General features: G+C 64.5%; 58 protein-coding genes (1 of these 58 cut by a window edge). 34 read left to right on the top strand and 24 right to left on the bottom strand.

Features of this window, described 5'->3' with window-relative positions; translation table 11 throughout:
• Positions 1–877: the 3' portion of a glycosyltransferase family 2 protein gene (locus tag AC0L3J_RS12390; protein ID WP_473347160.1), read on the top strand. The gene continues 152 nt to the left of window position 1, outside the view; the window shows 877 of its 1,029 coding nt (coding positions 153–1,029); its start codon lies beyond the left edge, outside the window; the stop codon is at positions 875–877.
• Positions 878–892: 15 nt separating this feature from the next.
• Here the strand turns inward: AC0L3J_RS12390 and AC0L3J_RS12385 are convergent, their stop codons facing one another.
• Entirely contained in the window at positions 893–1,879 is a 987-nt protein-coding gene (locus AC0L3J_RS12385) for a glycosyltransferase (protein WP_473347159.1), read from the bottom strand.
• Between the two features lie 247 nt (positions 1,880–2,126).
• Here AC0L3J_RS12385 and AC0L3J_RS12380 point away from each other — a divergent pair, with 247 nt between their 5' ends.
• The 3 genes from AC0L3J_RS12380 to AC0L3J_RS12370 all read left to right on the top strand — a co-directional run bounded on the left by AC0L3J_RS12380 (position 2,127) and on the right by AC0L3J_RS12370 (position 5,843).
• Entirely contained in the window at positions 2,127–3,191 is a 1,065-nt protein-coding gene (locus AC0L3J_RS12380) for a glycosyltransferase (protein ID WP_473347158.1), read from the top strand.
• Positions 3,192–3,231: 40 nt separating this feature from the next.
• Positions 3,232–4,632, top strand: a complete 1,401-nt coding sequence (locus AC0L3J_RS12375) for an O-antigen ligase family protein (protein WP_473347157.1) — start codon at positions 3,232–3,234, stop codon at positions 4,630–4,632.
• 65 nt (positions 4,633–4,697) lie between these two features.
• A complete protein-coding gene (locus AC0L3J_RS12370; protein ID WP_473347156.1) occupies positions 4,698–5,843 on the top strand; it encodes a GNAT family N-acetyltransferase in 1,146 nt (381 codons plus the stop codon).
• Positions 5,844–5,886: 43 nt separating this feature from the next.
• Here AC0L3J_RS12370 and wrbA read toward each other — a convergent pair whose 3' ends face one another.
• The 3 genes from wrbA to AC0L3J_RS12355 form a co-directional block, all read right to left on the bottom strand.
• Positions 5,887–6,486, bottom strand: a complete 600-nt coding sequence (wrbA, locus tag AC0L3J_RS12365) for an NAD(P)H:quinone oxidoreductase (protein WP_473347155.1) — start codon at positions 6,484–6,486, stop codon at positions 5,887–5,889.
• 83 nt (positions 6,487–6,569) lie between these two features.
• Positions 6,570–7,268: a pirin family protein gene (locus AC0L3J_RS12360; protein WP_473347154.1), complete on the bottom strand. Its 699-nt coding sequence runs from the start codon at positions 7,266–7,268 to the stop codon at positions 6,570–6,572.
• A gap of 36 nt (positions 7,269–7,304) precedes the next feature.
• A complete protein-coding gene (locus AC0L3J_RS12355) occupies positions 7,305–8,057 on the bottom strand; it encodes an SDR family NAD(P)-dependent oxidoreductase (protein ID WP_473347153.1) in 753 nt (250 codons plus the stop codon).
• A 117-nt stretch (positions 8,058–8,174) separates the two neighbouring features.
• Between AC0L3J_RS12355 and AC0L3J_RS12350 the strand changes: the two genes are divergently transcribed.
• Both AC0L3J_RS12350 and AC0L3J_RS12345 read left to right on the top strand, forming a co-directional pair.
• Positions 8,175–9,110, top strand: a complete 936-nt coding sequence (locus AC0L3J_RS12350; RefSeq protein WP_473347152.1) for a LysR family transcriptional regulator — start codon at positions 8,175–8,177, stop codon at positions 9,108–9,110.
• Between the two features lie 57 nt (positions 9,111–9,167).
• Positions 9,168–9,689: an REP-associated tyrosine transposase gene (locus AC0L3J_RS12345; RefSeq protein ID WP_473347151.1), complete on the top strand. Its 522-nt coding sequence runs from the start codon at positions 9,168–9,170 to the stop codon at positions 9,687–9,689.
• A 60-nt stretch (positions 9,690–9,749) separates the two neighbouring features.
• Here the strand turns inward: AC0L3J_RS12345 and AC0L3J_RS12340 are convergent, their stop codons facing one another.
• Positions 9,750–10,007 (bottom strand): hypothetical protein, encoded by a 258-nt coding sequence (locus tag AC0L3J_RS12340; protein ID WP_027520456.1) that lies wholly within the window; start codon positions 10,005–10,007, stop codon positions 9,750–9,752.
• Between the two features lie 155 nt (positions 10,008–10,162).
• On the opposite strand from AC0L3J_RS12340, the gene AC0L3J_RS12335 reads away from it, so the two are divergent.
• On the top strand, positions 10,163–11,146 hold the full coding sequence (locus tag AC0L3J_RS12335) for a tripartite tricarboxylate transporter substrate binding protein (RefSeq protein WP_473347150.1): 984 nt from the start codon (positions 10,163–10,165) through the stop codon (positions 11,144–11,146).
• Between the two features lie 95 nt (positions 11,147–11,241).
• Complete coding sequence (locus tag AC0L3J_RS12330) at positions 11,242–11,592, top strand: hypothetical protein (RefSeq protein WP_473287926.1); 351 nt, start codon at positions 11,242–11,244, stop codon at positions 11,590–11,592.
• Here AC0L3J_RS12330 and AC0L3J_RS12325 read toward each other — a convergent pair.
• The 3 genes from AC0L3J_RS12325 to AC0L3J_RS12315 form a co-directional block, all read right to left on the bottom strand.
• Positions 11,589–12,065: a YbaK/EbsC family protein gene (locus AC0L3J_RS12325; RefSeq protein WP_473347149.1), complete on the bottom strand. Its 477-nt coding sequence runs from the start codon at positions 12,063–12,065 to the stop codon at positions 11,589–11,591. The genes AC0L3J_RS12330 and AC0L3J_RS12325 overlap by 4 nt on opposite strands.
• A 41-nt stretch (positions 12,066–12,106) precedes the next feature.
• Positions 12,107–12,838, bottom strand: coding sequence for a haloacid dehalogenase type II (locus AC0L3J_RS12320; protein WP_473347148.1), 732 nt, complete (start codon positions 12,836–12,838; stop codon positions 12,107–12,109).
• A gap of 93 nt (positions 12,839–12,931) precedes the next feature.
• Complete coding sequence (locus AC0L3J_RS12315) at positions 12,932–13,942, bottom strand: zinc-dependent alcohol dehydrogenase family protein (RefSeq protein WP_473347147.1); 1,011 nt, start codon at positions 13,940–13,942, stop codon at positions 12,932–12,934.
• Positions 13,943–14,026: 84 nt separating this feature from the next.
• Here AC0L3J_RS12315 and AC0L3J_RS12310 point away from each other — a divergent pair, with 84 nt between their 5' ends.
• Entirely contained in the window at positions 14,027–14,374 is a 348-nt protein-coding gene (locus AC0L3J_RS12310; RefSeq protein WP_473347146.1) for a MerR family transcriptional regulator, read from the top strand.
• A gap of 22 nt (positions 14,375–14,396) precedes the next feature.
• Here the strand turns inward: AC0L3J_RS12310 and AC0L3J_RS12305 are convergent, their stop codons facing one another.
• Positions 14,397–14,819 carry a winged helix-turn-helix transcriptional regulator gene (locus AC0L3J_RS12305; RefSeq protein ID WP_473347145.1) on the bottom strand — a complete coding sequence of 141 codons (423 nt, stop codon included), beginning with the start codon at positions 14,817–14,819 and terminating at the stop codon, positions 14,397–14,399.
• An 84-nt stretch (positions 14,820–14,903) separates the two neighbouring features.
• On the opposite strand from AC0L3J_RS12305, the gene AC0L3J_RS12300 reads away from it, so the two are divergent.
• Positions 14,904–15,638 carry an SDR family NAD(P)-dependent oxidoreductase gene (locus tag AC0L3J_RS12300; RefSeq protein ID WP_473347144.1) on the top strand — a complete coding sequence of 245 codons (735 nt, stop codon included), beginning with the start codon at positions 14,904–14,906 and terminating at the stop codon, positions 15,636–15,638.
• A 294-nt stretch (positions 15,639–15,932) separates the two neighbouring features.
• Positions 15,933–16,832 carry a translation factor GTPase family protein gene (locus AC0L3J_RS12295; RefSeq protein WP_473347143.1) on the top strand — a complete coding sequence of 300 codons (900 nt, stop codon included), beginning with the start codon at positions 15,933–15,935 and terminating at the stop codon, positions 16,830–16,832.
• A gap of 70 nt (positions 16,833–16,902) precedes the next feature.
• Here AC0L3J_RS12295 and AC0L3J_RS12290 read toward each other — a convergent pair whose 3' ends face one another.
• Complete coding sequence (locus AC0L3J_RS12290) at positions 16,903–17,787, bottom strand: amidohydrolase family protein (protein ID WP_027565452.1); 885 nt, start codon at positions 17,785–17,787, stop codon at positions 16,903–16,905.
• 321 nt (positions 17,788–18,108) lie between these two features.
• Here AC0L3J_RS12290 and ykgO point away from each other — a divergent pair, with 321 nt between their 5' ends.
• From ykgO to AC0L3J_RS12275, 3 genes are all read left to right on the top strand, one after another.
• On the top strand, positions 18,109–18,234 hold the full coding sequence (gene ykgO, locus AC0L3J_RS12285) for a type B 50S ribosomal protein L36 (RefSeq protein ID WP_006611362.1): 126 nt from the start codon (positions 18,109–18,111) through the stop codon (positions 18,232–18,234).
• Between the two features lie 107 nt (positions 18,235–18,341).
• The gene (locus AC0L3J_RS12280) at positions 18,342–18,983 is read left to right on the top strand and encodes a tetratricopeptide repeat protein (RefSeq protein ID WP_473347142.1); all 642 of its coding nucleotides are present in this window, start codon (positions 18,342–18,344) and stop codon (positions 18,981–18,983) included.
• Between the two features lie 124 nt (positions 18,984–19,107).
• On the top strand, positions 19,108–19,368 hold the full coding sequence (locus AC0L3J_RS12275; RefSeq protein ID WP_007596971.1) for a hypothetical protein: 261 nt from the start codon (positions 19,108–19,110) through the stop codon (positions 19,366–19,368).
• Between the two features lie 12 nt (positions 19,369–19,380).
• On the opposite strand, the gene AC0L3J_RS12270 is transcribed toward AC0L3J_RS12275, so the two are convergent.
• Positions 19,381–19,563 (bottom strand): hypothetical protein, encoded by a 183-nt coding sequence (locus tag AC0L3J_RS12270; RefSeq protein WP_007596968.1) that lies wholly within the window; start codon positions 19,561–19,563, stop codon positions 19,381–19,383.
• 326 nt (positions 19,564–19,889) lie between these two features.
• Here AC0L3J_RS12270 and AC0L3J_RS12265 point away from each other — a divergent pair, with 326 nt between their 5' ends.
• Entirely contained in the window at positions 19,890–20,846 is a 957-nt protein-coding gene (locus AC0L3J_RS12265) for an alpha/beta fold hydrolase (RefSeq protein WP_473347141.1), read from the top strand.
• 18 nt (positions 20,847–20,864) lie between these two features.
• On the opposite strand, the gene cycA is transcribed toward AC0L3J_RS12265, so the two are convergent.
• A complete protein-coding gene (gene cycA / locus AC0L3J_RS12260) occupies positions 20,865–21,260 on the bottom strand; it encodes a cytochrome c-550 CycA (protein WP_456767691.1) in 396 nt (131 codons plus the stop codon).
• Positions 21,261–21,533: 273 nt separating this feature from the next.
• Here cycA and AC0L3J_RS12255 point away from each other — a divergent pair, with 273 nt between their 5' ends.
• The 5 genes from AC0L3J_RS12255 to AC0L3J_RS12235 all read left to right on the top strand — a co-directional run bounded on the left by AC0L3J_RS12255 (position 21,534) and on the right by AC0L3J_RS12235 (position 27,553).
• On the top strand, positions 21,534–23,027 hold the full coding sequence (locus tag AC0L3J_RS12255) for an FAD-linked oxidase C-terminal domain-containing protein (RefSeq protein ID WP_007596965.1): 1,494 nt from the start codon (positions 21,534–21,536) through the stop codon (positions 23,025–23,027).
• A 63-nt stretch (positions 23,028–23,090) separates the two neighbouring features.
• Positions 23,091–24,326 (top strand): FAD-binding protein, encoded by a 1,236-nt coding sequence (locus AC0L3J_RS12250; protein ID WP_473347140.1) that lies wholly within the window; start codon positions 23,091–23,093, stop codon positions 24,324–24,326.
• Complete coding sequence (gene glcF, locus AC0L3J_RS12245; protein WP_473347139.1) at positions 24,327–25,649, top strand: glycolate oxidase subunit GlcF; 1,323 nt, start codon at positions 24,327–24,329, stop codon at positions 25,647–25,649.
• 100 nt (positions 25,650–25,749) lie between these two features.
• Complete coding sequence (locus AC0L3J_RS12240; RefSeq protein ID WP_473347138.1) at positions 25,750–26,121, top strand: histone; 372 nt, start codon at positions 25,750–25,752, stop codon at positions 26,119–26,121.
• Between the two features lie 427 nt (positions 26,122–26,548).
• Entirely contained in the window at positions 26,549–27,553 is a 1,005-nt protein-coding gene (locus AC0L3J_RS12235) for a TorF family putative porin (protein ID WP_473347137.1), read from the top strand.
• Positions 27,554–27,792: 239 nt separating this feature from the next.
• Here AC0L3J_RS12235 and AC0L3J_RS12230 read toward each other — a convergent pair whose 3' ends face one another.
• A complete protein-coding gene (locus AC0L3J_RS12230) occupies positions 27,793–29,556 on the bottom strand; it encodes an ABC transporter ATP-binding protein/permease (protein WP_473347136.1) in 1,764 nt (587 codons plus the stop codon).
• Positions 29,557–29,867: 311 nt separating this feature from the next.
• On the opposite strand from AC0L3J_RS12230, the gene AC0L3J_RS12225 reads away from it, so the two are divergent.
• Entirely contained in the window at positions 29,868–31,532 is a 1,665-nt protein-coding gene (locus AC0L3J_RS12225; protein WP_063993974.1) for an L-lactate permease, read from the top strand.
• A gap of 138 nt (positions 31,533–31,670) precedes the next feature.
• Positions 31,671–32,069 carry an META domain-containing protein gene (locus AC0L3J_RS12220; protein WP_007614988.1) on the top strand — a complete coding sequence of 133 codons (399 nt, stop codon included), beginning with the start codon at positions 31,671–31,673 and terminating at the stop codon, positions 32,067–32,069.
• Between the two features lie 195 nt (positions 32,070–32,264).
• Here the strand turns inward: AC0L3J_RS12220 and AC0L3J_RS12215 are convergent, their stop codons facing one another.
• On the bottom strand, positions 32,265–33,476 hold the full coding sequence (locus AC0L3J_RS12215) for a hypothetical protein (protein ID WP_473347135.1): 1,212 nt from the start codon (positions 33,474–33,476) through the stop codon (positions 32,265–32,267).
• A gap of 25 nt (positions 33,477–33,501) precedes the next feature.
• Between AC0L3J_RS12215 and AC0L3J_RS12210 the strand changes: the two genes are divergently transcribed.
• A complete protein-coding gene (locus AC0L3J_RS12210) occupies positions 33,502–33,681 on the top strand; it encodes a hypothetical protein (protein WP_473287944.1) in 180 nt (59 codons plus the stop codon).
• Here AC0L3J_RS12210 and groL read toward each other — a convergent pair.
• Both groL and AC0L3J_RS12200 read right to left on the bottom strand, forming a co-directional pair.
• On the bottom strand, positions 33,678–35,309 hold the full coding sequence (gene groL, locus AC0L3J_RS12205; protein WP_027520435.1) for a chaperonin GroEL: 1,632 nt from the start codon (positions 35,307–35,309) through the stop codon (positions 33,678–33,680). The genes AC0L3J_RS12210 and groL overlap by 4 nt on opposite strands.
• A gap of 143 nt (positions 35,310–35,452) precedes the next feature.
• On the bottom strand, positions 35,453–35,749 hold the full coding sequence (locus AC0L3J_RS12200; protein WP_007596954.1) for a co-chaperone GroES: 297 nt from the start codon (positions 35,747–35,749) through the stop codon (positions 35,453–35,455).
• A 313-nt stretch (positions 35,750–36,062) separates the two neighbouring features.
• Between AC0L3J_RS12200 and AC0L3J_RS12195 the strand changes: the two genes are divergently transcribed.
• Positions 36,063–36,584: a hypothetical protein gene (locus tag AC0L3J_RS12195; protein WP_007596953.1), complete on the top strand. Its 522-nt coding sequence runs from the start codon at positions 36,063–36,065 to the stop codon at positions 36,582–36,584.
• A 170-nt stretch (positions 36,585–36,754) separates the two neighbouring features.
• Here the strand turns inward: AC0L3J_RS12195 and AC0L3J_RS12190 are convergent, their stop codons facing one another.
• Positions 36,755–37,534 carry a protein phosphatase CheZ gene (locus AC0L3J_RS12190; protein ID WP_007596952.1) on the bottom strand — a complete coding sequence of 260 codons (780 nt, stop codon included), beginning with the start codon at positions 37,532–37,534 and terminating at the stop codon, positions 36,755–36,757.
• Positions 37,535–37,849: 315 nt separating this feature from the next.
• Between AC0L3J_RS12190 and AC0L3J_RS12185 the strand changes: the two genes are divergently transcribed.
• Entirely contained in the window at positions 37,850–38,650 is an 801-nt protein-coding gene (locus AC0L3J_RS12185) for a L,D-transpeptidase (RefSeq protein ID WP_473287945.1), read from the top strand.
• A 72-nt stretch (positions 38,651–38,722) separates the two neighbouring features.
• On the opposite strand, the gene AC0L3J_RS12180 is transcribed toward AC0L3J_RS12185, so the two are convergent.
• The 5 genes from AC0L3J_RS12180 to AC0L3J_RS12160 form a co-directional block, all read right to left on the bottom strand.
• Entirely contained in the window at positions 38,723–39,559 is an 837-nt protein-coding gene (locus AC0L3J_RS12180) for a DUF2076 domain-containing protein (RefSeq protein WP_473347134.1), read from the bottom strand.
• A gap of 135 nt (positions 39,560–39,694) precedes the next feature.
• A complete protein-coding gene (locus AC0L3J_RS12175) occupies positions 39,695–40,540 on the bottom strand; it encodes a ChbG/HpnK family deacetylase (RefSeq protein ID WP_473347133.1) in 846 nt (281 codons plus the stop codon).
• Positions 40,537–41,583 (bottom strand): glycosyltransferase family 2 protein, encoded by a 1,047-nt coding sequence (locus AC0L3J_RS12170; RefSeq protein WP_247284639.1) that lies wholly within the window; start codon positions 41,581–41,583, stop codon positions 40,537–40,539. Before AC0L3J_RS12170 ends, AC0L3J_RS12175 begins: the two co-directional genes overlap by 4 nt.
• Before the next feature lie 112 nt (positions 41,584–41,695).
• Entirely contained in the window at positions 41,696–42,673 is a 978-nt protein-coding gene (hisG, locus tag AC0L3J_RS12165) for an ATP phosphoribosyltransferase (protein WP_456767702.1), read from the bottom strand.
• Between the two features lie 3 nt (positions 42,674–42,676).
• Positions 42,677–43,828 carry an ATP phosphoribosyltransferase regulatory subunit gene (locus tag AC0L3J_RS12160; protein WP_473347132.1) on the bottom strand — a complete coding sequence of 384 codons (1,152 nt, stop codon included), beginning with the start codon at positions 43,826–43,828 and terminating at the stop codon, positions 42,677–42,679.
• Positions 43,829–44,549: 721 nt separating this feature from the next.
• Between AC0L3J_RS12160 and AC0L3J_RS12155 the strand changes: the two genes are divergently transcribed.
• Positions 44,550–45,494: a helix-turn-helix domain-containing protein gene (locus tag AC0L3J_RS12155; protein ID WP_473347131.1), complete on the top strand. Its 945-nt coding sequence runs from the start codon at positions 44,550–44,552 to the stop codon at positions 45,492–45,494.
• A gap of 86 nt (positions 45,495–45,580) precedes the next feature.
• Here the strand turns inward: AC0L3J_RS12155 and AC0L3J_RS12150 are convergent, their stop codons facing one another.
• The gene (locus AC0L3J_RS12150) at positions 45,581–46,333 is read right to left on the bottom strand and encodes a 16S rRNA (uracil(1498)-N(3))-methyltransferase (RefSeq protein ID WP_473347130.1); all 753 of its coding nucleotides are present in this window, start codon (positions 46,331–46,333) and stop codon (positions 45,581–45,583) included.
• Between the two features lie 211 nt (positions 46,334–46,544).
• Between AC0L3J_RS12150 and AC0L3J_RS12145 the strand changes: the two genes are divergently transcribed.
• Both AC0L3J_RS12145 and ubiA read left to right on the top strand, forming a co-directional pair.
• Complete coding sequence (locus tag AC0L3J_RS12145) at positions 46,545–47,204, top strand: hypothetical protein (RefSeq protein WP_007596938.1); 660 nt, start codon at positions 46,545–46,547, stop codon at positions 47,202–47,204.
• Complete coding sequence (gene ubiA, locus AC0L3J_RS12140) at positions 47,201–48,133, top strand: 4-hydroxybenzoate octaprenyltransferase (protein ID WP_473347129.1); 933 nt, start codon at positions 47,201–47,203, stop codon at positions 48,131–48,133. The genes AC0L3J_RS12145 and ubiA overlap by 4 nt, the downstream gene beginning before the upstream one ends.
• On the opposite strand, the gene AC0L3J_RS12135 is transcribed toward ubiA, so the two are convergent.
• Positions 48,130–48,648 carry a DUF6101 family protein gene (locus tag AC0L3J_RS12135; protein WP_473347128.1) on the bottom strand — a complete coding sequence of 173 codons (519 nt, stop codon included), beginning with the start codon at positions 48,646–48,648 and terminating at the stop codon, positions 48,130–48,132. The two genes, ubiA and AC0L3J_RS12135, sit on opposite strands and share 4 nt — an antisense overlap.
• A 264-nt stretch (positions 48,649–48,912) precedes the next feature.
• Here AC0L3J_RS12135 and AC0L3J_RS12130 point away from each other — a divergent pair, with 264 nt between their 5' ends.
• From AC0L3J_RS12130 to lpxK, 6 genes are read left to right on the top strand one after another with little or no spacing between them, the layout of a single operon-like run.
• The gene (locus AC0L3J_RS12130; RefSeq protein WP_027565429.1) at positions 48,913–50,316 is read left to right on the top strand and encodes a TldD/PmbA family protein; all 1,404 of its coding nucleotides are present in this window, start codon (positions 48,913–48,915) and stop codon (positions 50,314–50,316) included.
• Entirely contained in the window at positions 50,303–51,121 is an 819-nt protein-coding gene (locus AC0L3J_RS12125) for an inositol monophosphatase family protein (RefSeq protein WP_473347127.1), read from the top strand. Before AC0L3J_RS12130 ends, AC0L3J_RS12125 begins: the two co-directional genes overlap by 14 nt.
• A 60-nt stretch (positions 51,122–51,181) precedes the next feature.
• Entirely contained in the window at positions 51,182–51,424 is a 243-nt protein-coding gene (locus AC0L3J_RS12120; RefSeq protein ID WP_007596929.1) for a DUF4170 domain-containing protein, read from the top strand.
• Positions 51,421–52,134, top strand: coding sequence for a lysophospholipid acyltransferase family protein (locus tag AC0L3J_RS12115; RefSeq protein ID WP_473347126.1), 714 nt, complete (start codon positions 51,421–51,423; stop codon positions 52,132–52,134). Before AC0L3J_RS12120 ends, AC0L3J_RS12115 begins: the two co-directional genes overlap by 4 nt.
• On the top strand, positions 52,097–53,443 hold the full coding sequence (locus AC0L3J_RS12110; protein WP_473347125.1) for a 3-deoxy-D-manno-octulosonic acid transferase: 1,347 nt from the start codon (positions 52,097–52,099) through the stop codon (positions 53,441–53,443). Before AC0L3J_RS12115 ends, AC0L3J_RS12110 begins: the two co-directional genes overlap by 38 nt.
• Positions 53,436–54,452 carry a tetraacyldisaccharide 4'-kinase gene (gene lpxK / locus AC0L3J_RS12105; RefSeq protein ID WP_473347124.1) on the top strand — a complete coding sequence of 339 codons (1,017 nt, stop codon included), beginning with the start codon at positions 53,436–53,438 and terminating at the stop codon, positions 54,450–54,452. Before AC0L3J_RS12110 ends, lpxK begins: the two co-directional genes overlap by 8 nt.
• The last annotated feature ends 33 nt before the right edge of the window (positions 54,453–54,485 follow it).

Raw genomic sequence — 54,485 nt, 5'->3', positions numbered from 1 at the left:
GTTGACGCTGGACTCGCTCGAGAGCCAGCGCAGCCCGCGCTCCTTCGCCGTCGTCATGGTCGAGAACGATGCGGTCCGGCGCGAAAGCGCGCCGGTGGCCGCGGAATATCTCGCCGATGGCAGGCTTCAGGGTGTCTGCTTGGTCGAGAAACGGCAAGGCAACGTCCAGGCGATCAACGCCGCGTTCGAGACGGCGCTGGCGCTATTCCCCGCCGCGACCCGGTTCCTGATGATCGACGACGACGAGATCGCCTCGCCCGATTGGCTCGAGCTAATGGTCCGCACCGCGGAGGCGACCGGCGCCGATCTGGTCGGCGGGCCGGTGCTGCCGGTCTTCGAGGACCGCAGCATGCCCTGGCTTTCGCGCCACCCCGTTTTCTGTCCCGCCTATGATTACAGCGGCGCGGTGCCCCTGATCTACGGCTGCGGCAATTGCCTGATCACGCGTGCGGCGTTCGAGAGGTTCGCCCGTCCCGCCTTCGACCCGCGCTTCAACTTCCTCGGGGGCGGCGACTGTGATTTCTTCGTGCGATGCCGCGATGCCGGCATGACGTTCCACTGGACGGCGGAGGCTGTCATCACCGAGACGGTGCCGCAAAGCCGCACCAATTTCGGCTGGATCGCGAAGCGAGGCCTGCGCATCGGCGCGATCAATTATCGTGTGCAGTCCAAGGCCGCGCAGGGCGCGGCGGCACGCGTGTGGGTGTGTGCGCAGATGCTCGGGAGGTTGCCGTTGTCGCTGGTGCGCGCGGCCGCTTTGCTGAAATCGTCGAAGGCCGTCGTCGCGATGCACCCCGTGATGGTCGCGCTCGGCTCGGTGCTCGCCGCGTTCGGCATCGAGCCGAAGCCCTATGAGGCCTCGAAGATCGTGTCCTGACGCCGAGGCGGCGGGCTAAATACCAAACCAGGCGAGGGCGACCCTGACGGCGGAGCGCGGCAGCGATTTGAGCGAACGGCGCCCGACCATCCCGAGATAGGCGAAGGCCTGGCGATATCTGCCGAAGCGGACCGCTTGCATCGCCGAATACGTGACGAGATGAACCTCGGCAGCCTGGCGCAGCCCAGCTGCCATGCCCGCGGGCAATCGCGCCATGATCAGCCCGTCGTCGAACACCCGCGCGATCGCCGGAAAGAAATCCTGTGGCGTCCGCATCGCCGCGTTCATGGTGTTGGCCGTGTGCAGGCGGTAGTCGAGCAGCAGGTTCGGCGCAAATTCGAATTCGCCGATCGCGGCAAGACGGCACCAGCAGTGCCAGTCCTCGCAATATCTGAGCGAAACGTCGAAGCCGCCGATGGCGCGGAAAGCCTCTGCACGTGCCAGCGCAATGCCGCCATTGACGATGAAATTGCCGGCCGCGAGCCGCGCCAGCACGTCGCCGGACGGTTTGCGGCGTCCTTTCAGCAGATCCCGTCGGCCGATCTGGCGTCCCTCGCTGTCGATCGTGTTGTAGTCGCCGTAGACGAGAACCGCTCGCGGCGCACCCCGCGCAGCCGCCAGCAGCGCCGCGACCGCGCCGGGCCGCAGGCGATCGTCGGCATCGAGGAAGAGCAGCCATTGGCTGCTCGCATGCTGTGCGCCGAGATTGCGCGCTGCCGATACGCCGGCGGCGCCGTTGGTCATCAGGCGCAGTCGAGGGTCACGAATGGCGCGGACGATCGCGGTGGTGTCGTCGGTCGAGCCGTCGTCCACAACGATCACTTCGCTGACCTCGGCCTGAGCCAGTGCGCTGGCGAGGGTTTCGCCGACATAGGCCGCAACGTTCTTGGCCGGAATGACGACGGACACTGATGTGGTTGAGCCGACTTGCAGCGGCAAGCGCGCCGCCGGAGCGACGCGTGATGTGGCCGGTAATTCGAGAATTTCTTCGGCGGTAATCAAACTACGGCTCGCCTTTAAGGATCTGTTAACCAGGGCGCGTCTGCGAAATTGGAAATGCGATCGGTCGCAACCTTGGTCGCGGCGAATGATACTCGCATTACGGTCAAATCGTTGCCGCGAAGGCCGGCGCACCTCTGGTTTCGTAGAATAGCGTTAAGCCGCCGGCATTAAGCCTGTGGCAAATTTGGAAGAGTGCGACAGCCGGTCCCATGCGAGAATGCGCACCGAACTCCCGCGGATGGACCCAGTGCCCGCAAAGACATTCGACTACGATCCCGACGACATGGTCCTCAACCTGTTCTACGAGGACAAGGACGATCGCTGGTTTCCCGGCGACCGGCATCTGCGCCGCATGGCGCGTCGCATGTTGCTCGGCGAGCCGCGCATGAGCGGGCAGCTCCGCGTGTTCCTCAATCTCTGTGCGGGGCTCGATCGGCTGGGTATCCGCTACCGCGTCAATGACTATGGCTACATCGCGCGGCATCCGGACGAACTCGCCTGCATCATCGGCCGCACCTTCCTGCTCGACAAATTCGCCTGGAAAAATCCGATCCTGCTCGGCGTCGCCGCCCACAATCATCCACTCGACGATCCCGACCTGTTCAAGCGCCTGCCGGTTAAGAAGGTCGTGGTGCCCGGCCCGTGGTACGCCGACATGTATCGGCCGCATTGGCCCGACACGGAGGCCTGGCCGATCGGCATCGACACGGATCTCTGGGCACCGTCGCCGACGTCGCAAAAGAGCGTCGACGTCCTGATCTACGATAAGGTGCACTGGGACCGCGATCGCTACGCGGCGGAGCTGATCGAACCCGTCCGCGCCCGGCTCAGGAGGGAAGGCCGCTCGTTCACGGAACTGCGTTACGGCAGCTACAAGGAAGAAGACTATCGGGCCGCGCTCGCGCAATCTCGTGCGATGATCTTTCTGTGCCAGAACGAGAGCCAGGGCATTGCCTACCAGCAGGCATTGTCTTGCGGCGTGCCGGTGCTCGCCTGGGATCCCGGCGGCGCTTGGCGGGACCCCGATTATTATCCGCATCGCGTCCAGTTCGCGCCGGTGTCGTCGGTGCCGTACTGGGATGATCGTTGCGGCGCCAAGTTCGTCGACATCGCAGGGTTCGAGGCGGGGTGGGACGAGTTCTGGGCCGGGTGCGCCGCCGATACGTTCGATCCGCGCGGTTTCGTGCTCGACAATCTCACGCTGGAACAGCGTGCCCTGCAATATTACGAGATCGCGCGGAGCATCGTGCGGCAGCAGGCGCCGCAGAGCTCCGGCGGACTGGTTGACGGATGCTTAACAGGGATCGGTTAGGACTTGGAGCTTCCCCCGGCTTCACCACCAGCCTCGAGCCATGGATCGCAGCGCCACTGACATGACCGACGTCGAGGCCCGATCGTTCGGCGACGTCCTGCGCGGTGGGCTTGCGGGGGTCAACGCCGTGCGGGCGGCGCGCTGCCTCGTCGCAGTCGCGGCGCTGCTCCTCGTGCTGGTGACACTCGATCCGTTTCCGGACCTGCGCAGCGAGGATGTCGCCACCGTGGTCGGCGGACGATTGGCGCTCACCTATGTCTCCTGGGGCCTGCTGGCCGCGGTCGCAGTCCTGTTGGTCGCCGCAACGGATGCGCCCGCGCTGAAAACCCTGGTGACGCCGCTGCATCTCTGCCTGGTCGGCTGGCTGTTGATCAACATCGTCTTCTCCGAGAATCGCGGAGTCTCGATGCAGCGCTTTGTGCTCGCAGCCAGCGTGATGTCACTCGCGGTGCTGTTGCCGTTGTTGCCGCCGACGCAGCGCAGCTTCAACCTGTGCCTCGGTGGCGCCGCGCTCGTATTACTCGCGCTCTGCTATCTCGGCGTCTTCGTGGCGCCGCAATACTCGATGCACACCGCACTCGACATCACCGAGCCGCAGTTGGCCGGCGACTGGCGCGGCAGCTTCGGCCACAAGAACATCGCCTCGCCCGTGATGACTATCCTGGTCTATGTCGGCATTTACTTGTCTGCCATTGGTTCGTTCGTGATGGGCCCGGCCATCGCCGCGCTGGCCGGACTCTTCCTGATCTTCACCGGCGGCAAGACGTCGTCGGTGCTGTGTCTTGCGATCTACGCGCTGGCCTCGCTGGTCTGCGTCACGCCGAGCCTGTGGCTGAGGCGGATCATCTGCTTCGTGCCGCTGATCGTGATGAACCTGCTGACGGTCGGCAGCGTCCTCAGCCCGGCGCTTGGGGCGATGACGCGGCTGCTTCCGCTCGATCCCACCTTCACCGGCCGTTCCGCCATCTGGGAGTTCGCGCTCGCAGCCGTCGCCGAGAAGCCGATCATCGGTCACGGCTACGCCGCGTTCTGGGACGATGTGACCGCGCGGCAGACCGCCCAGGGCGCCGAATGGGCGACGAGCGCGGCGCACAGCCACAACAGCTATCTCGACCTCGCGGTCACCATCGGCCTGCCGGGGCTGTTGCTGGTGATCCTCGTCTTCGTGCTCGCGCCGCTAGGCAATTTCCAGACCGCCCGAACTCACAACCGCAGCGGTGCGTTGGCTAAGCTGTTCCTGACCGTGTGGCTGTTCGGCCTGTACTACGGGGCCACCGAGACCTTCCTGCTCGAACGGCAGAATCCGATCTGGTTCATGTTCGCTGTTGCCGTGGCCGGCCTGCACTTCCTGGCCAGGTTCCAATGCGTTGCGGAAACGGAACCGGACGACTTGTCGCAGCCGGTGCCGCCGCAGTGGCATCGGCTTAACGATAAGCAATGAGGTCACTTGTGGCCGCGACAAAACATAATCTATCTGGAAACACCCAGTAATCGCATGTCCCGCGGATGACGATCCTCAGCGTCGAGCAACCAGATGGTCTTGTGTCCAGTACGTCGGGAATCGCGGTCGATTTCGTGCGTGACTGGCAGCGGGCCGCATCGCGCCTGAACGCAGGCCATCGCACTGCATTCCAGCATGGATACTGGCTCGGCGCCTGGTACGAGGCGTTCCACGATCTCTCGCCGCTGATTGCATTGATCTCCGATGCCACGACCGGCAGGGACATCGCAATCGTGCCGATGATCAGCCATCTCAGGCGCGGCATCCGCATCGTCGAGTTCGCCGATTTCGGCGTCTCCGACAACAACGCGCCGATCCTTGGGCTAGATGCCGCGTTGGACGCCGCGGCGACGGAGGCGATCGGCACGGCGCTGATCGACGCATTGCGCGCATTGCCGGACCGCTTCGATTTGCTGCGCCTGAAGAAGATGCCGGCCCAGATCGGCGGCAGGCCGAACCCGCTGGTGGCGCTCGGCCGGATAGGATCCTGCTCGCTCAACGGCAACGTCGTGCTGACCGGCGACGACTATGAAGCTTACCAGGCCTCGATCAAGCGCATGCAGATGCCGCGCTGCTGGCGCGTCTTCAGCCGTCACGACGGCGCGCGATTCGAGATCGCTACCGATGTCGCGCGTGCGCGCGAGCTGCTGGACGTGATGGATGCCCAGCAGCAGGCACGCATGCGAAAGCTGGGTTCGCGCTTCGTCCTCAACGACGAAACCCATGCGCAGTTCTACCGCGAAGTCGCCCATCAGGGTGTCGCGGACGGTTATGCCGTCATCTCGGCGCTGGTCTGCGACGAGGCCGTCGTTGCCACCACGCTCGGCGTCAGATTCGGTGCGACCTATTTTCTGCTGCGCATCAGCCACGCCGGCGATTCATGGTCGAGCTGCTCGCCGGGTCTGCTCGTGACCGAGCGCACCATGGCGGCGTTGCATGCGCAGGGCGTGCGCCGTTTCGACCTCAGCATCGGCAACCAGGACTACAAGCGCCGCTTCGGTGCCGAGCCGGTGCCGCTGACCGATGTGAGCGTCGCGCTGTCCTGGCGCGGCATGCCCTTCGCGTGGCGTGACCACGCCGCCCAGGGCCTGCGCCGTCATCCCAGACTGGCCGCCTTTGCGGCGAAGGCGATTGGCAAGGGGACGCGCTGACGGGCGCTCCCCTCGCATCAGACGTGCAGCTCAGCCATGTAGCTTAACCGTGCAGCTTCCTGGCTGTCTCCGCGATCTGGCGGCCCTGATAGCGTGCACCTGCAAGTTCGTTGGCGCTGGGCTGCCGGCTACCGTCGCCGCCGGTGATCGTGGTGGCGCCGTAAGGTGCGCCGCCGGTGACCTCCTCGAGCTTCATCTGGCCGGCAAAGCCGTAGTTCAGGCCGACCACGACCATGCCGAAATGCAAGAGGTTGGTGATGATCGAGAACAGCGTCGTCTCCTGGCCGCCATGCTGGGTCGCGGTCGCCGTGAAGGCGCCGCCGACCTTGCCGTGCAGCGCGCCCTTGGCCCAGAGCCCACCGGCCTGGTCGAGGAAGTTCGCCATCTGCGAGGCCATGCGGCCGAAGCGGGTGCCGGTGCCGACGATGATTGCGTCGTAGTTTGCGAGGTCCTCGATCGTCGCGACGGGGGCGGCCTGGTCGAGCTTGTAATAGGACGCCTTGGCGACCTCGGCCGGCACCAGCTCGGGCACGCGCTTGATGTCGACGGTGGCACCGGCTTCGCGCGCGCCTTCGGCCACGGCATTGGCCATCGCTTCGATGTGGCCATAGGCGGAATAATAAAGGACGAGAACTTTGGTCATGATGGTCTCCGTTGGATGCAGATCTGATGGGTTGGTGCCGCGGGCGTCATGCCGGGACAGGCCCCGCCATGACGGATGCGTTGCTAGGCCGCGTCGACGAGCACGATCTCGGAATCTTCCAGTGCCGTGATCTTCAGCCTGTCCTCGTCGCGGATCGCCGCACCATCGCGGGCGTTGACGCGCACGCCGTTGATCTCGACTGACCCCGCAGCGGGCACGAGATAGAGATGCCGCGACCTCTCGGGCTCGTACTCCGCGCTCTCGCCCGCCTTCAGCGTGGTGGCGAGCACCCGCGCATCGGCGCGGATCGGCAGCGCGTCTGTGTCCTTCTCGAAGCCGCTCGCGATGGTGACGAGCTTGCCCGAGCGGTCTCCTTTCGGAAACGGCTTCGAGCCCCAGGTCGGCTGTCCCCCGCGCGCGGTCGGCTCGATCCAGATCTGGAAGATGCGTGTCCTGGTCGGTTCGAGATTGTACTCGGAGTGGCGGATGCCGCTGCCGGCGCTCATCACCTGCACGTCGCCCGCTTCGGTGCGGCCTTCGTTGCCGAGGCTGTCTTGATGGGTGATCGCGCCCTCGCGCACATAGGTGATGATTTCCATGTTGGCGTGGGGATGGGCGGGAAAGCCGGTGTTCGGCGCGATCTCGTCGTCGTTCCACACCCGCAAGGCGCCGTGACCCATGTTGTCGGGGTCATAATGGCTTGCGAAGGAGAAATGATGCTTAGCGTTGAGCCAGCCGTGATCGGCGCCGCCGAGCTTTGCGAAGGGTCTGAGTTCGATCATCTGCGTAATTCCTTGTTTGAGCGGGCGGCGCCTTGATCAGGCGCCGAAACCGCCGTCGACGTTGAGCACCGTGCCCGTGACGAAGGAGGCTTCCGGACTTGCGAGGAACACGACGCCAGCCGCGACTTCCTCGGGGCGGCCGAAGCGCTGCAGCGCGTGCTGCTTGCGCTGGGTCTCGGCGAACTCGCCGCCGTCCTTTGGGTTCATGTCGGTGTCGATCGAGCCGGGCTGCACCACGTTCACGGTGATGCCGCGCGGGCCGAGGTCGCGGGCTGCGCCCCTGGTGTAACCGACCACGGCGGCCTTGGTGGCGACGTAGTCCGCAAGTCCCGGGAACGAGGCGCGGTCGGCAAGCATCGAACCAACCGTGACGATGCGGCCGCCTTCCCCCATCAATTGCGAAGCGGCGCGGATCGCCGCGATCACGCCATGCACGTTGACGGCATCCTGGCGGGCGAGCGCTTCGGTGTCGGCATTGGCATCGTCGATCGCGCCGCCGCTCGCGACGCCGGCATTGTTGACGAGGATGTCGAGATGGCCGAACTCCTTTGCGACATCGTTGACGAGCTGCGTCACGTCCTTGGCCGAGGCTTGGTCCGCCCTGAAGGCGCGCGCCTTGACGCCCTTGGCCTTCAACTCGGTGACGACCGCTTCCGCCTTTTCGGGAGAGGCGACGTAGCTGATGGCGACATCAGCACCTTGATCGGCGAGTGCGCGGGCAGAGGCCGCGCCGATGCCGCGCGAGCCGCCGGTGACGAGGGCAACCTTGCCTGCGAGCTTCTTGGTCATTGGATTTCTCCATTGCTGAATTTCTGATGACCCTTGGATAAGCCTCCGCCTGTGGTATAGAAATAGAAACTGTTGAAACGTATTGTTTCCTTAAACCGCCCAATGGGATCCGCTTTCATGGCCAAACTCCCCGATTTCGAGGCACTCGCGATTTTTGCAAAAGTCGTGGAATTACGGTCGTTTGCGGGTGCAGCGGGCGAGCTCGCGATGTCCAAGGCGACGGTGTCCAAGGCGGTCACGCGCCTCGAAGAGCGGCTCGGCGCCCGGCTGTTCAACCGCACCTCACGCCGGCTCGCGCTGACCGATGCCGGGCATAAGCTCGCCGAGCGTGCGACCCGCCTCCTGTCCGACGGCGAGGCGGCGGAGAACGAGGCGCTGGCGCAGTCGGTCGCGCCACGGGGCCTGGTGCGGCTCGCCGTGCCCATGTCGTTCGGGATCAAGGCGGTGGCGCCGTTGCTCCCGGAATTCTTCAAGGCTTATCCGGAGGTCTCGGTCGATCTGCACTTGAGCGATGCGACCATCGATTTGATCGGCGAGGGCTTTGACATGGCGGTGCGGATCGCGCGGCTGCCGGATTCCTCGCTGATTGCGCGGCGGCTCTTCACGATGCCGCGCTTTACGGTGGCCGCGCCGTCCTATCTTAGGCAATACGGACGGCCGACGCATCCGATGCATCTGGCCGAGCACAAATGCTTCAGCTACGCCTATCTCTCGACGCCGAACGTCTGGCACTACACCAATGCGGCCGGCGAGCAGGCCAGCGTGCGTCCGGGCGGTCAGCTCCGCGTCAACAACGGCGAAGCGGTAATGCCGGCGCTGATCGCCGGCCTCGGCATCGCCGATCTTCCGGAATTCATCGTCGGCGAGGCCATCTCCTCCGGCGAGGTCGAAGTGGTCCTGAAGGACTGGAAGCAGGTCGAAGGCGCCGTGCATCTGGTGACGCCACCTGGCGGCCCGCGCCCCGCACGCGTCGAGGCGCTCGGCGATTTTCTCGCGGCGAAGCTGCCGGGTACGTGCAAGCGGCAGGCAAAGAAGAGCGAGCGAACAGCGTAGGTGCGGTAGGGTGGGCAAAGCGAAGCGTGCCCACCAATTTGATGCGAGGGATCGCAAGTGCCTCAGTATCGCCGAGCGCAAGGCAACATGTTCTTCTTCACCGTCGTGCTAGCCGATAGGTCAAGTACGCTACTGGTCGACCAGGTTGATCGGCTACGCCAGATCTACCGAACGGTCGGGCAACGCCGGCCGTTCGAGACCGTCGCGATCTGTATCTTACCTGATCACCTCCATGCGATCTGGGCGTTGCCTGAGGATGACGCCGACTTTTCGTCGCGATGGAATCTGATCAAGGGCAGCTTTTCGCGAGGCTTGGAGATCGGCGAGCGTTCACTCAGTAAATCGAGGAAGCGAGAGAAGGGCATCTGGCAACGCCGGTTCTGGGAGCACGCAATTCGCGACGATGCTGACTTGGAGCGGCACGTTGATTACATACACTTCAATCCTGTGAAGCATGGCCTCGTCACGCGTGTGCGGGATTGGTCTTTCAGCAGCTTCCATCGTAATGTTGATCAAGGCACCCTTCCCGTGGACTGGGGAGGGGATGTGCGTGATATCGCAGGGCACTTCGGCGAATGATTGGTGGGCACTGCGCTTTGCGCCTTTGCCCACCCTACGGCATATCGCCCAGTAGTACGATTACGACACCGTCACATCATTTCGCGCGACCACGCGCAAATTCGGCTTCAACGTCTCTTCCAGCTGGGACTTCAAATCATGGACACGCGGATCGCGCGAGCGCTTCGCGCAGACTGCGTATTGATGCACGGATTGCGCCAAGGCGCGTCGCGCTTCCGGCGTTCGCGTCACGTCGGGCTTTGAAAGCCGCAAGACGATGGCGGCGAGATTCACCAGCATCTCGTCCAGCGCCACGTCAATGGTCTGAAGTCTATTCATCGCTCCACTCCCTGGGAGGCAACGGTAGGGCCCGAGGGACGTTCCTGACCGGGCGGAACACATGGATAATGCTTCGTTAATCCCGCCGCGCGTCTTGTTCTTGCGGACGGTCACGCTAGGCTGGCGGCGAAATAAGAAAACAGGGGGAATCTGCCATGGATCGACGCGATGTCCTGCGCGCTGCTGCCGCATTGCCGTTGTTGCCTGTGTTGTCGAGCGTGGCTTTCGCGCAAGCCTATCCCGCTCGCAACGTCACCATGATCGTGCCGTTTCCGGCCGGGGGCCAGGCGGACCTCGCGGCGCGCCCCGTCGCACAGGCGCTGGAGCGAATCCTCGGCAAGGCGGTCATCGTCGACAACCGCGCCGGCGGTGGCGGTGGATCCGTCGGCAACGCCGCGGCGGCGCGCGCCGAGCCCGACGGCTACACGCTGCTGATGACACTGTCCTCGCTCGCGGTGCTGCCCGAAGCCGACCGGCTGTTCGACCGTCCGGTCGCCTACGAGCTCTCGCAGTTCATGCCGATCGCGCGGGTGCTGGCCGATCCCACGCTGCTCGCCGTGCCGGCCTCGGCGCCGTGGAAGACGGCGCAGGATTTCGTCGAGGATGCCAGGAAGCGTCCCGGCCAGATCACCTATGGCTCGTCGGGGCCTTACGGCACGCTGCACGTGGCGATGGAGATGTTCGCAAACAGCGCCGACATCAAGCTGCTGCATGTGCCGTTTCGCGGCGCCGGACCGGCGCTCACCGCGCTGCTCAGCGGCACCGTGCAGGCGATCGCCGCCGCACCGGGGACGCTGAAGCCGCAAGTGGAGGACGGCAAGCTGCGCGTGCTCGGCAATTGCGGCGCCAAGCGCATCGCAAGCTTCCCCGATGTGCCGACCTTCCAGGAGCTCGGCTACAAGGACGTCGAGATGTACATCTGGGCCGGGCTGTTTGCGCAGAGCGCGCTGCCGGCGCCGATCGCGACCCGCCTGCGCGAGGCGATGGCGCAGGTGATGACGAGCCCCGACGTGCTCAAGGCCTTCGAAACGTCGGGCAGTCTCGTCGCCTATCAGGACGCGCCGGCGTTTGCCGAGTTCGTGGCTATCGACAGCGCGCGGCTGATTATGGCGGTCAAGAAGATCGGCAAGGTCGAATAGGTTCCTGGCCCGTTTTCACAATTTTTTGTTGGTCCAGAACCTCTCCGCGTCTCATTGATTGAAGAGAATTCGAGAGACTCGCGAAGGAATCGGACATGCGAACAGAGCGGATTGCGCTGGGTGTGGCGCTTGCGATCGGCGGCATCGTCGCGCAGGGCGCTGCATCCGCTGAAGAGTATCGCGGAACCATGGAGCAGCAGATGGCCTGCACGCCGGATGTGTGGCGGCTGTGCAGCGACCAGATCCCTGATGTGAGCCGCATTACGGCCTGCTTGCGGCAGAACACGCCGCAGCTCTCCAGCGGTTGTCGCGCGGTGTTCCAGTCCAACAATCAGATGCCGCCGCAGCAGCAGGTTCCGGGCAATCGCGCCGCGCCGGCGCCACGTTATAACAATGCGCCACCGCCTCCGGCGAACCAGCCCCGACCTTACGACGAGGATGATTAGCGCGCTTCGGATCTGACCTCGCAGACATCGACCCATTCAGCCGCGGTCAGCTCGGCCATTCGCTCCGGCGTGATGCGCACCGCGCTATGGGTCGAGCCGGCGGCCGGCACCACCCCGTCGAACGCCTTCAGCGAGACGTCGCAATAGACCGGTAGCGGCGCCTTCAGTCCGAACGGGCAGACACCGCCGACCTCGTGGCCGGTGATCTCGGCGACCTCTTCCAGTCCCAGCATCTTCGGCTTGCCGCCGAACGCCGCCTTCACCTTCTTGTTGTCCATGCGCGAAGTGCCGGCGGCGACGATCAGGATCACGCGCTCGCCGATCCGCAACGACAGCGTCTTGGCGATCATCCCGGGCTCGACGCCATAGGCTTCGGCGGCCAACGCCACTGTGGCGGAGCTGATCGGGGATTCGATAACGGTGATGTCGGGGGCTTTTTCGGCGAAGAAATCGCGAACGGATTGAAGGCTCATTCAGGTCGGCTCATTCCAGACTTATGGGCGGGCGGCGATGCCTAAGCAATCCTTGGCAGCTCCGAGAGCGCCCGGACGCGATAATCGGGTGCAAAGCCGAGCTCGTCCATCTGAGTGCGGATCGCCTTGAACATCGTCAGCGGTGCCACGAGTTCGTTCTCGACGCAAGCCAGCGCCATCGCCTCGGGCGTCACCCGTTCGATCCAGGCAACGTTCAATCCGAACGCTTTCGCGCCCGCGACATCCCAGGGATTGGAGGAGACGAACAGCACCTCGTCCGGCGCGGTGCCGAGCACCTCTCCGATCAGCATGTAAGCTTCCGGGCTCGGCTTGAAGATCTTCTTCGCGTCGACGCTGATCGTGGCGTCGAGCAGGGCGTCGAGGCCGGAGTTGCGCACGAGCGCATTCAGCATGTCCGGACTGCCGTTGGAGAGGATGGCGAGTTTTCGCGGCTTCAGAGCCGTGAGCGCTGCCGTCGCATCCGGATAGAGATCGAGATGCAGATATTTCTCGATCACGCGCTCGAATGCCTCGTTCTCGTAAGCGAGCCCGAGCACGCGCAGCGTATAGGCAAGCGAGTCGCGCGTGATGGCTGCGAAGTCCTGGTAGCGCCGCATCAGCGAGCGCAACCAGGTGTATTCGAGCTGCTTGATCCGCCAGATCTGCGTGATGATCTCACCGTAGCCCGGAAACGCATCCTCGGTGGTCTCGGCGACCGACTGGATGTCGTAGAGCGTTCCGTAGGCGTCGAAGACAACGGCTTTGAGGCTCAATTGAGCTGTCCTCCGGGATCGTTGCGGTCCACGGACTATACAAGGCGCTGCGGTATCGATCCAAGACGGAAACGCGACTTGGACCCCTGGTTTCTAAAGCCTGACCGCGATCTTGCCGAAATGTGAGCCGGTCCGCAGGTGCGCATAGGCTTCGGCGACCTCGTCGAAACCATAGATCCGATCGACGATCGGGTGGATCGCATGTTCGGTCAGGAAGCGATTCATCGCGGCAAAGTGTTCGACCGATCCGACGGTGACACCGATGATGTCGGCATTCTCCCACTGAAGGCGCGCGAGGTCGGGCTTGGGGCCGAACCCTGTCAAAACCCCGATCTGGACGATCTTGCCACCCGAAGCGACCGATCGCAGCGATCGATCATAGGTGCCGGGACCGCCGAGTTCGAGGATGTGACTGGCCCCGGCGCCATTCGTCGCCTTCATCAGGGCGACATCCCAGTCAGGCGTCTCGCGATAGTTGATGAGGATCGAGCCGCCCAGCGCCTTGGCGCGGGCGAGTTTTTCATCCGAGGAGGATATCACGATCGCACGCGCCCCCAGCGCCGCTGCGAATTGAAGCCCGAACAGCGCGACGCCGCCTGTTCCCTGGACCAGCAGCGTGTCGCCTCTGCGCATCCCGCCCCGTGCGATGAGGCCATGAAAAGCCGTGACGCCGGCACAGGGCAGGGTCGCGGCCTCAACCGCGGACAAATGCGCCGGCACTGAGACCAGCGCAGTCGCCGGCAGCACGACATACTCAGCCAGCATTCCGTCCATCGTGTTGCCACCGAGGGATGAGGGAATATAGCTGGACTTGAATGGCCCCGAGATCCAATCGCGGAAGAACGATGCAGCGACGCGGTCCCCGAGTCGCCATTGCGAGACGTCGGCGCCGATGGCGTCAACGACACCCGCACCGTCGGAGAGTGGCACGCGGCCCTTGAGCTCGCCTTGGCCTGCACGGTCGAGGATCAGGAGGTCGCGGTAATTCAGACTTGCCGCATCGACCCGAATGCGGACCTCGCCATTGGCGGGTTCGGGTTTGCTGATTTCGACGCGCGCAAGGCGGCCAGCACCAGCATGGCCATTCAAATGGTAGGCTTTCATCGTTGCTCCCTTCACAAGTGGCATTCACTTGGACGAGCAAAGTCTGTAGGGTCTGACAGTACTGTCAGGGTCAAGAGGCTTCAGATGAAGATCGGCGAACTCTCCCGGCGGACGGGGGTCAGCGTCCGAATGCTGCGCTACTATGAAGGCGAAGGACTGCTTGCGCCGCTGCGGACGAACTCCGGCTATCGCGATTACGGCCAGGCCGAAGAGGAAACGGTGCGGCGGATCAAGGTGCTCGGCGGCGCGGGGATGACGCTCGAAACCATCAAGCGGTTACTCCCATGCGTAAGGAACAACGATCCGGCTTTCACGCCGTGCAACGAGCTGCGAAAAATACTCACGCAGCAGGTCGGCCTGATCGACGAACGTATCGAGACGCTCAGCCAAAGCCGGACAATTTTGGCGGGCTATCTGGCAAGCGTGAACTGATCGCATAACGTAGCCATCAGATTCACCGGCTCTTGGAGTTCCAGGCCTCCCGCTCGGCGAAGACGCGGCTGACCTCCGCCATGTGCTCCGTGCCCCACGTGCACAGCGGCACGAGGGCCTGAGACAGGCTGTGGCCCAAAGCGGTGAGGCTGTAGTCTACCCGCGGAGGCACTTCCTTGTAGTCGGTCCGCTTCACGAGACCATCGGCCTCCAATTCCTTGAGCTGCTGGATCAGCATCTTGTCGCTGACGTCGCGCACGGCTCGCCGCAGCTCGCCATAGCGGGTCGGCCCGCCCTGGGCGAGGAAGTACAAGATCAGCGGCTTCCACTTGCCGGCGATGACCCGCAGGGTCGCGTCGAGGCCGCAAGTGAAGCCGGGCAAAGTCGGGGTGCAGCTTTGGACAGGTGGCGAAGCCTGCGCAGGTGGAGAGATCGTGTCTGACATTTTTGGGCACTTACCAAAAGGTGCATACTTGTCGATAGGTGGGTAGGCCGCCAGCTCAGTGCAACCCTAGTGAAGGAGCACATCATGAGCAGACTACAAGGCAAGACGGCGGTGGTAACGGGCGGCGGAACCGGCATCGGATTTGGAGCGGCCAAACGGTTCATCGACGAAGGCGCGTTCGTCTATCTCTTCGGGCGGCGGCAGGAGCCGCTCGACGCCGCGGTGGCGCAGCTGGGTTCCTCGGCGCGCGCCATCAGGGGCTCGGTGACTGATATGTCCGACCTCGATCGGCTGTACGCGGCGGTGAAGGCCGAACGCGGCGGGCTCGACATCCTGTTCGCCAATGCCGGCACCGGATTGTTCGCGCCGCTCGGCGAGATCACGCCCGAGCATTACGATCAGATCTTCGACGTCAATGTGAAGGGGCTGGTGTTCACGGTGCAGAAAGCCCTGCCGCTGATGACGAAGGGGTCGTCGATCATCCTGACCGGATCGAGCACGGGGGTGATGGGGACGCCGCAGTTCAGTATCTACAGCGCGACCAAGGCTGCGATCCGCAATCTGGCGCGCAGCTGGGCGCAGGACCTGCGCGGCACCGGCATCCGCGTCAATGTGCTGTCACCGGGGCCGACCAAGACGGAGCTGGCGCTGGAGATCGTCGGCGAGGAAGCCTTTGACGCGCTCGGGAGCATGACGCCGATCGGGCGCGTGGGCGACCCGAGCGAGACGGGGGCGGTGGCCGCGTTCCTGGCGTCCTCGGACAGCAGCTTCATGACCGGCGGCGAGGTTTTCGTCGATGGAGGCTTGGCACAGGTCTGAGGCCTTCGGTCGGACGACTTCCGCCGATGCCACGAGGACGGTGCGCCCCCTCTCCCGCTTGCGGGGGAGGGCTGGGGTGGGGGTGTCTCCGCATCGGGAAAATCATCGTGTGGAGAAAGCCCCCACCCGCCACGCTTCGCGCGTCGACCTCCCCCGCAAGCGGGAGAGGTTGCAGCGAGGCTCGGCGTGATCACCGGCCAGTCTGAGCCGAACAGCATCTTGTTCTGCGGGAATAGTGAATCAACCGATGATAGAGTAGAAAGCGATCCGAGAACGCAGGCTTGAGATCGACCAATGCAAGATAATGTCGTCAGGCAACCGTTGCTGGTCGAGCTCGCCATCGAGGCGGCGTCTCGGGCGGAGCATGATAAACTTGTGACGGCGCTCGCCAAGCTTGCCGCCGAGGATCACTTGTTCATTGTGTCGCTCGATCCCGAGTCGGGGCAGGCTGTGCTGAAAGGGGTGAGCCAAGGGCATCTCGAAGGCAAAATCGATATTCTTCGCCGTGCCCATGGGATCGTCGTCAATGTCGGCGCGTGGCAGGTCGCATTGATCGAGCGCCCAACCACGCGCGCTGAGGGGGAATACACCCATAGGAAGATCTACGGCCCCAAAGGCGAGTTCGCCGCCGTGAAGCTCGGCGTCGCGCCTATCGATGCCGGAAAGGGCTTTCACTTCGAGTCAAAGGTCGACGAGGATGTGCTGCCGAGAGAGTATCTGTCTGGCGTCGAGAAAGGTCTGAGAGACGTCCTTGCTTGCGGCGTCGTTGCGGGCTTTCCGGTGGTCGATGTCGGCGTCGAACTGATTGACGCCAAATATCACGATGTCGACTCATCAGTGCTTGCCTTCGAGGTCGCGACGCGGGCGGCCTTCCGCGAAGCCCTGAAAATGGCGAAGGCGGTCTTGCTCCAACCAATCATGAAGGTCGAGGTGGTGACGCCGGGAGCATTCGCAGCATCTATCGCCGACGATTTGAAATTACGGCGTGCGCACATTCGCTTCAGGGACATCGAGAACGAGGTTGTCGCGATCGACGCAATCGTTCCGCTCATGACCATGTTCGGCTATTCGGCAAGTCTAGGCTTGATGAGCCGCGGGCGGGCGAGTTCCGCGATGCGCTTCGATCATTACGCTGCGATTGAATCACCCGAGAGCGATCCGCCGTTTCGGCCGGCGATAGGCATGCGCGCTTAAGGCCCAGCCCTTTACCGCTGCGGAGCCGCTGCAAGCGAGCAAGCGGCTCCGTCAGTTCATGGGATCGCGCCTAAATCCCCAACAGCTTTCTTGCGTTGGCCTTCAGCACCTTCGGCCGGATCTCGTCGCGGATCTCGATCTTGGCGAAATCCGACAGCCAGCGGTCCGGCGTGATCACCGGCCAGTCCGAGCCGAACAGCATCTTGTCCTGCAGGATCGAGTTGATGTAGCGCACCAGGATCGGCGGGAAATATTTCGGCGACCAGCCCGAGAGGTCGATGTAGACATTGGGCTTGTGGGTCGCGACCGACAGCGCTTCTTCCTGCCAGGGGAAGGAGGGATGGGCGAGGATGATCTTGAGGTCGGGGAAATCAGCCGCGACGTCGTCCATGTACATCGGGTTGGAATATTTCAGCCGCATCCCCATGCCACCGGGCATGCCGGAGCCAACGCCGGTCTGGCCGGTGTGGAACAGCGCGATCGCGCCACCATTGTTGATCTCTTCATAGAGCGGATAGGCCATGCGGTCGTTGGCGTAGAAGCCCTGCATGGTCGGGTGGAATTTGAAGCCGCGCACCCCGTATTCCTCGATCAGCTTGCGCGCCTCGCGCACCCCGAGCTTGCCCTTGTGCGGGTCGATCGAGACGAAGGGAATGAGGACGTCGAGATGGTCGGAGGCGATCTCCAGCATCTCCTCATTCTTGTAGCGGCGGAAGCCGGTCTCGCGCTCGGCGTCGACCGGGAAGATCACCGCGGCGATGTTCTTGGATCGATAGTAGGCGGCGGTCTCCGGCACGGTCGGCGGATGCTTGTGCGGCGACTTGAAATAGTCCGCCATCTGCGCCTGGAAGTCGTCATAGCCGTCGTCGGGATGGGTGCCGCAGGGCTCCTCGGCGTGGGTGTGGATGTCGATGGCGACGACGTCGTCGATGTTGGGCAGCTTCAGCTTCGGCATGGGTTTCCTCCCGACGGGTTGTCGAATTGATTATATGATATAACGAATTTGGCAAGGCATTGTGGGACAAGGCGTTGCAGGACAGGCGTCGTCCGCGCCAGATTGGGCCGATCCGGCCCCTTCTACTTTGCATGGGGTTGTTTTCCAGAATTTGCTGGGTGGGATCGGGGCAGTTAACATTGACATCCGGTCCTCCCATGCCTTAAGAACCGCCCCGTCCCGGGCGGTCCGTCCGCCAGCGGGAAAATCTCATTTTGCCTCATTCGCGCGTGCCGAAACGGTAGTGCCGAACACGGCCTTTCGAACGTTCAGGATTCTGCCATGAAGGTCCGTAACTCGCTGAAATCGCTGCGCGGTCGCCATCGCGCCAACCGCCTGGTCCGCCGCAAGGGCCGGGTCTATGTGATCAACAAGGTGCAGCGCCGCTTCAAGGCGCGTCAGGGCTGATTTCGCCCTGCCGGACGCCCGCGCGCGCCCCGCAAGACCACGGTCTCACACGAGTTTGACGCCGTCCCTGCTTTGCAAGGGCGGCTTTGCGCGTTTAGACTTCGACCATGGCAGTGAGATTCTTCGTCGCGCGCACCCTGTGTCTGGCTCTTGTGCTGGGAGCCGCCGGCATCGCTCCGGCGCTGGCACAGCAGATTGATCCACCGACCCCGCCCGGCAAGCAGAAGAAACTTCCGGAAGCGCCGGCCAAGCTGCCCAAGGTCGATCGCACCAAGAATCTCGATTTCCTGTTCGGCGCGCTGAAAGCTGCGCCCGACGAAGCCAGCGCCAAGCATGTCGAGGCGCGGATCTGGGCGATCTGGATCCAGACCCCGAGCGACACCGCGGCGCTTTTGATGGCGCGGGCCAAGACCGCGGTCGACGCAAAGAAGATCGAGGTCGCGATCAAGCTGCTGGATTCCGTCGTCAAGCTGAGGCCCGACTACATCGAGGCCTGGAATCGTCGCGCGACGCTCTACTACATGCAGAACGATTATGGCCGTTCGCTCGCCGACATTCGCGAGGTGTTGATCCGCGAGCCCCGCCATTTCGGCGCGCTCGCAGGCCTCGGCATGATCATGCAGGAGGTCGGTGACGAAAAACGCGCACTCGAGGCCTACCGCAAAGCGCTCGCCGTCAACCCGCACCTCGAGAAGATCCCCGACCAAGTCAAGGCGCTGACCGAGAAGGTCGAAGGCCGCGATATTTAGCGGACAAGTCGATCATTGCTCGAGCGAATGCGGCGCAAGCCGATTAACCACGACGACACGCGCCGCGTCACAAGGGGTATGGGTGGCACCGCCGCAGGCCTACCTTGATGGCGGGAGCACAGCCATGAAGCGTTTGATCTTTGCAGGTACATTGCTGTTGGCGTCGGGCACGGCGAGCCTCGCCGACGGACTGTTCTGGGTGGTCGGCAACCGCGCCACCGGAAAATGCAACATCGTGACCAGCAATCCCGTGATCATCGGCGACGTCTGGTTCGGGGACGGTCCCTACAAATCGAAGGCCGACGCCAAGCTTGCCCGTTCGACCATCCGCGCCTGTCCCGCACCCACGCCTGACGAGGAAAAGGACGAGGACAGCACGAACTAGGTCGACAGCAACCTAGTGCAAAACGCTGCCTTCGCGCTCGGCGAGGCCGCGATCGACTGCGGCGGCGTAAGCCTTTGCAAGCTCCGTCTCGAGGTGCTCGTTGATCAGCAGCAGCGCGCGCACGGCACCGCGCAGGTCGCCGTGGCAGCTTGCCACGATCTCGTCGATCGCAGTGTCCTTGGATCTCAGGCTCATCGAAATTCTCCGGTTCAAATCAGGATAAATCCTGCCGGTCTTTCCCGCATCCCCGAGGGTTGCGAGCACGATCGGCGCCCACCCGCGTCTAAATGGCGGAACCGACCGTGGCGATTATAAGGAAGCCGCGATGACGACGGCATGAAGCTGTTTCGAAGCCTGCGTGCTGCGGGGAGCGGTATTGATTTCGTTGCGTTTTTTCCGCTTGAATTATGCACATATCCACAGCCCCGGTATTTCAAGTGGAGCGCGGGGGCTCCCCGGGCGAAACTGCCGCCCGCAAGCCACGTAACTGCCCTGTGCCCTGGATCGCCCGGATTCCATCCATGATCGTGATGTCAGTCGTGACCGCGCTGCTTGTGCTGGCGCTGGTCACGCAGGCCGGCGTCCTCGCTGTGCAACGCGCCTTTCCACTGCAAGGCCGGATGATCGAGGTCGATGGTGCCGTGCTTCACCTTGTCGATATCGGCCCGCGCGATTCGGACTTGCCGGTCGTGATGCTGCACGGCGCGAGCTCCAACCTCGAGGCGATGCGGCGGCCGCTCGGCGATCTCCTCGCCAGGAACCATCGCGTCATCCTGATCGACCGTCCCGGCCACGGCTGGAGCACGCGGGCGCGGCGGCAGGATTCGACGCCGGAGGTCCAGGCGCGGATGATCGATGAGGCGCTCGGCAAGCTCGGGATCGATCGCGCGGTGTTCGTGGTGCATTCCTGGAGCGGCGCGCTCGGCGCACGGTTGGCGCTCGATCATCCCGGCCGCGTCGCGGGCCTTGTGATGCTCGCGCCGGTCACCCATCCCTGGCGCGGCGGCGTCGGCCGCTACAACGAGATCATCGCAACGCCCGTGATCGGCCCGCTGCTCGCCTACACCATAACCCTGCCGCTGGGCTACTTCCTGAGCGAGCCCGGCGCGCGCAACGTCTTCCTGCCGCAAATGATGCCGGATGGTTTCGTGCAGGACTCCGCGACGCCGCTGCTGCTGCGCCCGCGCGAGTTCATCGCCAATGCCTATGATCTGGTGACGCTGAAGCAGGCGGTGGCCGCGCAAGCTCCGCGCTACGGCGAGATATCGGCGCCGGTCACGATCATCGCCGGCGAGCCCGACAAGACAGTGAAGACCGCCATTCACGCGCGCCCGTTCGCCGCCACCGTGCAGAATGCCAAGCTGATCGTGCTGCCCGATCTCGGCCACATGGTGCAGAACGCGGTGCCCGATCTGGTGAAGACCGAGATCGAGGCGATGATCGGGAAAATCGTCCCGGCGCAGGCGGCCGCCGATTAGCGGCCGCCGTTCGCACGCTTACTGCTTGATCTTCCCGTCCTTGTCGAACTGCGACACATAGGCCCAGAGATTGTTGATCTCGGTCTCGTTCTTGATGCCGGCGAACGCCATCTTGGTGCCGGGGATCTTGGCCTTGGGGTCCTTGATGTATTCCTTGAACACGGCCTCGTTCCAGGTGATGCCGGAATTCTTGTTGGCGTCGGAATAATTGTAGTCCGGCGCGGTGCCGGACTTGCGGCCGTCGAGGCCGTTGAGCTCGGGGCCGACCTTGTTCTTGGCGCCTTCGCCGATCGCGTGACAGGCCAGGCATTTGTTGAACGACGACTTGCCGGCCGCGGCATCCTGCGCCATCGCGGCGGGTGCGGTGGCAATCGCGGTGAGGATGGTCAATGCGCCAAAAATCAGTTTTGTCATCGGGTGCTCTTCGTCTCTTCCCTGGGGGCTGGTTAGTTGCATGCCTGATCGGCAATGGTCGGACCCGCCGGTTTTGGCAGGCCTGCTCGGATTGGACAAGCCGCCAAACCATGGCAGGTTTCACGATTTCCTACTTGTCCCAGAGCGAACTCGCGCAAGATCGTCGATCCGACTTTCGGATGGCCTACCCAAACCACCGCGGACGTGGTTGATTTACCGCGACAAATCGATCGTGCGGCCTCGGCCGGAACGACATGCCATGAAGGAAATGTTATGGCCATCATGATGCCCGCGAGTGACCAGGCCGTGCTCGCGCGCCGCGCCGAAATCGTGGCTGCATTGCGCGCAATCGTACCGGGCGAAGGCGTGATCGATACGCCTGCCGAGATGCGGGCCTATGAATCCGACGGATTGACGGCCTATCGGCAGCCGCCGATGGTCGTGGTGCTGCCCGACACGACCGAGCAGGTTTCGCTCGTCCTGAAATATTGTGCAGGGCAGGGCATCAAGGTGGTGCCGCGCGGCTCCGGCACCTCGCTGTCCGGCGGCGCGCTGCCGCTGGAAGACGGCGTGCTCCTGGGCCTCGGCAAGTTCAAGCGCATCCGCGAGATCGATTTCGACAACCGCGCCGTCGTCACCGAGCCCGGCGTCACAAACCTCGCCATCAGCCAAGCCGTCGCCCATGCCGGGTTCTACTACGCGCCGGATCCGTCCTCGCAGATCGCCTGCTCGATCGGCGGCAATGTCGCGGAGAATTCCGGCGGTGTGCACTGCCTGAAATACGGCATGACCACCAACAACGTGCTCGGCTGCGAGATCGTGCTGATGAGCGGCGAGATCCTGCGCATTGGCGGCAAATCGGCGGAGAACTCCGGCTACGACCTGATGGGCGTCATCACCGGCTCGGAAGGCTTGCTTGGCGTCATCACCGAGATCACGGTGCGGATCCTGCAAAAGCCGGAGACGGCGCGCGCGCTGATGGTCGGATTCGCGCAAGTCGAGGCGGCCGGCGAATGCGTGGCGCGCATCATCGGCGCCGGCATCATTCCCGGCGGCATGGAGATGATGGACAAGCCGGCAATCCACGCCGCGGAAGCCTTCGTCCATGCCGGCTATCCGCTCGACGTCGAGGCCCTCCTCATCATCGAGCTCGACGGTCCCAAGATCGAGGTGGACGAGCTGATCACGCGGGTCGAGACGATTGCGAACGCTTGCGGCTCGACCACCTGCCAGATCTCGACCTCGGAGGCCGAGCGCAATCTGTTCTGGGCCGGCCGGAAAGCCGCGTTCCCCGCGGTCGGCCGCATCTCGCCGGACTATCTCTGCATGGACGGCACCATCCCACGCGGTGCGCTGCCGAAGGCGCTGGCGCGCATCCGCGAGCTATCGGAAAAATACCAGCTTGGTTGCGCCAACGTGTTCCATGCCGGCGACGGCAATCTGCATCCGCTGATCCTCTATGACGCCAACAAGCCCGGCGAGATCGAGCGCGCCGAAGCCTTCGGCGCCGACATCTTGCGCGCCTGCGTCGAGTTCGGCGGCGTGCTCACCGGCGAGCACGGCGTCGGCATCGAGAAGCGCGATCTGATGCCGGAGATGTTCAGTGAGATCGACCTCAACCAGCAGCAGCGCCTGAAATGCGCCTTCGATGCGCAAGGCCTGCTCAATCCCGGAAAGGTGTTTCCGACCCTGCACCGCTGCGCCGAGCTCGGCCGCATGCACGTCCACGCCGGCAAGCTGGCGTTTCCCGACATCCCGCGTTTCTAGCGTCGCCTCGCTGCAGCGCGCCAAATTTGATTTTCGCTGCAAACTTCGTTACCCGCTACAGGCGTGGATACGCTCAAGGTCAGAGACGCCAAAGACGTCGAAGAGGTGGTGCGCGCGGCGATTGCCAATGAGCAACCGCTCGAGATCATCGGCCATGGCTCCAAGCGTAGTATCGGTCATGCGATGGCGACCAACGCCGTGCTCGACGTCTCCGCGCTGAATGCCATCACCGCCTACGAGCCCAACGAACTCATTGTCACGCTCCAGGCCGGGGCGCCGCTGGCCGACGTGCTGTCGCTGATCGATGCCAAAAACCAGCAATTCGCCTTCGAGCCGATGAACACCGCGCCACTGCTCGGCACGCCGGTATCAGGCACCATCGGCGGCATGATCGCGGCTGGCCTGGCCGGTCCGCGCCGGATCAAGGCGGGCGGGGCGCGCGACCATCTGCTCGGGGCGCATGCCGTCTCGGGTTTCGGCGATAGCTTCAAGACCGGCGGCAAGGTGGTGAAGAACGTCACCGGCTACGACCTCTGCAAGCTTCTCGCGGGTTCCTGGGGCACGCTGTCGGTCATGACGGAAGTCACGCTGAAGGTGATGCCGAAGCCGGAGGCCGAGCGGACGCTGTTGCTGCGCGGCCTCGACGATGCCGCCGCCAACAGGGCGATGACCGCGGCGCTCGGCTCGCCCTTCGACGTCTCCGGTGCCGCGCATCTGCCGACATCGGCGTTCCGGACCAAGACCGAAGGTCTCGGCGATATCGCGGGCCAAAGCGAGGCGCTGACCGTGCTGCGGCTCGAAGGCATTACCGCCTCGGCCGCCCACCGTGCCGGCTCGCTGCGCGAATTGCTGGCGCCGTTCGGAACCGCAACGCTGGTCGAGGACACGGTGTCAGCGGCGCTATGGACCACGATCCGCGACGTCCTGCCGTTCGCGGCTGACGGCGCGCTGGGGGCCTGGCCGGTCTGGCGGATCGTCTGTCCGCCGGCGTCGGGCGCGGCGCTCGGGACGCTACTGGCGCGCGAGACCGACGGCGAATTGATCTACGATTGGGGTGGTGGACTGATCTGGGCGGCGTTGCCACCGAAGCCGGACGCGCATGCCTCGGCCGTGCGCGAACGTGCGAATGCGGCCGGCGGGCACGCCACGCTGATCCGGGCGGCCGAGGACATCAGGCGCACGATCGATGTATTCCACCCGCAAGCCGCTGGCCTTGCCGCGTTGAGCGAGCGGGTCCGCGCCAGTTTCGATCCGAAGACCATCCTCAACCGGGGCCGGCTGACGCGGGACGCTTGCTGAATGAAGACCGAATTCTCACTCGCGCAGCTCGCCGATCCCGACATCGCGGAAGCCGACAAGATCCTGCGCGCCTGCGTCCATTGCGGCTTCTGCACCGCAACCTGTCCGACCTATGTGCTGCTTGGCGACGAGCTCGATAGCCCGCGCGGCCGCATCTATCTGATCAAGGAGATGCTGGAGAAGGACCAGACGCCGACGGCCGAAGTGGTCAAACATGTCGACCGCTGCCTGTCGTGCCTGGCCTGCATGACGACCTGCCCCTCGGGGGTGAATTACATGCATCTGGTCGATCAGGCCCGGGTCAGGATCGAGCAGCGTTACGAGCGGCCGCTGGCCGAGCGGCTGCTGCGCCGGGTGCTGGCCTTCGTCCTGCCGGACCCGCAGCGTTTCCGCGCCAGCATGTGGCTGGCGCGGCTGGCCCGCCCGCTGGCCGCGTTGCTGCCGACGCCCCGGCCGTCGGCGACACCAGGCCTGATCCTGCGCCTCAAGGCGATGCTGGCGCTGGCGCCGGACCGGCTGCCGCCACCGGGGCCCGCCGCCGGCAGTGTGTTCGCGGCACTCGGCAAGAAGCGCGGCCGGGTCGCGCTGCTCCAGGGCTGCGCCCAGCAGGTGCTGGCGCCGCGCATCAACCAGGCCGCCATCAGTCTCCTCACGCGCCACGGCATCGAGGTCGTCCTCGTCAGGGACGAGCAGTGCTGCGGCGCGCTGACCCATCACCTCGGCAACGACCAGGACGCATTAGGGCGGGCTCGCGCCAATGTCGCGGCGTGGCGCGCGGAAGCGGCCGGCGAGGGGCTCGACGCCATCCTGGTGACCGCGTCCGGCTGCGGCACCGTGATCAAGGACTACGGCTATCTTCTGCGCGAGGACGCTGCGTTTGCCGCCGATGCGGCGAAGGTCTCCGCGCTCGCCAAGGACATCACTGAATACGTCGCCGGCCTTGGACTCGTGGCCACCACGCGACAGGACAACATCGTCGTCGCCTATCACTCTGCGTGTTCGTTGCAGCACGGGCAGAAAATCACGGGCCTTCCGAAAGAATTGCTTTCCAATAATGGATTCGTGGTGAAAGATGTGCCGGAGAGCCATTTGTGTTGCGGTTCGGCGGGGACTTACAACATTCTCCAGCCCGAGCTTGCGGGCCGGTTGCGCGATCGCAAGGTCGCCAACATCGCGAGCGTCAAGCCGGACATGATTGCCGCAGGCAATATCGGCTGCATGGTGCAGATTGCCAGTGGCACGTCAGTTCCGGTCGTACACACGATTGAGCTTCTCGATTGGGCTACGGGCGGGTCGCGGCCGGCATTGAACGCGCAAGACTGAGCTTTCGAAGACTGAGCTTTCGAGGGCTGAGCTTTCGTCCAGAGGTGACGGCTGAAGACGCTCGGATCGACCATTGTTCGGCGGCAACAGGAGGACCACGATGGCGAAAGCGAAGAAGAAAAAAAGCAAGAAGGCCAAAAAGGCCAAGCAAGCGGTAGCGGCGAAGAAGACCTCAAAGAAGGCAGCCAAGAAGTCCGCGAAGAAGTCTGCCAAGAAAGCCACAAAGAAATCTGCCAAGAAGGCCGCGCCGAAGAAGGCCGCCAAGAAGTCGGCCAAGAAAGCCGCTAAGAAGGCTGCCCCTAAGAAGGCCGCCAAGAAGGCTGTGAAGAAAGCGGCGCCGAAGAAGGCGAAGGCAGCTCCCGCGCCGAAGCCGTCAACGCCGGCAGCTCCGGCTCCCGAGCCCGCCGCCGAGACAAGCTGGGCGATGCCTTCGTCTTCTGCGGACACGACCCCAGCCGAAGGACAAGGTTAGGTCCAAGGTTAGGCCCAAGATTAGGCCAAAGGCTGGATCCAATCCGACGACCATGATCGACGACAGGAAGGCCGCAGCGGCGATGCTGCGGCCTTTTTGCGTCGGGGCGACGGCCGCGAGGGATGGTCTCGTCGGGAAGCGGCCTGATTCGTGGCGCGGGCAGCACGGTACCGCCGGACCCGTACTAACCCGGACCGTCCGGTGCACTTTGGAGTGCAAATAATGTGGTCGAGAAGACACACAGGCTGACAACCTTTCGTGGAATCGTTCGAACGCCCAAAAAGTCGGCAGATGCCCGCGTTTTTTGCTTCTCGGTTTACGCCACTCCATCCAGATTGTCGCGGTTACGAAATTTTGCAATCAGGTCGTGCGTTCCGGGGGCTTCCGGGATCCGGCTGGGGTCTTAGAACTGGTGATGGGGATCGAAATGAAAAAAGTGGCTTTGTTGGCAACGGCGCTGGCAATGGTGACGGGCTCGGCTTTCGCGGCAGACATGCATGTGAAGGCACTGAAGGCCCCGCCGGTGGTTGCATTCGATCCCTGGGATATCGCCTTCGGCGGCGCCATCATGAGCGACTACATCTTCCGCGGCGTCACGCAGTCGAACCACAAGCCGTCGGTCGCGGCCTATTTCGAGCCGCGCTACAACGTCAACAAGGACCTCCAGCTCTACGTCGGCGTCTCCGCGGAGAGCATCTCCTTCGCCAATCGCGCCGCTGCTGAAGTCGATATCTACGGCGGTATCCGCCCAACCTTCGGCGCCTTCGCCTTCGACATCGGTGTCTGGGGCTACCTGTATCCGGGCGGCAGCTGCGCCGACAACGTGCTCACCGGCGGCATTCCCGGCGGCAACGTCTGCGGCGTCAGCACCACCACGATCTTCCTCGCCGACGGCAACGTCATGAAGAAGGACGTCAGCTTCGTCGAAGTCTACGGCAAGGTGAACTACACCATCAACGACAGCTTCACGGTCGGCGCGACCGAGTACTACTCGCCGAACTTCCTGAACTCGGGTGCCTGGGGCAACTACGCTTCGTTGACCGCCAAGTACACGGCGCCCAGCACGGCCTTCGGTCCCTCCGGCATGGGCATGTACGTGTCGGGTGAGTTCGGCCGGCAGTGGTTCGGTACTTCGGACGCCTTCTACGGCACCGGCGTCGGCACCGTTTTCGCCAACGGCATCCCCTACAAGGACTACAACACCTGGAACATCGGCATCGGCTTCACCTACAAGGTGTTCACGCTGGACCTGCGTTACTCCGACACCGACCTGAACAAGGGTGATTGCAACGCCTTCACCAGCGCCTTCAACGCCACCGGCACCACCAACGTCACCGCGATCAATCCCGGCGGCGCTGGCTCCAACTGGTGCGGCGCGGCCGGCATTGCCAAGCTGTCGTTCGACCTGACGGCGATGAGCAACCTGAAGTAAGCTTCTTCCCGAAGCGACTTGATTGAGGGCGGCAGGGCAACCTGCCGCCCTTTTGCTTTGGGCGCGTGGGGCGCAGGCCGGGGGGCTGCATCGTTCGAGACGCCTCCGGCGGCTCCTCACCATGAGGGGGCACGGATTTCAGCGCGCGGACAGACCTCATCCTGAGGGCCCGCCAAAGGCGGGCGTCTCAAAGGATGGCCGCAACGAAGGCCCAAGCCTCAGGGAATGGTCGAGCCGCCTCAGCGTGCCGCGCTCGGCTCCTTCTCGACCGGCACACCACCGTCACCGAGGACGTGGATCGCGCCGTGCTTCACCATCGTCACCTTGCGGGTATGGAAGGCTTCCAGCGTCGAGCGGTGGCCGATCGAGACGACGGTGGCCTGTGGCAGCTTCTCCGCCAGCAACCGGTACAGGCGGGCCTCGGACGGCTCGTCCAGCGAGGCCGTGGCCTCGTCCAGGAACAGATAGTCCGGCGCATGCAGCAGCGCGCGGGCGAGCCCGAGGCGCTGCTGCTCGCCCAGCGACAGCATCCGGTTCCAATGACCGTCCTCCTCAAGCCGCTCGGCGAGGTCGGGCAGCCCGACCGCGATCAGCGCGTCCCTGACGCGTGAGGTTTCGAACGCGCCCGGCGCGGCCGGGTAGACCACCGCATCGCGCAGCACGCCGACCGGGAAATAGGGGCGCTGGGGCAGCATCATCAGCTTCGCTTTTTCCGGCACGAAGATGCTGCCGGTGCCGAACGGCCAGATGCCGGCGATGGCCCGGAACAGCGTCGACTTGCCGGAGCCCGACGGTCCGGTCACCAGCACCCGCTCGGGCGTCTGGACGGAGAAGGCGTCGGCGGCGACCAGCGGCGTGCCGCTCGGCAGGTTCACGCAGAGCTGTTCGAGGGCGATATTGCGATTGCCGCCGGCGGCCTTGAGGGCAATCGCAGGCTCGTGCGGCGGCAGGTGCGCGGCCGCATCGACCGACATCTCGAAGCCGTCGAGGCGGGCGACGATCGAGCGCCATTCCGCCAGCGATCGGTACGCCGTGACGAAGAACGACAACGCGCCCTGTACGCTCGAGAAGGCGGAGGCGGTCTGCATCATGTCGCCAAGCTGGATCTTCTTGGCGAAGAAGGCCGGCGCCACCAGCACGTAGGGAAAGATCACGGCGGCCTGCTGATAGCTCGCGGTGAACGCGGTGAGGCGCTTGGTGCGGCTCATGATGGCGTACCAATTGCCGATCACGAAGCCGAAGCGCTCCAGCAGCCGGCCGCGCTCGGCGCCTTCGCCCTTGAGCAGCGCGATCTGCTCGGAATTTTCGCGGACACGGACGAGATTGAAGCGGAAGTCGGCTTCATAGCGCTGCTGCTCGAAATTGAGATTGACCAGCGGGGCGCCGATCCAGTGCGTCAGCGCCGTGCCGAAGATCGCGTAGACCAGCGCGCCCCAGCACAGATAGCCGGGGATCATGAGATCGGTGCCGAACAGGTGCAACGGCGCGGCGTTGGAAAGCCCCCAGAGGATGATCACGAAGGAGAACAGCGTCACGATCGACGAGAGCAGGCCGAGCCCGATGGTCAGGGTCTGCTCGACGAAGTTCTTGACGTCCTCGGTGATGCGTTGGTCCGGGTTGTCGGCCGCATCGCCCTTGAGCTGCATGCGGTAGTGGGTAGCGCCTTGCAGCCATTCGCCCAGATAGTGCCGGGTCAGCCATTGCCGCCAGCGGATCTGAAGCCACTGGTTCAGGTATAGCTTGTAGACCGCCAGCGCGATGAAGGCGGAGGCGAGGCCGATGAAGATCCAGATCTCCCTGACGAAACTATCCCAGTCGCTTGCCTGCAGTGAGCTGTAGAACCGGTTCTGCCATTGATTGACCAGGACGTCGATCGCGACCAGCGCCAGCTCCATCGCGATGACGGCGGCGAGCAGGCCGCGGCCAGCCCATTTGTCCTCCGACCGGAAATACGGGGCGGCGATTCGCCAGACAATCGCGAGCGTGGCGCTGATGTTCTTCACAGAGCTCTGTCTCCTGAGGGGATGTGCACAACTGCCCGGGCCAAAGACCTGAGACGATGGCGGAAATCGGCGCGCTTAGACTAAAGTCGCAAGTCCTGCAATTTGCGTTGGCTTGTCGCAGCTTGCAACCCTAGCATGGGCTCATCGGCGCGGGGTGGGGGCCTCCGGGATTTCGCGAGCTTGTGAGCGGACGGGAACCGCTGCATTCGCGAGGAATTCGCGTCCAGCTCGGGGGTTATCGCTTCAGCGTCAAGCAGGATCGGCTGTCCACGCGGGCCGCCTGCAGCACACATGCGTGGGGGAGGAAGATCATGTGGAATCAAGTTTATGACCCGTTGCACAGCCCCGTGCTGTCGACGATCGCGGCGGCAGTCCCTGTCGTCACATTGCTGGTCCTGATCGCGAGCGGCCGCGTCCAGGCTCATATCGCGGCGGTCATCGCCGTGATCGTGGCCAATTTGATCACGATCTTCGTCTTCACCATGCCGGCGAACATGTCGATCCGCGCCTCGGTGCTGGGCATCGTCACCGGCTTCTTCCCGATCGGCTGGATCGTTCTCAACGTCATCTTCCTCTACCAGGTAACGGTCACCACCGGACGCTTCGAATTGCTCAAGCGCGCGGTCGGCGGCGTCACCGAGGATCGGCGGCTGCAATTGCTGCTGATCGCGTTCTCGTTCGGCGCCTTCTTCGAAGGCGCTTCGGGCTTCGGCACGCCGGTCGCGATCACGGGCGCCGTCCTGATCGGCCTCGGCTTCTCGCCGCTTGCAGCAAGCGGCCTGTCGCTGATCGCCAACACCGCGCCGGTCGCCTATGGCGCGCTGGGCACGCCGATCCAGGGCCTTGCCTCGGTCACCGGCCTCGACCCCTACATCCTCGGCGCGATGGTCGGCCGGCAATTGCCGTTCTTCTCGCTGATCGTGCCGTTCTGGGTGGTGTGGGCGTTCGCGGGCTGGAAAGGCATGAAGGACGTCTGGCCGGCGATCCTGGTCACCGGCGTGTCGTTCGCGGTCCCGCAATTCGTGATCTCGAACTACGTCAATCCCTGGATCGTCGACATCGGGGCGTCGCTGATCTCGATGGGGGCGCTGATCCTGTTCCTGAAGGTCTGGCAGCCCAGGCAGCTCTGGCTGTCGCCGGCGCTGCGCGGCCGCGATGAATCGGCCGCCACCATGGCCGCGGCAAAACCGATGGACAAGACGCCGCTGACGCAGAGCGAGCTGTTCAGCGCGCTGCTGCCGTGGATCATCGTCTGTATCGTGATGCTGATCTGGGGCAATGGTGGATTCAAGACCTGGGCAAACTCGATCTTCACCTGGAGCTATCCCGTTCCCGAGCTGCATCAGATGATCAACAAGATGCCGCCGGTCGCGCCAGGGCCGACGAAAGAGAGCGCGGTGTTCGGCTTCACCTATCTCTCGTTCACCGGGACCGGCATGCTGATTGCCGCGATCATCTCCGGCTTCCTGATGGGCGTCGGGCCCGGCAAGCTCTTGATCCAGTACGGCCGCACCATCCGGCTGTGCGCAATCTCGCTGATCACGATCTCGGCGATGCTCGCGATCGGCACGCTGACGCGGCTCTCCGGCGTCGACGCGACGCTCGGCCTCGCCTTCGCTGCAACCGGCGTGCTCTATCCCTTCTTCGGCACGCTGCTCGGCTGGTTGGGCGTAGCGCTGACGGGATCGGACACCGCCTCCAACGTGCTGTTCGGTAACCTGCAGAAGATCACCTCCGAGCAACTCGGCCTGTCGCCGATCCTGATGGGCGCGGCGAACTCGTCCGGCGGCGTGATGGGCAAGATGATCGATGCGCAATCGATCGTGGTCGCGTCCACCGCGACCAACTGGTACGGCCATGAGGGCACCATCCTGCGCTTCGTGTTCTGGCACTCGATCGTGCTGGCCTGTCTCGTCGGTGTGCTCGTGACGCTGCAGGCCTATGTCTATCCGTTCACGGCGATGGTGCTGAAGTAGCAGGCCACGCGCGGCTTCAAGCCAAATCCCCGCTTGGTTGCTCCTCGCGGGGATTTTTGCGTGGCGCATGGGCGAACCTTCTCAACGGCGCCGCCGTCTTATAGAAGGTGCCGCAAATCAGGTCGGTCGAGAGGTCTCATGGTTTCGTTCAGGCAGACGGTGTGTGCGGCGGTTGCAATGCTCGCGATGTCCACGCTCGCGCGTGCGGAGGACGGTTTTCCGTTCGGCACCGAGATGACGCTGGAGGCACTGCCGCAACCGGGCTCGAAACGGATTCCGAACATCGAGATCGGCGATAATGGTGAGGTCGTGCTGGAGCTCTGGTGCAAGGGCGGCAAGGGCCAGTTCTCGGTCGCCGGCAACACCGTGATCTTCGTTCCCGGCCAGATCCAGGACCGCTCCTGCCCGCCGGCGCGGGCCCAGGCCGACGACGATCTCGTTGCAGCCTTGGGCAGCGTCGAGACCTGGAAGCGCCAGGGCGACGTGCTGACGCTCGTCGGCCCCAAGCCGCTGCGCTTCCGCGTCAACGGCAATTAGCCAACGCTGTCATTCCCCGCGACCCGGCTACGCAAGGCTTCGCCGCGGTTGAGGTCCAGGGGCGCCGAAGCTTTAGCGTAGGCGGCAGGCGGGGAATCCAGTACGCCGCGGCTTCTCGAGTCATCAAAACCGTCTCGGAGTACTGGATCGCCCGGTCAAGCCGGGCGATGACCGAGAGTTGATGTGCGGGCTACATCACTTCCACACCGACTTGTCGGCGTCCCAGCGCTGGCCCTTCAGCTCCTTGGCGAGCGCCTCGACCGAACCGTTGTCATCGGGCTGATCGCCTTCCTCGTCGGCGGTGGCTTCGTCCGAGAGATTGAGCTTGGCGCCGCTGCTCTCGTCGGTGGTCGTGGTCGCGGGACTCCCGACCCAGAGCATGAGCTTGTCGGTCGTGCCGGGCTTGTCGGGCGAGACAAGGCCCGCGACCTCGATCGTGTCGGTGAGCTCGAGCGCGGGAAAATCCTGGTTCGGGCGCTTGAACACCAGCTTGAGCTTGCCGGTCGCCGGGTTGAAGCTTTGCGAGACCGGCTTTGCCGCGAGCGTCCTGCTCAGCACGCCAGCCACCGCGGCCGCGAGCTTGTCGCGGTTGATCTTGTCGCCCTCGCGCCAGTCGGCGGCGGCAATGCGGATGGTGCGGTCCATCTCGGTCATGCCCGCGGTCCAGCCCGCGGCGGTGACGCCGGGCGTCGCCTTGAATTTTGCCAGCAGCGCGCCGGCGCGCTCCGGATCGACCGACATGTTGATGGTCTGCTCGCCCGCGCGCAGCGCGTCGCAGCCGACGGTGAGGCTCGCCAGCGTCACCTCGACGTCCTGGCCCTTCAGGCTCTTCAGGAACTCGGTCGCGGCATCCAGCTTGACCTTGACCGCGATCGCTTCCGGCGAGACGTCGGTGAAATCCTTCGGCTGCGGCGTGATTCCGTCGTCGGAGGTCTGGTTGTCGAGGAATTCCTTCTCGCTGAGATCGGAATTGTCGGGCGAGGTGACCTCGGTCACGGCTTGGCCAATGCTGATCTGGCCGCGGAATTCGAACGTGTCTCCCGCCTGTTTGCGCAGCAGCTTGACGGTGACCGGCGCCTTCGCACCCAAGCTCAGCGTCGTACCCGTCAGGTTCTGGCCCGCGACCTGGAGATTGACGACGAAGCGGTCCTTGCGGTCGGAATTCTTCGCGACGGGATAGCAGACGTCGAGCACGGCTGCGGTGACGGTCTTGCCCTGGCGTGTCTCCTTCAGGATCACGTCGGCATTGCCGTCCATCAGCCCGTCGATCGAGGTGAAATAGCGCGTCTCGACGCCGCCCGGCGCCGTGGCCTTCGGCGCCAGCTTCATCTGGGCGGATGCGACCTCAGGCGAAACTGCAAGCAGAGCCGCCAACAAAACCGTCGGGCAAACCAGAAGCGCGCGCATCGACGAAATCCCCAGGCAATGGGGCATGATCCGGAAAAATGTGAAGCGGTCTTCCGTTGAGATCATGCCCAAACAATTCGAATCGGGCGTCACCGTAGTGGGTTTTGGCCGCCGGTTGAATTGGAAAGCACGGGGCATGATTGCCAAAAAAGAAGGCCGCCCGGAGGCGGCCTTCGCAACACTGTGGGCTGAGGATCGGCCTTAGAAGCCGCCCATGCCGCCACCGGCCGGCATGCCGGGCGCGGCGTCCTTCTTCGGCGACTCGGCAACCATGGCCTCGGTGGTCACCAGCAGGCCGGCGATCGAGGCGGCGTCCTGGAGCGCGGTGCGCACCACCTTGGCAGGGTCGATGATGCCCTTCTCGACCATGTCGACATACTCCTCGGTCTGGGCGTCGAAGCCGAAGGTCTCGGACTTGTTCTCCAGGATCTTGCCGACGACGATCGAGCCTTCCACGCCCGCGTTCTCGGAGATCTGGCGGATCGGGGCTTCCAGCGCCTTCAGCACGATGTTGATGCCGGCCTGGACGTCGGCATTGGCGTTGGTGAGACGGCCGACCGCCTTCTTGGCGCGGAGCAGCGCGACGCCGCCGCCGGGAACGATACCCTCCTGCACCGCGGCGCGGGTGGCGTTGAGCGCGTCTTCGACGCGGTCCTTCTTCTCCTTGACCTCGATCTCGGTGGCGCCGCCGACGCGGATCACCGCGACGCCGCCTGCGAGCTTGGCGAGGCGCTCCTGGAGCTTCTCACGGTCGTAATCCGAGGTGGTCTCCTCGATCTGGGCCTTGATCTGGCCGACGCGGGCCTCGATCTCCGGCTTCTTGCCGGCGCCCTTGACGATCGTGGTGTTCTCCTTGTCGATCACCACCTTGCCCGCGCGCCCAAGCATCTTCACCGTGACGTTCTCGAGCTTCATGCCGAGATCTTCGGAGATCAGCTGGCCGCCGGTGAGGATCGCGAGGTCCTCGAGCATGGCCTTGCGGCGGTCGCCGAAGCCCGGCGCCTTGACGGCGGCGACCTTCAGGCCGCCACGGAGGCGGTTGACGACCAGGGTGGCCAGCGCCTCGCCCTCGACGTCCTCGGCGATGATGACGAGCGGCTTGCCCGACTGCACCACGGCTTCCAGCACCGGCAGCATGGCCTGCAGGCCGGACAGCTTCTTCTCGTGCAGGAGGATGTAGGCGTCCTCGAGCTCGGCGGTCATCTTCTCGGGGTTGGTGACGAAGTAGGGTGACAGATAGCCGCGGTCGAACTTCATGCCCTCGACGATGTCCACCTCGGTGTCGAGCGACTTGTTCTCCTCGACGGTGATGACGCCCTCGTTGCCGACCTTCTGCATCGCCTGCGCGATCATCTTGCCGATGGCGGCGTCGCCGTTGGCCGAGATGGTGCCGACCTGGGCGACCTCGGAGGAGGCGGCGACCGGCTTGGCGCGCTTCTCGATGTCCTTGACGACGGCCGCGACCGCGATGTCGATGCCGCGCTTGAGGTCCATCGGGTTCATGCCGGCGGCAACCGACTTGGCGCCTTCGCGTACGATAGACTGCGCCAGCACGGTCGCGGTGGTGGTGCCGTCGCCGGCGAGGTCGTTGGTCTTGGAGGCGACCTCACGCACCATCTGGGCGCCCATGTTCTCGAACTTGTCCTCGAGCTCGATCTCCTTGGCGACGGTGACGCCGTCCTTGGTGATGCGGGGCGCGCCGAACGACTTCTCGATGAGCACGTTGCGGCCCTTCGGGCCGAGCGTCACCTTGACGGCGTTGGCGAGAATATCGACGCCGCGCAGCATGCGATCGCGCGCGTCTCCGGAAAACTTGACGTCTTTGGCAGCCATGGTCTGCAATTCCTCTTGTTTCGTGATGTGTCTTGCTTATTGGGCCGCCTCATTCCGGGGTCCGCGATCGAACCCGGCGGAATGATGCATGCCCGGATCGAGTGACCCGGGCATGCATTCAGCGGCCGTTCAGGCGTTTGGCCTTAGGCCATCACGCCCATGATGTCCGACTCCTTCATGATCAGGAGCTCATCGTTGTCGATCTTGACCTCGGTGCCCGACCACTTGCCAAACAGCACACGGTCGCCGACCTTGAGGTCGATCGGGATCAGCTTGCCGGCCTCGTCGCGGCCACCGGGGCCGACGGCGACGACTTCGCCCTGGGACGGCTTTTCCTTGGCCGTGTCCGGAATGATGATGCCGCCCTTGGTCTTTGACTCGGCGTCGATACGTTTGACCACGACACGGTCATGCAGCGGACGAAATTTGGATTTAGTCATGACGTTTCCCTTTGGAGGCTCGTTTCGGAAGGAGTGAAAGTGGGCGGGCGGCGCTTCCGTCCACCCTTCCCGAGGATCGATCGGCGCGCGTTAGCAATCCATCTTTCAGAGTGCTAATGGTGCGTCCGGGAATATGGCTTGGCCGCGATCCTGTCAAGCAAAGGTGGTTAAGCGATTGGTGAGACGGATATAGGATGGTGACATTGGAAACTTGTTCGGGGCGCCGGCGTATTAAAGGACGTCATTGCTCCGGCAGCGGTTTTGCGCTTGGCTGCGGAAGGGGTGCGGCCATGGTTTTGTCCGGGGGAATGCCATGATCAGTTCAGCTCACGCGCGCACGGTCGCCAATCTGGCGGCGGCTTCTTGCCTGGCGCTGCTGCTTGGCGCCTGCGGCGGCGGCATGAGCCTGCCGTCCTTTTCTTCGTCCTCACCGCCTCCCGAGGCCGAACCCGGCACCGGTCCGGAAATGCCCGCCTCGATCCGCGCCGACGAGATCGTCGGGCGCTGGGGTCTCGCCTCGTTCCAGAACCCGGCCGACCGCGCCCGCACCGAGGCTGCCGCCCGGGCCCAATGCAAAAATCCTTACGTGATCACCGCCGGCTCCTCCGGCGGCGTGATCATGCATCTGGCGGACCAGGCAACACCGCAGGAGCTGCGGCTGAAGGGTTCGCCCAGCGGCAAGAACTATATCGGGCCGGCGGGTCCGACGCCCGGCGAGCAGGACCGCGAGATCGTCTCCTTCGACGGCCGCGTCCTCATCACCCGCTTCATCGACAAGGACGCCGCCACCCGCTACGGCAACATGGTCTACGTCCGCTGCGCGCCGAGGGCGTGATCGCGGCGCCGGCCTAGCCACTCGTCGTTGCGAGGAGCGAAGCGACGAAGCAATCCAGGCTGCCTCCGCGGACACAGTCTGGATTGCTTCGCTTCGCTCGCAATGACGTCCAAAACAAAAAAAACGCCGGCTTGCGCCGGCGTTTTGTTTTTCCGTAGTGTCGCGTCCGCTCAGTCGAACAGCGCGTCGATGTCGTCTTGCGAGGCGTGGCCGACGTCGCCGGCGAGCTTCGGGCCGTTGAGAAGCTTGTCGTCATCGCTGCGGGTGTCGACCTGCGGCACGACGTGGGACTTGATCGCGTCGACGCCGCCCCAGATCTCCATCATGGAATTGATGTGCTGCTCGATGAACTTCATCGTGCTCATGACCTTGCTGATGCGCTGGCCGGTCAGGTCCTGGAAGTTGCAGGCTTCGAAAATCGAGATGACGCGTTCCTGGATATCGTCGGCGAGCCGCTTCTGCTGATCGGCCGATTGCACCTTGGCCATCGCGCTGGCCGCCTGGTCGATCGACTCGGCGGCTTCGAGGATCTGCTGGGTCGCCTGTTCGGTGCCGCCGACCACCGCGCCGAGCTCGCCATTGACCTTGGCCATTTCGCCGCCGTCGAAGCTCTTGCCGTGCAGTGTCGCGATCTCGCGCTTGGTGCGGTCGATGGCGTCGTGGATAAGGTCGAGCTCGACCTTCAGCTTCTCGCACTGCTCGATCTGCGCCCGGTAAGTATCGAGCATGGTGCGGGCTTCGGAGAGCTCGTGGGCGGTGGAGGCGTCGATCGCCGCCATGGCGGCGCTGCCGGACAAGGGCACGGTGCCCTTCGCCATCTGTGCACGGATCGCACGCAACTCGGCCATGATCTCGCTATGCATCGGCGCAGCCTCCTCAATCATTTCGGGGCTTGGCATCTCGCCGACAATAGCCTCCTCGACACGAAAACGTTTGCGGTGAATAGCCATCAAGAACTCCCCCCACCTCACTCACGCGTCTTTGTAGGCAGAAGCGATTTAACACGAAGTTCACAGCCGGAACTGTCGTCTCGGTTGTGCGCGACGGCTTGCAAACGGGCGATTAACCATGCGTGCGCGGCGTTCATCGAAAATAAACGCTGATCGCCAAATTGCACCGCTGCCGACGACGTGGTGAATCGAAATGGCGTTTCCGTTTACCAAACAAAACGGCTTTTGCTCTTTATTGACCACGTCGCGGGTGCGGATCAGCCACCACCTCGCCACGACGCATGTGATCTAGACGAAACAGTACAGAGTACGTCGATGTTCAAGAAAATGTCTGTTGCGCTGCTTGGCAGCGCTTGCACCTTCATTGCCGGCGTCAACAGCGCCAGCGCCTTCGACAATAGCGTGCCGAACGATCCGCCCGCGGTGCTCTATCAGCCGCAAGTGCCGCCTGCGCCGGTGCGTGTCGCCTCCAATTCGAACATGGGCGGCGGCTTCATCGAGTTCATGTTCGGCGACGGGCCCGGTCGCGGTCCGGCCTACGCTCCGCAGCAGCCGATGTATCAGCAGCAGCCAGGTTATTATGACCAGCGCCGCCTGCCGCCGATGGGCGAGCCGCAGATGCAGGGCGCAGGTCTCCAGCAGGAGGCAGTCGATCCGCGGCAGCGTCAGTTCGACCCGAGATTCGAGAAACAACTCGTTGACTATAGCGGCAATGAAAGTGCCGGCACGATCGTGGTCGATACGCCGAACAAGTTCCTCTATCTCGTCGAAGGCAACGGCCGGGCGATGCGCTACGGTATCGGCGTCGGGCGCCCCGGCTTCACCTGGTCCGGCGTGAAGTCGATCACGGCGAAGCGCGAATGGCCGGCCTGGACTCCGCCGGCGGAAATGATCGCGCGCCGTCCCGACCTGCCCCGGCACATGGAAGGCGGCCCGGAAAATCCGCTCGGCGCGCGCGCGATGTATCTCGGCTCGACGCTTTACCGTATCCACGGTTCCAACGAGCCCTGGACCATCGGCACCAACGTCTCCTCGGGCTGCATCCGCATGCGCAACGAAGATGTCATCGATCTCTACGGTCGCGTCAATGTCGGCACCAAGGTCGTCGTGATGTAGGCGCATAGCGCTCGGAACCAAAACGGCCGCCTCATCGGCGGCCGTTCTCGTTTGGAGCAAGGATAAAAAGCGTCAGGCGTAATCGCTGCCGCCATCATCGCCGCCGCCGAAATCGCTGTCGTCGGCGAGGTCGACATTGCCGCCGTCATTGTCGTTCTGATCGTTGTAATTTTGGTCGTCGTTCGAAGCGTGGTCGGCGAAGCCCTGCCGGGAGGCATCACTGCGGTTCGAGCCGATGTCGTCGAGGCCGGCATCGCGCGCGAGCGAGCCGCCGGACTGATCGCTGCCGCTCCAGGGACTTCCACCGGCGCTGCGGTCGCCCAGGGCATTGGTGTCGCCGAAAGCCTGCTGATGCGATCCGCCCATCATGCCGCGGATGCTGGAGAGCAGCAGCGAGCCGCCGACGACGCCGGCCGCGGCTGCCGCCGCCGTGCCGAGGAACGAGCCGCCGCCACCGCCGACCGGCGGCGCGCCATAGCCCTGGCCGGGGCCCTGACCTGGACCTTGACCGTAAGCCTGCCCGTAGGGCGGCTGGCCATAACCGGGCTGGGTCTGCTGCATCGCCTGGCCGCTGTTCCACACCGGCCGCGAGTCACGCGGCGGCACGTTCGGAACCGAGCCGCGCGACGGACCCCCGCCGAACAGCGTGTCGCGCATGGTGTCCAGGAAACCGCCGGATTGCGCCTGCTCGGGCGCCTGCCCCGCCTCCAGCTCCTGGATGCGGTTGTGGGCGCGCTTCAGCGCCTCGTCCTGCAACAGCGTGGTCTGCACCAGCGCATAGATCGCGCCGGGCGCCTTGCGCAGGCCGTCGGAGATCGCGGCGATCGCGTCGGGATCGCGCGGTGCATTTTCCAGTTTCGAAAGCCGGTCGAAAAGCTCGTCGACGAGTTGGCGTTCCTGCGGCGTCATGGTCAGTCTCCCTCGCGCAAAACAAGCGCGAGGCAGATGTAGGGTTCCATTGTGGCCCCAACAGTGCCGGCAGGATTAAATTTCGGTATGCGACAAGCTGTCTCGCGGGCGGCTTTCTCGCAAACTTTCACCGGTTCACCCCAGCGTGACGCCGCTGTCCGTCAGCACTCGCGCGAAGGCATCGCCGGCGAGATAGGCGTGCTCGCGTTCGCGGACATCCGTCATCGGGTCGAGCCCGGTGAGGATGTCGTCAACGAAGCCGGGATGGCACATGATGAGGCCGCCATCCGGCAGGCCTTCGAGGAATTGCCGCATCAGCGTACCGAAATCGGCCGCCTGCGTGAAATCATAGGCGCCGGCGAAGCCGGGATTGAAGCTGAGGCCCGCGCTGGCGGCGCGGCGGCGGAATTGCGCGCTCAGGATATCGAGCACCATGGCTTTCGGTGAAGCCAGACGCTGCATCAGCGGCAGGTCGCGGCCACCCTGGCGCACCCAGGCTTTTGGCGCGGCTTCGGCGACTGCGTCGACAAAGCCGTCGCGCACCTGCGGGTAGAGCTGCACATGCTGATGGCCGTCGACGAAGTCAGGCGCGCGTCCGAACGCTTTTGCGAAGGCTGCCAGCTGCGCCTTGACCTCGTTGCGAAAGAATTCGCGGTCGAGCCTTCGCGCAAGACCCGCGCGCAGCAGCTTCGGAAACGGGAGAAACATGTCGCCGTCGAGCGGGCGGAAATGCATGGTGAGTGGCCGGAACGGTGCCGACAATGTCACGTGCAATCCGATCGCGCAGCGCGGGCTCGCTTGCGCTGCCGTCTGGAGCGCCTCGATCTCGCTGCGCTCGACCGCAGGTCCCACCATCATCACTGAGGTGGCGTTGAGACGGCCGCGTTCGATCAGGTCGCGGATGGCGCGATTGACGCCCGGGCTGATGCCGTAATCGTCGGCGCAGAGCCAGATCCGCCGCGGCGGCGCGGCCGCGCTCATTCGGCCGCCGTCCTCTTCGAGGCGTCGTCAGCCTTGTCGGTCTCGAAATGCTTTTCACTGTGCTCGGCGACAAAGTAGATCGGGCGCGCCTTCAGCTCGGACAGGATCTTGCCGATATATTCGCCGACGATGCCGATCATGATGAGCTGCACGCCGCCGATCGTCATCAGGCCGATCACGAGTGAGGGATAGCCGGGCACCTGCTTGCCGGTGGTCAAGACCTCCCACAGGATCGACAGACCGAACAGGAACGCTCCGCCGGCGAGGATCACGCCGAGCAGGCTGGCGAAGCGCAGCGGCGCCACCGAGAACGAGGTGACGCCTTCGATCGAAAGACCAAGCAGACGCGCGGCGCTGAAGGTCGTCACGCCATGGGTGCGCGGCGCGGGCTCGTAATCGACGCGGATCTGGCGGAAGCCGATCCAGCTCGCAAGGCCCTTGAAGAAGCGGTTGCGCTCCGGCAACTGCCTCAATGCTGCGACCGCGCGCGGCGACAGCAGGCGGAAGTCGCCGGCGTCTTCGGGAATCTTCTGGCGCGCGCCCCAGTTGATCAGCGCATAGAAGCCCCGTCCGGCGAGCCGCCGCAGGAACGGCTCGTTGTCGCGATGCGCCTTGGCTGTATAGACGACGTCGTAGCCGTCCTCGATCCAGTGCCGCACCAGTCGCTCGACCAGCGACGGCGGATGCTGGCCGTCGCCGTCCATGAACAGCACCGCGCCGAGCCGGGCATGGTCGAGGCCGGCCATCAGCGCGGCCTCCTTGCCAAAATTGCGCGACAGCGACACCACCTGGACGTCGACCGCGTCGGCCGGCAGCGAGCGGGCGATCGACAGCGTCGCGTCCGCGCTGCCGTCGTCGACATAGACGACCTCGCAAGCCAGGCGATAGCGCTGCCGCAAGGTCTTTGCGAGATCGCAGATGCGCTGGTGCAGGGCGGCAAGGCCCGCCGCTTCGTTGTAGAGGGGGACGACAATCGACAGTCCCTTCGCGGCGGTGCTTGCCGCGATGGTCGTCATGCCGGAAACGTCAGAGCCCAGCGTCATCGATCAAGGTTCCAGAGGCGATCAGGTTTTCTTGCAAGGTCATCTCGACAGCATATGGTAGCTGCCGTTTGCTGTCGCTACGCTGAACGGAATTGCTCAACAAACTTTGGGCTCACTGCCGCAGGAACGCCTCGAGCCTGGCGAACAGCGGGTTGTCCCGGTCGAACACGTAATCCAGCGAAACCACCGAGACGGTCTCGGCGCCATGGGTGCGCAGGAAGCTCGCGAGTGCGTAGAGCTGGCCCGGCGGGCAGTGCAGCGTGAGCATGCCCGACGAGGTCGGTCCGCCGAACGGGGCTTCGACGCCGAAGCGCTCGTGGGCCTCGGTGAGCATGGCCGCGTCGCACTGGCGGAAGCGGGTGCGGACTTCGCGGTATTTGTTGGCCCGCGCCCGCGCCGCGATGTGATCGAGGATGATGCGCGCGGTCTCCCGCGCCTGCGGCGACCAATCAGCGTCTCTCGAGGCGACCAGATTGGCCTGGCTGCGCAGGATCACGCCGTCGTCGAGCACCCGCAATCCGTTGGCGGCGAGGGTCGCGCCGGTCGTGGTGATGTCGACGATCAACTCGGCGCTGCCGGCGGCCGGCGCGCCTTCGGTCGCGCCCGTGCTTTCGACGATGCGGTAATCGGTGATGCCCTGGCTCTGGAAGAAGGCGCGGGTGAGGTTGATGAACTTGGTCGCGACCCGCATCCGCATGTGATGCTGCTCGCGGAAGCCGGTGGTGACGTCGTCGAGGTCGGCCATGGTGCGGACGTCGATCCACGCCTGCGGCACCGCGACGACGACGTCGGCATAGCCGAAGCCGAGGCCTTCGATCAGGGAGACGCGCTTGTCGGCGTCCGCGATGGTCTCGCGCACCAGATCCTCGCCGGTGACGCCGAGATGCGCCGAGCCGCGGGACAGTTGCGAGGCGATCTCGCTCGCCGAGAGATAGGCGACCTCGACATTGTCGAGGCCCGTGAGCGTGCCGCGATAGTCGCGGGCGCCGCCCGCCTTCGACAGCTTCAGCCCGGCGCGGGCGAAGAAGGCCTCGGTGTTTTCCTGCAGGCGGCCCTTGGAGGGAACGGCCAGAACGAATGGCGCGCTCATGACTTAAGCTCCCACCTTGCGGCCGATCCGGGTCAGCGCATCCACCCAGACCGAGAAACCGACCGCGGGGATCGGCTCGGCCGATCCAAGCTGGGTCATCAGCCCGTCATAGCGGCCGCCGGCAACCAGCGGCTCGGCGCCGTTGCCGCGGTGATGCAGCTCGAATTCGAAGCCGGTGTAGTAGTCGAGCCCGCGTCCGAACGAGGTCGAAAAGCGCGTCGCCTTCACATCGATGCCGCGCGCCGCCATGAAGCCGACCCGGCTTTCGAACTGGTCGATCGCAGCACTGAGGTCGAGCCTTGCATCATTGGTCAGCGCGCGCAGCTGAGCGACGGCGTCATCGGGGTTACCCGATATCGACAGGAAACGCTTGAGCACGGCGATGGCCTCGCGCGGCAGCGCGCCGCCCTTCAGCGTCGACTGCTCGAGGAAGCGGTCGGCAATCTCGGCGGTGGTGCGGCCGCCGACATTGGTGGTGCCGGCGATCGACATCAGATCGGTGACGAAAGCGAGTGCCGCCTTGCGGTCGGAGCCGGCGAGCGCCGCGAGCACGCCCTCATATTCGCTGCGGGTCGCGGTGGTTGCGGCTGCCAGCCGCTCCAGATCCTGCTCCAGGCTGATCTTGCGGTTGAAATCCTTGACCAGGCGGCGGCGCCAGACCGGATAGAGGTCGAGCGCGTCGAGCAGCGCGTTGAACAGCGCCACGTCGCCGGTGCGGATCTCGACATCGCGGACGCCGAAAGCGGCGGTCGCCTCCAGCGCCAGCGCCAGCATCTCGGCATCGGCCGCAGCGCGGTCCTGGCGGCCGAACGATTCGATGCCGGCCTGCAGGAATTCGCTGCTCTGGCCGTTGCGGTAGCGGAACACCGGGCCGAGATAACTGAACCCGGCCGGCTGGCCGGCACGGCCGGAGCTGAGGTAATCGCGGGCCACCGGAATGGTCAGGTCGGGGCGCAGGCACAGCTCCTCGCCGGAGAGGTCCGTGGTCAGGTACAGGCTCTTGCGGATGTCCTCTCCGGAGAGATCCAGGAACGGTTCGGCCGGCTGCAGGATGGCGGGCTCGGCCCTGACATAGCCGGCCTGCGCGAACGACAGCAGCAGCGTGTCCGCCCAGGCGGCGGAGCCGGCAGCATTTGAGGTGGCAGTCGCGGTCATCTCAGGGTCCATCGTCCCGGTGGAACCGGGCAGGGCAAGCAGGGGAAGCGAATTGCCGCAGGCCTTAGCATGGCCCGAAAGCGGTTTCGACCTCCAAAGGATCAATCGCTTAACAGCGTCGGAGCGACGCGCAGTCAGCACAGGAGGCGAAGCTTGAATTACGTCTCTCCCAGTTCGGGTAATATAATACCTGTACATCCCGCTGCGTGGACCCAGATGAATAGGGACCTTCATTCATTTCGGGGCAGGGACGTCTCAGGGCGCTACCAAGATGAATGGGTCGCCTGAGGCGGAAAGCTCGGCCGCAACTTCACCCGCGAGCTGCTCGGCCGGTTTGAGAATGCTCCACCGGTCGCATACTCAATTTGGGTAGGGGGACGATCCGTTCGCAGAGCCTTCGTTTACAATGCGAGTTGGTTTCCGATTCATGTGCAACGCAACCGATGGTATCCGGTCGCGCGACACACGCTGGCCTATATGCTGTTTTCGATCTGCGACATTTCCGGCACTAAGACGAATTCGATCCGCTCAACCTTCTGATCGTTCATGCCATCTCAATGCTCCGCGACCTGCGGCGCGCCGGCGTCAGCGGGCCGGATGATTTGCGGGGCGCTAAAATCGCCGTTTCCAAGAATGAAGGCCAGGTAAGCAGCAGAACATGGATCAAAGCCGTCTAGTCCCTGCTCGCGAGGGAATTCAAAAGAGAGCGGCGGATCGCTTGATGTCGTTCCAGGATCTCAAGCCGTCCTCGGCGCTCGAGCTCAATTCCTATGACATCGATCATTTCGGCGAGACCGAGAAATACGCCGGCGCATCGAGCATGCCGTTATCGGCCGGGGTGACAGCGATCATGCGTGCCCGGCTCACCTTGCCGACGCTGACTCTGTCGCTGTTGAAAACCTTCCCCCGGATCATTCGAGGCTATCAGTTCACCAATGCTGCCGCAGTGGCGGTACCGATGGATCACGTGACCTCTGCCCGCATCAACGGGCAATCGATGGGCGGTTCTGTCCTCGTATTGAAAGGTGATTCAGATTGCCTGGTGCATGAGCCGGAGGGGCGTCTGCTGGCAGTGGTCTACTTCAGTCCATCCGGGCGGGAGCCATTGCCTGAATTAGGCGATGGATGCCATTTGCTGAATCCGGCGCCGGACGTGCTTGCCTCGCTACGCCGTCTGATCTCGATCTCGCTTGAAACCGCAGCAAATGACCCAGACTTCCTGAACGAGCCGGCTTCGCAAACGATTGTCGAACAGTCGCTGCTCAGCACGATGGATGCGGCGATCTGGTCCAGTGTCGCAAGCGGACCTGTGTCATCCACCACCGAGCATTATCGGCGGATCGTGGCTGATATGGAGAAACTGATCCGGCGCGATCTGATGATCTGGCACAAGACGACCGAATTGGCGGAACAGGCGGGTGTGTCGGTCCGGACTCTCCAGAGTGCGACACGGGCCATCTGCGGCATGAGCCCACATCGCTATAGCCGGGTCTTGCGCCTCTGGTCGGTGCGCAAGCAACTGCGCACCGGCCGAGCGGGCCGGAGTGTGAAGTCCTGTGCGCTTGCGCACGGTTTCTGGCATCTAAGCGAGTTCGCAGCGAGCTACAGAGAGGCTTTCGGAGAGTTGCCTTCGGAGACCCTGAACCGATCGCTACGAGGCGAATAGCAACGTGCGGTCACGTCTAACTGGTTCGATGGCCTGGGTCTGTCCAGACGATAGGCCGCCAGCCGGAAGGCCAACTAATCATTGGCTTAGCCGCGTTCGCCATCCCAGTCGCCCAGCACCGCCTGCACCAGCGCCAGCGCGGCCACTGCGGCCGTGTCGGCCCGCATGATCCGGGGTCCCAGCGCCAGTCGCAGGATTTTCGGCTGCCGCAGCAGCAGCGCCCGCTCTTCATCGGCAAAGCCGCCTTCGGGGCCGATCAGCACGTCGATTCCGTCCGCCCCCTGTGCACCTTGCAGGCTCTGAATGGGGTTTTCGAGTTCCGCCGCCTCGTCGCAGAAGATCAGCAGCCTGCCGGCGGCGCGCTGGCTGAGGAAGCGCTCCAGCGGCATCGGCTCGGCAACGGTGGCGATGCTGAGAATGCCGCATTGCTCGGCTGCCTCGACGACATTGGCGCGCATCCGATCGGTATTGACGCGGGAGGCCTGGGTGAACCGGGTCAGAACCGGCTGAAGCGAGGCCGCGCCCATCTCGATGGCCTTCTGCACCATGTAGTCGAGCCGCGCATGCTTGAGCGGGGCGAAGACGTAGGCGAGGTCGGGCAGCCGGTCCTGCGGCCGGGTCTGCTGGAGGATGACGAGGCCGTCCGGCCGCTTGCGGCCTTCAATGGCCGCCTGCCACTCGCCGTCGCGGCCGTTGAACGCCAAAACCTCGGCCCCGGCGGCAAGCCGCAGGACATTGCCGAGATAATTGCTCTGGTCGCGGTCGAGCTCGACCCTGCCGTCCTGGGCCAGGGGGGCATCGACGAACAGGCGGGGGCCGCGGAAATCGTGAGAGGGCATCGTTCAAAGGTCCGATTTGGCGCCGTTCTTAGCCGAAAGCAGTAGTTTCGGGGGTAAATTTTGCCAAAATGGTGCGTCTGCGCGCCGCGCTCCTGCCCTATTCAACGGGTTGTTAAGCGCCGGCGGGAATCGTAAAATCGCGAGCACGCTGGTTGCGCTTCAATTGGGAAGACGCCGAACCCCGCAAGCTCCTGCCGGAGAGACTGCCTTGATGATCCGTCATTTGATGGTTCCGATCACTGCCGCCATGGTCACGATGGGCGCCGTTTGTGCCTATGCGCAGGGTTTCCCCGCGCCGCTGCCGGGCCAGGCCCCAACGAGTTCCGCGTTTCCGCCCGTGAACGGCTCGGCGCCAGTCGCCTCCGTCGGCGGCGCGCCGCAATCCTCCTTCCCCGTGAACGGCGCCGCGCCCGTCGGTGGCGCCGGCGCCTTCAGCGCGGCCCCGCCGACGCAAGCCGGTCCCGGCGAGGACTGCATGAAGGCCTTCATGCCTCTGCGCGAGGATGCCGAAAAGCGCGGCAAGCTGATCAAGGCCGCGAGCGACCGTCACGCCCCGCCTGACGAGGCCTGCAAGCTGATCCGCAATTTCAGCCAGGCTGAGACCAAGATGATCAAGTACATCGAGGCCAATGCCTCGAAGTGCGGGATTCCGGCGCAGGTCGGCGCGCAGATGAAGGACGGCCACAAGAACACCGAGGCCATGACGGCGAAGGTCTGCAACGTCGCGCAGCAGATGCAGAACCAGCCGCGCGGTCCGGCCGGTCCGTCGCTGAGCGAAGTGCTGGGTTCGGGCTCGGCGCCCGAGGCCAATGCCGGCAAGAAGGGCGGCAGCACCTTCGATACACTCAACGGCAACGTCCTGACGCGATGAGCGACACATCCGCCCGAGTTGCCGATTCCACCGGCAACTGGGTCGATACGCGTGCGCCGCAATGGGCGCGGCCTTATCTGCGCTTGTCCCGCTTTGATCGTCCGATCGGCTCCTGGCTCCTGTTGATGCCGTGCTGGTGGTCGGCGGCGCTCGCCGCCGGCATGGCGCATGACGTCCGCGGCCTGCCGCTCACCATCCTCCTGTTCTTCATCGGCGCCTTCGTCATGCGAGGGGCGGGTTGTACCTGGAACGACATCACCGACCGTGACCTCGACGACAAGGTCGAGCGCACCCGCTCGCGGCCGCTGCCGTCGGGCCAGGTGAGTGCGAAGCAGGCGCTGGCCTTCATGGTCGCGCAGGCGCTGATCGGGCTCGTGGTGTTGCTGCAGTTCAACCGCTTCGCGATCCTGACCGGCATTGCCTCGCTGCTGATCGTCGCGATCTACCCGTTCATGAAGCGCATCACCTGGTGGCCGCAGATTGTGCTCGGGCTCGCGTTTTCCTGGGGCGCCCTGATGGGATTTGCCGTCACGTTCGGGCGCATCGACGTCACCGCGCTCGTGCTCTATGCCGGCGCGATTTCCTGGGTAATCGGCTACGATACGATCTACGCGCATCAGGACGCCGAGGACGATGCGCTGATCGGCATCAAGTCCACCGCGCGCCTGTTCGGCGCGCATACGCACCAGGCACTGATCCTGTTCTACGGCCTCGCGGTGCTGCTGATCGGCGTAGCGCTGGCGTCAGGGGATGCGCGCTGGCCGGCCTGGCTCGGACTTGGGGCCTTCGCCGTGCATCTGGTCGCGCAGATCGCACGGCTGAATATCAGCGACGGCGATCTCTGCAAGCGCCTGTTCTACTCGAATCGCGATGCGGGGCTGTTGCTCTTTGCGGGTTTGCTGGCCGACGCGGTGATGCGGGCGGCTTAACTCCGTGCGATGATCTCGCGCTCATCGCGATGCACCGACAACTCGCGTGCGACACCGGTGCGGCGGCGCATCAGAAATTTCGGACGGCGGTGGCGGATCGCGTTGGCGCGGCGGCGGCGCGGCGCGGGTTTGCGTGCGCCTTCGTCGAGCTGCGGAAGCGCGAACAGCTCGCTCCAGATCGCCCAGGCCTCAACGAGTTCGTCGCCATCGGCGCTGACCAGCAGCGGAATGGAGAGCGAGGGATCGCGATGCACCAGGACGAGGGTCTGGGCCTCATCGTTGCCGCGCAGCGCGACGCCGATGAAGTCGCTGACGCGGACATTGATCGCCATCCGCATGCCGCGGACGGCACGGTGCAGCACGACACGTTCGCGATGAAGCTCGATCTGCCGGACATATCCGTCGGCGCGCGGATCATGCGCATCGAAGCGGACCGGAAGGGAAAGGGGGTCGAGCCGCAGGGAGCGGCTCGACCCGGCGGGATTGATCCCGCTTATTGCTGTTTGACGCCTCACGGCTTTAGTTCTCCCCGCCAGGATTATGTTCCCGGTCGATGTGAGGACCTTAGCGCGAGCCTTTCCGAAACCGCTTAAAAAGGCTGGTTAATCCAACCTCACCGCCGCTCATGATTGACAAGACCTTGGCACGCATGATTGACGAGACGTTGCGCGCAAGCTGCGAATCTGAGCTTTTGGTGGGCTGAAAATGCTTGAAGTCCGCGCGATCAGGGCACATCTGTGGGTTCCGGTCCCGCAGCCCGCCTCAACAGGATTTCGTTTGTGAACCCTTCACCAAGCTCGACGCTTTCGCCCAAGGATTCGTCCACAGCCGGTCGCGACCTGTTCGACCAGTCTGCGCTCTCCGATCTCGCGCAGCGGCTGGTGGAGGCTGCCAGGCGCGCCGGCGCGGATGCGGCCGATGCGGTCGCCGTACGTGGCGTCTCGCAAGGTGTCGAGGTGCGCGACGGCCGGGTCGAGGAATCCGAACGTTCCGAGGGCGACGATGTCGGCTTGCGCGTGCTGGTCGGCCGGCGCCAGGCGGTGGTCTCGACCAACGACGCCAGCGGCGATGCCGTGACCAAGCTTGCCGAGCGAGCGGTTGCGATGGCGCGTGTAGCGCCCGACGACAAATATGTCGGCCTTGCCGATCCCGCACTGCTCGCGCGCGACTTCCCCGATCTCGATCTGCTCGACCCCGACGTGCCCGCGACCTCGGAACTCGAGCGCCGCGCACTCGAAGCCGAGGCTGCGGCGCTCGGTGTCAAGGGCGTGACCAAATCCGGCGGCGCCTCGGCCTCCGCCGGCATGGGCGGCATGGTGCTCGTCACCAGCACCGGCTTCCACGGCTCTTATCTACGGTCCAGCCAAGGCATCTCCGCCACCGCCATTGTCGGCGACGGCACCGGCATGGAGCGCGACTACGACTTCACCTCAGCGCCGCATGGTGCCGATCTGCTGTCGCCGGAAATCGTCGGTCGTTCCGCGGGCGAGCGCACCGTGGCCCGCGCCAATCCGCGCAAGGTCGAGACCTGCAAGGTGCCCGTGGTGTTCGATCCGCGCGTCGCGGGCTCGCTGGTCGGCCACGTCGTCGGCGCCATCAATGGCGCTTCGATCGCGCGCAAGACCAGCTTCCTGAAGGACAAGCTCGGCCAGCAGCTGTTCGCCAAAAACATCCGCATCATCGACGATCCCCTGCGCAAACGCGGCCTGCGCTCGCAGACGTTCGACGCCGAAGGCGTCGCCGTGAAGAAGATCGCGCTGATCGACGAAGGCGTGCTGACGACCTGGCTGCTCGATTGCGCCACTGCGCGTGAGCTCGGTCTCACCACCACCGGCCACGCCCATCGCGGCGTCTCCTCCTCGCCGTCGCCCGGGCCGTATAATCTGCATCTCGAACCCGGCACGCCCACGCCGGCCGAGCTGATCTCCGATATCAAGCAGGGGTTCTACGTCACCGATTTGATCGGCTCGGGGGTCAACGGCGTCACCGGCGATTACAGTCGCGGCGCCTCCGGCTTCTGGATCGAGAACGGCGAACTCACTTATCCCGTGAGCGAGGTGACGATCGCCGGCCATCTGTTCGAGATCTTCAAGTCGATGCAGCCGGCGAACAATCTCGAGTTCCGCTACGGCGTCAATGCGCCGACGGTGCGCATCGAGGGCTTGACGCTTGGCGGACGTTGACGCGAACGCAACAGGCGAAGCCATCCTGACGCGCGACGCGGCGCTGCTGCAAGACACGGTGCGGGAGGCGGGCGCACTCGCGCAGTCGATGTTCCGCACCGAGCTGAAGAAGTGGACCAAGGGTGCGTCCTCGCCGGTCTCGGAAGCCGACATTGCCGTCAACGATCTCCTGGAATCGCGCCTGCGCGCGGCGACGCCCGACTATGGCTGGCTGTCGGAGGAGAGCGCCGACGACGAGGTGCGGCTGTCGCGCCGGCTGACCTGGATCGTCGATCCCATCGACGGCACCCGCAACTACCTCAATGGCCATGACGAATGGTGCGTCAGCGTCGCGCTGGTCGAGGATGCCTCGCCGGTGCTGGCCGCGGTGTTCGCGCCGACCAGCGATGAGTTCTTCTTCGCCGCCCGCGGCGGGGGCACGACCCTCAACGACGTGCCGGTGCGGGCGACGGCTGGGTCCGAGCTCGACTTCTCGCGGGTCGCCGGTCCGAAGCCCCTGGTCGAGCGCCTGAAGCCGTCACTGGGCGAGATCAAGCTGCATCCGCGAATCGGTTCGCTCGCGCTCCGGCTGTGCCGGGTCTCCCATGGCGCGCTGGATGCGGCTTTTGCCGGCGGCAACAGTCATGATTGGGACCTTGCGGCGGCGGATTTGATCGTGCAGGAAGCCGATGGTAGGATGAGCGATCTCTCCGGAGATCCCATCCTCTATAACCGCCGGCAAGTCACGCATGGGGTGCTGGTGGCAGCGGGGCGCGATCGTCATGCGAACATTGTCTCGCATTTTCGAAACCGCCCCTTGCCGTGACGCGCTTTCTCGTGCTTGTCGAACACTGCTTTGCCGGGCAGCCCGTTAGGAACAGAACCGATGCCAGATAGTGCCCCGCAGCAATTGCTCCACCTCGTCGTCGGCGGCGAACTCGTCGATCTCGAGCACAACACCTTCAAGAACCTCGACGACGTCGAGATCGTCGGCCTCTATCCGAACTATGCGACCGCGCACGCCGCCTGGCGCGCCAAGGCGCAGAGCACGGTCGACAACGCGCAGATGCGCTATTTCATCGTCCATCTCCACCGGCTGCTCGACCCGAATCAAGAACCGGCGCGTTGAAAAAGCTGCTTCGCAATACGCTGAGGAGCAGCTTCGTCCAGCGTGCCGTCGGAATCCTGGCGGCCGAATATCTGCGTCTGGTCTGGCGGACGAACAAATTCACGTTCGATCCGCCTGACGTCTATGACCGCGTCGAGCCGCAGATCCCGGCGATCTTCGCCTTCTGGCACGGCCAGCATTTCCTCACCCCCTTCATCAAGAACAAGGACTGGTACAAGGCCAGGGTCCTGATCTCCCGTCACCGCGACGGCGAGTTCAACGCGATTGCCGCCGAGCGGCTCGGCATCGGCACCATCCGCGGGTCCGGCGACCATGGCAGCGCGTTTCACCGCAAAGGCGGGGTCGGTGCCTTCAAGGAAATGGTGCGGACGCTCCAGGACGGTTGTAATGTCGCGCTGACCGCCGACGTCCCCAAGCGCTCGCGCGTGGCCGGGCTCGGCATCATCATGCTGGCACGGGAATCGGGGCGGCCGATCATGCCTTTTGCGATGGCGACCAGCCGCTTCGTCCGGCTCAAGAACTGGGACCGCACCACCATCAACCTGCCGTTCGGGCGGGGCGCGTTGGTCGGCATCAAGGAAATCCACGTTCCGCCGGATGCGAACGCCGCCACCATGGAAGCGCTGCGGCTCGAGCTGGAGGAGACCTTGAACGAGGCGACCCGCCGCGCCTATGCGCAACTCGGCCGGCCGGGACCTGCAGATGCCTAAATCGCTGCCCGGCTCGCTGCCGTTGACGCTGCGGATGTACCGGCGCCTGGCGCGCGGCCTGGTGCCGCTCGCGCCTGTGCTGATCAAGCGGCGCCTGAAGCAGGGCAAGGAAGATCCCGCGCGCGTCGGCGAACGGCGGGGCCTGTCCCGGGACGTGCGGCCGCACGGTCCGCTGGTCTGGATTCACGGAGCCAGCGTCGGCGAGGTCCTCGCCGCGGCGGCGCTGATCGAGCGCTTGCGCGATCTCAACCTGCGCATTCTGCTCACCTCGGGCACCGTCACGTCGGCTGCCATTGTCGCAAAGCGCTTTCCGCCCGACGTCATCCATCAATACGTGCCGTATGATTCCCCGCGTTATGTCGCGCGCTTCCTCGACCATTGGAAGCCGTCGCTGGCGCTGTTCATCGAATCCGATCTGTGGCCGAACCTGATCCTGGCAGGCGCTGCGCGCCGCGTGCCGATGGTGCTGATCAACGGGCGGATGTCGCCGCGCTCGTTCCCGCGCTGGCGCCGCATGCAGGGCACCATCTCGGCGCTGCTGTCGCGGTTCGACATTTGTCTGGCGCAGTCGAAGACCGATGCCGAGCGCTTCTCGGCGCTCGGCGGCCGCGACGTCGTCACCACGGGCAATCTCAAGCTCGACGTGCCGGCCCCGCCGGCCGATCCCGCCAAGCTCGAACGGCTGATGGCGATGACGCGCGGGCGTCCGATCATCGTGGCGGCCTCGACCCATCCGGGCGAGGAGGAGATGCTGGTGGCGGCGCATCGCAGCCTCAGCGGTTTCTTCCCGCAGCTCCTGACCGTGATCGTGCCGCGCCATCCGGATCGCGGCTCCTCGATCACAGGCCTGATCACGGCGTCCGGCCTGAAGCCGGCCCTGCGCTCGCGCGACGAGCTGCCGACGGCGACCACCGACGTTTACATCGCCGACACCATGGGCGAGCTCGGCCTGTTCTATCGCCTCTCGGACATCGTGTTCATGGGCGGATCGCTGATCCACCATGGCGGCCAGAATCCGATCGAAGCGATCAAGCTCGGCGCGGCCATCGTCCATGGTCCGCACGTCTTCAATTTCGCCGACGTCTACGAGGCGCTCGATCACAGCGGCGGCGCGCGCCAGGCCGACACCCAGGAGCTGCTGATCAAGCAACTCGGCCAGCTGCTCGCCGATCCCGCCCTGCGCCGGAAGATCCAGCAGTCGGGCGCCGGCGTGGTCGAGGATCTCGGCGGCGCGCTCAACCGCACCATGACCGCGCTCGAGCCTTATCTTCTGCAGTTGCGGATCGAGATGGGGGCCGCCAATGCGTGAGCCGGCCTTCTGGTACCGGCCACGTTCGCTCGAATCCTACGCATTGGGGCCGCTGGGTGCGCTCTACGGCGCGATCACAGAACGGCGGATACTGCGCGAGGGCGTCGACGCCGGCATCCCCGTGATCTGTGTCGGCAACTACCATGTCGGCGGCGCCGGCAAGACGCCGACCGTGCTGGCGTTGACGAAGCTCCTGCGCGAGCTCGGCGAGACGCCGGTGGTGCTCAGCCGCGGCTATGGCGGCAGCCTCAAGGGCCCGGTGATGGTCGACCGGATGCGTCACACCGCGTCCGAAATCGGCGACGAGCCGCTGATGATGGCGCGCGACGTTCCTGTCACGGTCGCGCGCGACCGCCTCGACGGCGTCGTGCTGGCCAAATCGCAAGGCGCCACCGTGATCCTGATGGACGACGGCTTCCAGAACCCGCGTCTTCTCAAGGACACCTCGCTGATCGTGATCGACAGCGAGCGCGGCCTCGGCAACGGCAAGGTGTTTCCGGCCGGTCCGCTGCGTGCGCCGCTGAAAGCGCAGCTTGCGCGCACCGACGCGCTGGTCGTGATCGGCGGCGGCCGTGCCGCCGACGATGTCGCCGTCGAGCTTGCCAGGCGCAACAAGCCGGAGCTGCGCGCGCGGCTGAAGCCCGACGCCGGGTCGATCGCAAGACTGTTGGGCAAGCCGGTGTTCGCGTTCGCCGGCATCGGCGATCCCGAACGGTTCTTCCGTACGTTGCGCGCTGGCGGTATCGAGCTCGCGCGCACGCGCGCCTTCGCCGATCATCACATGTTTTCGAACGACGAGATCGCAGCCCTCGCCGCGGAGGCGCGGCGCGAGCAGCAAACACTGGTGACGACGGAAAAGGATCTCGCACGTCTGCACGGCCGCGAGGGTGTGCCGGAAGGCATCGTGCCGTTCGCGGTGCAGCTCGAATTCGACGACCCGGCTGCGCTCCGGCAATTGATCAGCGATCATCTCTACAAGGCGCGCGCGCGGCGATTTTCAAGGCGATGATCTCGTAGGGTGGGCAAAGCGAAGCGTGCCCAC

Source organism: Bradyrhizobium sp. Kon37, from assembly GCF_055807535.1.
The sequence above is the reverse complement of the archived record's forward strand: the minus strand, read 5'-3'. Positions and strand labels throughout refer to the sequence as shown.

Bases quoted from the DNA above. Each gene is read 5' to 3' on its own strand.
- AC0L3J_RS12280 (WP_473347142.1), top strand. From the start codon at position 18,342: ATGGCAGTGAGATTCTTCGTCGCGCGCACCCTGTGTCTGGCTCTTGTG.
- AC0L3J_RS12170 (WP_247284639.1), bottom strand. From the start codon at position 41,583: ATGACGCTGGGCTCTGACGTTTCCGGCATGACGACCATCGCGGCAAGC.
- AC0L3J_RS12185 (WP_473287945.1), top strand. From the start codon at position 37,850: ATGTTCAAGAAAATGTCTGTTGCGCTGCTTGGCAGCGCTTGCACCTTC.
- AC0L3J_RS12375 (WP_473347157.1), top strand. From the start codon at position 3,232: ATGGATCGCAGCGCCACTGACATGACCGACGTCGAGGCCCGATCGTTC.
- AC0L3J_RS12110 (WP_473347125.1), top strand. From the start codon at position 52,097: ATGCGCAACTCGGCCGGCCGGGACCTGCAGATGCCTAAATCGCTGCCC.
- AC0L3J_RS12275 (WP_007596971.1), top strand. From the start codon at position 19,108: ATGAAGCGTTTGATCTTTGCAGGTACATTGCTGTTGGCGTCGGGCACG.
- wrbA (WP_473347155.1), bottom strand. From the start codon at position 6,486: ATGACCAAAGTTCTCGTCCTTTATTATTCCGCCTATGGCCACATCGAA.
- AC0L3J_RS12200 (WP_007596954.1), bottom strand. From the start codon at position 35,749: ATGACTAAATCCAAATTTCGTCCGCTGCATGACCGTGTCGTGGTCAAA.
- AC0L3J_RS12265 (WP_473347141.1), top strand. From the start codon at position 19,890: ATGATCGTGATGTCAGTCGTGACCGCGCTGCTTGTGCTGGCGCTGGTC.
- AC0L3J_RS12160 (WP_473347132.1), bottom strand. From the start codon at position 43,828: ATGACCGCGACTGCCACCTCAAATGCTGCCGGCTCCGCCGCCTGGGCG.
- AC0L3J_RS12215 (WP_473347135.1), bottom strand. From the start codon at position 33,476: ATGCGCGCGCTTCTGGTTTGCCCGACGGTTTTGTTGGCGGCTCTGCTT.
- AC0L3J_RS12210 (WP_473287944.1), top strand. From the start codon at position 33,502: ATGATCCGGAAAAATGTGAAGCGGTCTTCCGTTGAGATCATGCCCAAA.
- ubiA (WP_473347129.1), top strand. From the start codon at position 47,201: ATGAGCGACACATCCGCCCGAGTTGCCGATTCCACCGGCAACTGGGTC.
- AC0L3J_RS12270 (WP_007596968.1), bottom strand. From the start codon at position 19,563: ATGAGCCTGAGATCCAAGGACACTGCGATCGACGAGATCGTGGCAAGC.
- AC0L3J_RS12235 (WP_473347137.1), top strand. From the start codon at position 26,549: ATGAAAAAAGTGGCTTTGTTGGCAACGGCGCTGGCAATGGTGACGGGC.
- AC0L3J_RS12290 (WP_027565452.1), bottom strand. From the start codon at position 17,787: ATGCCGAAGCTGAAGCTGCCCAACATCGACGACGTCGTCGCCATCGAC.
- AC0L3J_RS12240 (WP_473347138.1), top strand. From the start codon at position 25,750: ATGGCGAAAGCGAAGAAGAAAAAAAGCAAGAAGGCCAAAAAGGCCAAG.
- lpxK (WP_473347124.1), top strand. From the start codon at position 53,436: ATGCGTGAGCCGGCCTTCTGGTACCGGCCACGTTCGCTCGAATCCTAC.
- AC0L3J_RS12340 (WP_027520456.1), bottom strand. From the start codon at position 10,007: ATGAATAGACTTCAGACCATTGACGTGGCGCTGGACGAGATGCTGGTG.
- AC0L3J_RS12305 (WP_473347145.1), bottom strand. From the start codon at position 14,819: ATGTCAGACACGATCTCTCCACCTGCGCAGGCTTCGCCACCTGTCCAA.
- AC0L3J_RS12155 (WP_473347131.1), top strand. From the start codon at position 44,550: ATGTCGTTCCAGGATCTCAAGCCGTCCTCGGCGCTCGAGCTCAATTCC.
- AC0L3J_RS12300 (WP_473347144.1), top strand. From the start codon at position 14,904: ATGAGCAGACTACAAGGCAAGACGGCGGTGGTAACGGGCGGCGGAACC.
- AC0L3J_RS12255 (WP_007596965.1), top strand. From the start codon at position 21,534: ATGGCCATCATGATGCCCGCGAGTGACCAGGCCGTGCTCGCGCGCCGC.
- AC0L3J_RS12120 (WP_007596929.1), top strand. From the start codon at position 51,182: ATGCCAGATAGTGCCCCGCAGCAATTGCTCCACCTCGTCGTCGGCGGC.
- AC0L3J_RS12355 (WP_473347153.1), bottom strand. From the start codon at position 8,057: ATGACCAAGAAGCTCGCAGGCAAGGTTGCCCTCGTCACCGGCGGCTCG.
- glcF (WP_473347139.1), top strand. From the start codon at position 24,327: ATGAAGACCGAATTCTCACTCGCGCAGCTCGCCGATCCCGACATCGCG.
- hisG (WP_456767702.1), bottom strand. From the start codon at position 42,673: ATGAGCGCGCCATTCGTTCTGGCCGTTCCCTCCAAGGGCCGCCTGCAG.
- cycA (WP_456767691.1), bottom strand. From the start codon at position 21,260: ATGACAAAACTGATTTTTGGCGCATTGACCATCCTCACCGCGATTGCC.
- AC0L3J_RS12175 (WP_473347133.1), bottom strand. From the start codon at position 40,540: ATGAGCGCGGCCGCGCCGCCGCGGCGGATCTGGCTCTGCGCCGACGAT.
- AC0L3J_RS12315 (WP_473347147.1), bottom strand. From the start codon at position 13,942: ATGAAAGCCTACCATTTGAATGGCCATGCTGGTGCTGGCCGCCTTGCG.
- AC0L3J_RS12145 (WP_007596938.1), top strand. From the start codon at position 46,545: ATGATCCGTCATTTGATGGTTCCGATCACTGCCGCCATGGTCACGATG.
- AC0L3J_RS12190 (WP_007596952.1), bottom strand. From the start codon at position 37,534: ATGGCTATTCACCGCAAACGTTTTCGTGTCGAGGAGGCTATTGTCGGC.
- AC0L3J_RS12220 (WP_007614988.1), top strand. From the start codon at position 31,671: ATGGTTTCGTTCAGGCAGACGGTGTGTGCGGCGGTTGCAATGCTCGCG.
- ykgO (WP_006611362.1), top strand. From the start codon at position 18,109: ATGAAGGTCCGTAACTCGCTGAAATCGCTGCGCGGTCGCCATCGCGCC.
- AC0L3J_RS12350 (WP_473347152.1), top strand. From the start codon at position 8,175: ATGGCCAAACTCCCCGATTTCGAGGCACTCGCGATTTTTGCAAAAGTC.
- AC0L3J_RS12295 (WP_473347143.1), top strand. From the start codon at position 15,933: ATGCAAGATAATGTCGTCAGGCAACCGTTGCTGGTCGAGCTCGCCATC.
- AC0L3J_RS12150 (WP_473347130.1), bottom strand. From the start codon at position 46,333: ATGCCCTCTCACGATTTCCGCGGCCCCCGCCTGTTCGTCGATGCCCCC.
- AC0L3J_RS12180 (WP_473347134.1), bottom strand. From the start codon at position 39,559: ATGACGCCGCAGGAACGCCAACTCGTCGACGAGCTTTTCGACCGGCTT.
- AC0L3J_RS12370 (WP_473347156.1), top strand. From the start codon at position 4,698: ATGACGATCCTCAGCGTCGAGCAACCAGATGGTCTTGTGTCCAGTACG.
- AC0L3J_RS12335 (WP_473347150.1), top strand. From the start codon at position 10,163: ATGGATCGACGCGATGTCCTGCGCGCTGCTGCCGCATTGCCGTTGTTG.
- AC0L3J_RS12360 (WP_473347154.1), bottom strand. From the start codon at position 7,268: ATGATCGAACTCAGACCCTTCGCAAAGCTCGGCGGCGCCGATCACGGC.
- AC0L3J_RS12225 (WP_063993974.1), top strand. From the start codon at position 29,868: ATGTGGAATCAAGTTTATGACCCGTTGCACAGCCCCGTGCTGTCGACG.
- AC0L3J_RS12310 (WP_473347146.1), top strand. From the start codon at position 14,027: ATGAAGATCGGCGAACTCTCCCGGCGGACGGGGGTCAGCGTCCGAATG.
- AC0L3J_RS12330 (WP_473287926.1), top strand. From the start codon at position 11,242: ATGCGAACAGAGCGGATTGCGCTGGGTGTGGCGCTTGCGATCGGCGGC.
- AC0L3J_RS12325 (WP_473347149.1), bottom strand. From the start codon at position 12,065: ATGAGCCTTCAATCCGTTCGCGATTTCTTCGCCGAAAAAGCCCCCGAC.
- AC0L3J_RS12195 (WP_007596953.1), top strand. From the start codon at position 36,063: ATGATCAGTTCAGCTCACGCGCGCACGGTCGCCAATCTGGCGGCGGCT.
- groL (WP_027520435.1), bottom strand. From the start codon at position 35,309: ATGGCTGCCAAAGACGTCAAGTTTTCCGGAGACGCGCGCGATCGCATG.